Below are 57,154 nucleotides of genomic sequence, written 5' to 3'. Positions count from 1 at the left end.
GCGGGGGCGTGATCGCCGACCGCTTCGGGCCCCGCCGTGTGGTCATCGGGAGCGACGCGGTGCGCTGCGCGGTGATCCTCGCCGTTGCCGTGCTGCTCTTCGTCACGACCCCCGGCAGCTGGCTCCTGGTGCTCGTCGCCCTGGTCTTCGGCGCCGTCGACGCGCTGTTCCTGCCGAGCGTCGGCGCCCTGCCGCCGCGCATCACGGCCCCGGGGCAGCTCGGCCGGGTGCAGGGCATGCGGGGCTTCGCGCAGCGCGTCGCCACGGTCGCCGCCGCGCCGGTGGGCGGCCTCGCGGTGGCGGTGGGCGGGCCCGCGGCGGGGTTCGGTGTGGCGGGCGTGCTCTTCGCGGTCTCACTGGCGCTCCTGATGGCCGTACGCGTCCGGGAACCGGCCCCGGACGAGCAGGCGGGGACGAGTGAGACCGCCCGGCGCCAACTCGTGGGCGGGCTGCGGTACATCCGCGGACACCGGGTGCTCGCCCCGCTGCTCCTGGTGGCCGCCGTGATGGAGCTCGGCTTCGCCGGACCCGCCAACATCGGCGTCGTGCTGCTCGCCGACGAGCGTGGCTGGGGCGCCGCAGGCATGGCGTGGACCGTGGGCGGCTTCGGCGTCGGCGCAGGCGCGGCGGCGCTGCTGCTCGCCGTGCGCGGGCGGGTGGCGCGAGCCGGAGCCGTGCAGGCCTGGGGAGTGGTGGCGGGCTCCGTGGCGCTGGCCGCGATCGGCTTCGCGCCGTCGGTGGGCGCCGCCGCGGTGGCCGGACTCTGCGTGGGCCTGTGCACCGGACTCGGCGGCGCGCTCATCGGCGCCCTCGTCCAGACCGTCACCGCGCCCGCCTACCTGGGGCGCGTCACCTCCGTGGCGACGCTGTTCACCGTGGGCATCGCCCCCATGACGTACCCCGTGGTCGGTGCGGCGATCGGCGCCTGGGGCGTCGAGCCGGTCTTCGCGGCCAGCGCGGCGGTGAGCGCGGCCGGCGGAGTGATCGGCCTCTGCTCCCGCGCCCTGCGCCACGCCGAGCTGCCGCACTGAAGCGGCCCCTCCTGCTTCGCGTCCTACTTCGCGGGCGCGTCCTGCATGAGCTGCACCAGATTCCCCACCGTGTCGTCGAGCACCGCGGTGATCACCGGCCCCTGCTCCTCGGGCCCCTGCGTGAACCGGACCCCGAGGCCGACGAGCCGCTCGTGCTCGGCCCGCACATCGTCGACCCCGAAGACGATGCACGGGATCCCCGCCTCGTACAGCGCCTTGCGATAGGGCCCCGCGATGGGGCCCTCGCCCGGCTCCAGGAGCAGCTCCACGTCCGGCTGCGCGCCCGCCGCGCCCACGGTGACGAAGACCTGCCCCGCCACCATGTCGACGTGATGCCGGGTCTCGAAGCCCAGGACGTTCGTGTAGAAGGCGTGGGCCTTGGCCACGTCGTCGACGTACACCCCGGTCATCGCGACCCTGATCATCAGATGCCCAGTTGCTTGGTCTCGTGCAGCCGGGCGATCGCGTCCTTGTCCCCGTCGAGCTCGACGTTGGCCGCGTCCTGGCGCCCGTGCACGAACATCAGCAGCTCGGAGGGCTCCCCGGTCACCGTCACCACGGGGGTGCCGCGGTGCGCCACCGCCGTCTGGCCGTCGGGGCGCCGCAGGACCACGCCCACCGGCGCCTTGCGGCCCACCAGGCGGGCCATCTTCTCCAGGCGGGACCACAGGGTGTCCGAGAAGACCGGGTCGAGCTCGCGCGGCGTCCAGTCCGGCTGGGCGCGGCGCACGTCCTCGGTGTGGACGTAGAACTCGACGGCGTTCGACGCCTCGTCGATCTGCTTGAGGGAGAAGGGCGAGAAGCGCGGCGGACCGGTCCTGATCAGCTGGATCAGTTCCTCGTACGGCTTCGCGGCGAACTCGGCCTGCACACGCTCCAGGCGCGCGGCCAGCTGCTTGATCAGCAGCCCGCCCGCGGCGTCCGCGCGGCGCTCGCGGACCACCACATGGGCCGCGAGATCACGGGTGTTCCAGCCCTCGCAGAGGGTGGGGGCGTCAGGGCCCTGCGCCTCCAACAGATCGGCGAGGAGAAGTCGTTCACGCTTGGCATGGGTCGACATGCCACCCAGCCTACGACTCGGGTCGGGGTCCGCCCACCCGTCACCCGGCCGCCACCCCTCATCGAGGCCCATTCGCGCCGCACCTCTCATCCAGTGGACACGGGCCACAGGGGTGCGGGCACGCGGCACAATGGCCTCATGACCGCCACGCCCCCGCCCAGCAGCCTCGACCCCGAGATCGCCGCCCGCCTCAAGCGCGACGCGGACGGACTCGTCCCCGCCATCGCCCAGCAGTACGACACCGGCGAGGTGCTGATGCTGGGCTGGATGGACGACGAGGCGCTGCACCGCACGCTCACCACGGGGCGCTGCACCTACTGGTCGCGCAGCCGCCAGGAGTACTGGGTCAAGGGCGACACGTCCGGGCACTTCCAGTACGTGAAGTCCGTGGCCCTGGACTGCGACGCGGACACCGTCCTGGTCCAGGTCGACCAGATCGGCGCCGCCTGTCACACGGGCACCCGCACGTGCTTCGACGCCGACTCCCTCACCGTGTCCTTCACCGGCACCGGAGAGTGATCGTCTCGCCGTCCCGCAGCACGATGCGGGACGGGTCCCCGGCCCAGCGGCGCCCGGCGACATCGGCGCCGCACTTCTCCCGGACGCCGCTCACGCCCCACTCGGTCATGAACTGACCCAGGGTGAAGTCCCGCCACTCCTCCGACTCCACGTGCAGGGTGCCCGTCGTGTCGTGCGTGTGCAGCGGGCTGTAGCGGGGCTTCGGGCCCGAGCGGTCGATGCCGATGTCCGCGGGGACGGTGACGGGACGGCCGCCCGAGTACACCTTCAGGGTGGTGTGGATGTGCATGTCCATCGCCTCGGAGTCGAGCATCTCCAGACCTGCGGCCCGGACCCGCTCGGGCACGTCCTTGGGGGCGGGCCACACCACGGGGCCGGGGGCGGAGGCCGCGAACGCGGTCGAGGCGAGGAGGAGGGCAAGGGCGGGCAGCGTACGGCGGTTGGTCGTCATCGTCCCGTTCTAGTGGCAGGCGCTGTGCCCGTCGGCCCGCAACACCGCCTGCCACCCGCACGGCCGTAAGCTCCTCCCATGGATCTCGAGACCTTCCGCAAGCTCGCGAGCGACCGCCGAGTGATCCCCGTCAGCCGCAGGCTCCTCGCGGACGGTGACACTCCGGTCGGGCTCTACCGCAAGCTCGCCGCAGAGCGCACCGGCACGTTCCTCCTGGAGTCCGCGGAGAACGGCCGGTCCTGGTCTCGCTACTCCTTCGTCGGCGTCCGCAGCGCCGCCACCCTCACCACCCGCGACGGCGAGGCCCACTGGCTGGGCACCCCGCCCGTCGGCGTCCCCACATCGGGTGACCCGCTCGACGCCCTGCGCGCCACCGTCGAGGCCCTGCACACCCCGCACGACCTGGCGTCCGGGATGCCGCCCTTCACCGGAGGCATGGTCGGGTACCTCGGCTACGACATCGTGCGGCGCCTGGAGAAGATCGGCCCCGGCGAGCGGGACGACCTCAAGCTGCCCGAGCTGACCATGCTGCTCACCAGCGACCTCGCCGTCCTCGACCACTGGGACGGGTCCGTCCTGCTGATCGCCAACGCGATCAACCACAACGACCTGGAGACGGGCGTCGACGAGGCGTACGCCGACGCGGTGGCCCGCCTCGACGCCATGGAGGCCGACCTGTCGCGGGCCGTCTCCCAGCCCCCGGCCGCGCTGCCGCCGTCCGAGCTCCCGGAGTGCACCGCGCTGTGGGGCGGCGAGCAGTACCAGGAAGCCGTCGAGGACATCAAGGAGCGCATCCGCGCGGGCGAGGCCTTCCAGGTCGTGCCCTCCCAGCGCTTCGAAACCCCTTGTGAAGCAAGCGCGTTGGACGTCTACCGCGTGCTGCGGGCCACCAACCCGTCGCCGTACATGTACCTCTTCCGCTTCGACGGATTCGACGTCGCCGGGTCGTCGCCCGAGGCCCTCGTCAAGGTCGAGGACGGGCGCGCCATGGTGCACCCCATCGCGGGCACCCGGCCGCGCGGCGCGACCCCGCAGGAGGACCAGGCACTCGCCGACGAGCTGCTCGCCGACCCCAAGGAGCGGGCCGAGCACCTGATGCTGGTCGACCTGGGCCGCAACGACCTGGGGCGCGTCTGCGAGCCGGGATCGGTCGAGGTCGTCGACTTCATGTCCATCGAGCGGTACTCGCACGTCATGCACATCGTGTCGACGGTCACGGGACAGGTCGCCGAAGGGCACACCGCCTTCGACGTCCTCACGGCCTGCTTCCCCGCGGGCACCCTCTCCGGCGCACCCAAGCCCCGCGCGATGCAGATCATCGACGAGCTCGAACCCTCCCGGCGCGGCCTGTACGGCGGGTGTGTCGGATATCTCGACTTCGCAGGCGACTCCGACACCGCCATCGCCATCCGTACCGCGCTCCTGCGCGACGGCACGGCATACGTCCAGGCGGGCGCCGGGGTCGTCGCCGACTCCGACCCCGTGGCCGAGGACACCGAGTGCCGCAACAAGGCGGCGGCGGTCCTGCGGGCCATCCACACGGCGAACCGGCTGCGGCGTCCCGATGGACGTGAGGGATAGTGGAGGGGTGACTTCTGCCGTACCACCGCCCCGCACCCAGGCCGCCGACGCAGCCGAGGCCGACGCCGAGCCCGAGACCCGGGCCCAGCGCAGCGGTCGCCGCAGCATCGCCGTGGCCCTGCTGTTCGGCGCGGTCGGCGCGGCCCTCACGCTGCTCGCGTCCCGCCAGACCTGGGCGAAGGGCACCGCTTCCGTGGCGGGCGGCGAGCTGCCGCTGAGCGCCACGGGCAGCGACGTCACGGGCGTGCCCGCGGCCCTGGCGATAGTGGGGCTCGCCGCGCTCGTCGCCGTCTTCGCCGTCCGCAAGGCCGGGCGGATGCTGGTCTCGCTGCTGCTCACGCTGAGCGGCGCGGGCACCGTGGCCGCCGCGCTCCTGGCCGCCGACGACAGCAGCGCGCTCGACGAGAAGGCCGCGGAGGCCTCCGGCGACGCCGCCGCGACGATCGGTGATCTCAGCCACACGGCCTGGCCGTACGCCGCTGCGGGCGCGGGCCTGCTGCTCCTGATCGCCGGGCTGCTCGCCCTGACGTACGGCAAGTCCTGGCCCGCGATGTCGGGACGCTACGAACGCGACGGAGCGCCGCGCCCGCGCAAGGCGCCGCCCAAGGTCGACCCGGACCGCCCCGAAGACCTGTGGAAGGCCCTCGACCGCGGCGAGGACCCGACGCGCGAGGCATGACCCCGCGTCCGTTACCCGCGCGCGAGTACGGGACAATGGAGCGGTGAGCGTTCGGCTCACCCCACGCATCACCACCACGCATACAGCAACGAGGAGCAAGTCATGGCGGGCACGAGCCACGGACACACCCCGGCCGCCTGGACCGGTGTCATCATCGCCTTCATCGGTTTCTGCGTATCGGGTGCCTTCATGGTGATGGCCAACCCGCTGGGCTTCTGGGCCGGCATGGTCATCATCGCCGCCGGTGGCGTCGTGGGCATGGTCATGCGCGCCGCGGGCCTCGGCCAGACGAAGCGCCAGCGGCAGCCGCAGGGGCAGCTCGCGCACTCCGAGGGCTGAGGCTCACCGACGTACGTGGGAGGCGGTCCCGGCAGGTGCCGGGGCGGCCTCTTTTCGCGTTTCCCTGCCGGGCACGGGCCGCCGCCGAAGGGCAGAATGCATCGGGTGAACGCTGAACCCGAGAGCGCGGCACCACCGGCCGGCACCGCACTGCGGCGGCTCGCCGTGCCCGTCGGAGTGCTCGGCTCGGTGATCGCCGCCTTCGCCTACGTCGGGACGGTCGACCCGAACGAACCCGGCCACTACCCCACCTGTCCGCTGCTGCAGCTCACCGGCGTCTTCTGCCCCGGCTGCGGCGGACTGCGCAGCGCCCACGCCTTCATCCACGGAGACCTCACCACGGCACTGGGCGCCAACGCGCTCGCTGTCGTGGGCTACGGCGTCTTCGCGGTCGTATGGACCCTCTGGGCGGCCCGCGCGGCGCGCGGACGACGGCTGCGGATCGAGTTGGGGCCCGCACAGCTGTACGGGATCGGGGTGCTGATCGCCGTGTTCACCCTCGTACGCAATCTGCCGTTCGGGGCATGGCTGCACCCTTGATATTTCGAGAAACCGCAGGCAGCGGGGGTTTCAGGTGTCCAGGTCGTGGGACTGGCGTCAACCGGATGCGGGGCCTTCGCCCTCCTGCGGATACCATCGCAGTGACCATCGGAATGCCGGATGAGGCAACCGAACAGCTTGAGGTTCAAACAAAAGCTTCACCGTCAGGGAAGGGGGCCGCTCGCGTGAGTGTGCTCGACGAGATCATCGACGGAGTCCGTGCCGACCTCGCGGAACGGCAGGCGCGCGTCAGCCTCGACGAGCTCAAGGAGCGCGCGGCCAAGGCTCCCGCGGCCAAGGACGGGGTCGCCGCGCTGCGCGGCGACGGCGTCAAGGTCATCTGCGAGGTCAAGCGCTCCAGCCCGTCCAAGGGCGCGCTCGCCGCGATCGCCGACCCGGCAGGACTCGCCGCCGACTACGAAGCGGGCGGCGCGGCCGTCATCTCCGTGCTCACCGAGGAGCGCCGCTTCGGCGGTTCGCTCGCCGACCTGGAGGCCGTCCGGGCCAAGGTCGACATCCCGGTGCTCCGCAAGGACTTCATCGTCACCTCGTACCAGCTGTGGGAGGCGCGTGCCTACGGCGCCGACCTCGCCCTGCTGATCGTGGCCGCCCTGGAGCAGCCCGCCCTGGAGTCCCTCATCGAGCGCGCCCATTCGATCGGCCTCACGCCGATCGTCGAGGTGCACGACGAGGACGAGGCCGAGCGGGCCGTGGACGCGGGCGCGCGGGTCATCGGCGTCAACAACCGCGACCTCAAGACCCTGAAGGTCGACCGCTCCACCTTCGAGCGCGTCGCGCCCGAGCTGCCGGACAGCGTCGTCAAGATCGCCGAGTCCGGCGTGCGCGGGCCGCACGACCTCATCGCGTTCGCCAACGCGGGCGCCGACGCGGTGCTCGTGGGCGAGTCCCTGGTGACCGGCCGCGACCCGAAGGGCGCGGTCTCCGACCTGGTCGCCGCGGGCGCGCACCCGGCCCTGCGCCACGGGCGGAGCTGACCCCTCCCGATGACCGCCTTCGCCCGCCTCGCACCCGGCTGCCGCCCTCGCGGCTGCCGGGCGCCTGCGCGGCGCGTGCGGGGGCGGCGGGTGCGGTACCACATCGGTGCGGAGCCGGGGCAGATCCCCGGGATGCGATGGCCGAGCGGCGCCTTGTGCGCCGCCTGAACTGAGGAGCCCCGCGCCGTTGCCGGCCAGGGTTTCGTCGCGCCTGCGGCCCGTCCTGGGCTTGTCGCGCAGTTCCCCGCGCCCCTGACGGGGCGCACCAGCGCTCATCGTCATCGCCAGCCCTACCTAGGATCTGCCATGCCCAGTGAGTACTTCATCCCTGACCCGGAGGGGCAAATCCCCAGCACCGAAGGCTACTTCGGCGCGTTCGGCGGCAAGTTCATCCCGGAGGCTCTCGTCGCCGCCGTGGACGAGGTCGCCGTCGAGTACGACAAGGCCAAGAGCGACCCCGAGTTCGCCCGCGAGCTCGACGACCTCCTGGTCAACTACACCGGCCGCCCCAGCAGCCTCACCGAAGTGCCCCGGTTCGCCGAGCACGCCGGTGGCGCACGGGTCTTCCTCAAGCGCGAGGACCTGAACCACACCGGCTCGCACAAGATCAACAACGTGCTCGGCCAGGCCCTGCTCACCAAGCGCATGGGCAAGACCCGCGTCATCGCGGAGACCGGCGCCGGTCAGCACGGCGTCGCCACCGCCACCGCCTGTGCGCTCTTCGGCCTCGAATGCACCATCTACATGGGCGAGATCGACACCGAGCGCCAGGCCCTGAACGTGGCCCGCATGCGCATGCTCGGCGCCGAGGTCATCGCCGTGAAGTCCGGCAGCAGGACCCTGAAGGACGCCATCAACGAGGCGTTCCGCGACTGGGTCGCCAACGTGGACCGCACGCACTACCTCTTCGGGACCGTGGCGGGCCCGCACCCCTTCCCCGCCATGGTGCGCGACTTCCACCGCGTCATCGGGGTCGAGGCAAGGCGCCAGATCCTGGAGCGCGCGGGACGTCTGCCCGACGCCGCCGTCGCCTGTGTGGGCGGTGGCTCGAACGCCATCGGCCTCTTCCACGCCTTCATCCCGGACGCCGGTGTCCGGCTCATCGGGTGCGAGCCCGCGGGCCACGGCATCGAGACCGGCGAGCACGCGGCCACGCTGACCGCCGGTGAGCCGGGGATCCTGCACGGCTCGCGGTCGTACGTCCTCCAGGACGAGGAAGGGCAGATCACCGAGCCCTACTCGATCTCCGCCGGACTCGACTACCCGGGCATCGGCCCCGAGCACGCCTACCTCAAGGACAGCGGCCGCGGCGAGTACCGCGCGGTCACCGACGACGCGGCGATGCAGGCCCTGCGCCTCCTGTCGCGCACCGAGGGCATCATCCCGGCCATCGAGAGCGCCCACGCGCTCGCCGGGGCGCTGGAGGTCGGCAAGGAGCTGGGCAAGGACGGGCTGATCATCATCAACCTGTCCGGGCGCGGCGACAAGGACATGGACACGGCCGCCCGCTACTTCGGCCTGTACGACACGGACGCCGCCGTCGAGGCGGACGCGGGCACCGGTGCCGCGGAGATCGAGGGGGACGCCAAGTGAGCGGCAACATCCAGCTGTTGGACGAGACCCTCGCCGCGGCCAGGTCCGAGGGCCGGTCCGCCCTCATCGCCTACCTCCCTGCCGGGTTCCCGACCGTGGACGGCGGCATCGCGGCCGTCAAGGCCGTCTTCGAGGGCGGCGCCGATGTCGTGGAGGTCGGTCTGCCGCACAGCGACCCCGTCCTCGACGGCCCCGTCATCCAGACCGCCGACGACATCGCGCTCAAGGCGGGCCTGAAGATCGCCGACGTGATGCGCACGGTGCGCGAGGCCTTTGAGGCGACCGGCAAGCCGGTGCTCGTCATGACGTACTGGAACCCGATCGACCGCTACGGCGTCGAGCGCTTCACCGCCGAGCTCGCCGAAGCGGGCGGCGCCGGGTGCATCCTGCCCGACCTGCCCGTCCAGGAGTCGGCGCTCTGGAGGGAGCACGCCGAGAAGCACGGCCTCGCGACGGTCTTCGTCGTCGCGCCGAGCAGCAAGGACGAGCGGCTCGCCACGATCACGGCGGCCGGTTCCGGCTTCGTGTACGCGGCCTCGCTGATGGGCGTCACGGGCACCCGCGCGTCCGTCGGCGAGCAGGCGCAGGAGCTGGTCCGGCGCACCAAGGCCACCACCGACCTGCCGGTCTGTGTCGGCCTCGGCGTCTCCAACGCCAGTCAGGCCGCCGAGGTCGCTGGCTTCGCCGACGGCGTGATCGTCGGCTCCGCCTTCGTCCAGCGGATGCTGGACGCCGAGGACGAGGCCGCGGGCCTCGCCGCCGTCCGTGAACTCGCGGGTGATCTCGCAAAGGGAGTTCGCGGCACCGCGTAACTCGTATGGGTGGACCTGGGACCGGGGAGGCTGCTCGTGCCTCCCCGGTTCGTTGGCGGGGTGTGAGCGAGAAGAACCGTGAGGGAAAGCGCGCGGCCCGCGACCGGCTGGCGGAAGAGCGAGAGCGGCAGAAGTCGCGGGACAAGCGGCGCAGGGTGTTGATCGTGAGTGCCGCCGTCGTGGGCGTGCTCGCGCTCGCCGCCGTGGCCGGTCTGGTCGCTGCCAACTCGGGTGACGACAAGGAGACTTCGGGCCCCTTGTCCGCCCCCAAGGGGGCGAGCGGCGAGGATCAGCTCGCGATCCCCGTGGGCAAGGACAGCGCCAAGTCCACCCTCACCATCTGGGAGGACTTCCGCTGCCCCGCCTGCAAGCAGTTCGAGGACACGTATCGCAAGACGATCCACGAGCTCACCGACAAGGGCCAGCTCAAGGTCGAGTATCACCTGGCCACGATCATCGACGGGAACATGGGCGGCAGCGGCTCCCTGCGCGCGGCCAACGCGGCGGCGTGCGCCCAGGACGCCGGGAAGTTCACGCCGTACCACGACGTGCTGTTCACGAACCAGCCCCCGGAGACGGACGACGCGTTCAGCAAGAACAGCAAGCTGATCGAGCTCGCGGGCGGGGTGGACGGCCTCGTCACCGACACCTTCAAGAAGTGCGTGGACGACGGCAAGCACGACAGCTGGGCCAACAAGTCGAACAAGGCATTCCAGGAAGCGGGCCTGCAGGGCACACCGAGCGTGCTGCTCGACGGGAAGAACATCTTCGGTGACCAGAAGAATCCGCTGACCCCGGCGAAGCTGAAGGCGAAGGTCGAGGAAGCCAACCAGGGCTAGCGGCGCCTCGGAGCGGGTCTCTCCAGGGTTCGTCATGGGCGTCTGTAATGAGCCCCTGTTATGGAGACGTAGCCGGGCTGGTTGCCTTGGGCACCGCCCGGCACGGTAGCGTCGGACCTGCCATGGACCTTGCCTTCATTCCCAGCCCGTCGCGCGGTGTGGTCGAACTCGGACCCATTCCGCTGCGCGGCTACGCGTTCTGCATCATCATCGGCGTCTTCGTCGCCGTCTGGCTCGGCAACAAGCGGTGGATCGCTCGCGGAGGCCGCCCAGGCACCGTGGCCGACATCTCCGTCTGGGCCGTGCCGTTCGGCCTCGTCGGCGGGCGTCTCTACCACGTGATCACGGATTACCAGCTGTACTTCAGCGAGGGCCGTGACTGGGTGGACGCCTTCAAGATCTGGGAGGGTGGCCTCGGTATCTGGGGCGCGATCGCGTTCGGCGCGGTCGGCGCCTGGATCGGCTGTCGCCGGCGCGGCATCCCGCTGCCGGCCTGGGCCGACGCACTCGCCCCCGGCATCGCCTTCGCCCAGGCGATCGGCCGCTGGGGCAACTGGTTCAACCAGGAGCTGTACGGCAAGGCCACGGACCTGCCGTGGGCGCTGAAGATCACGTCGGCGGAGGACGGCCGGGTGCCCGGCACGTACCACCCGACGTTCCTCTACGAGTCGCTCTGGTGCATCGGCGTCGGCTTCCTGGTCATCTGGGCCGACCGCCGCTTCAAGCTGGGACACGGCCGGGCGTTCGCGCTGTACGTCGCGTCGTACTGCGCGGGCCGCGGCTGGATCGAGTACATGCGGGTCGACGACGCGCACCACGTCCTCGGTCTGCGGCTCAACGTGTGGACCGCCATCGGCGTGTTCATCCTCGCCGTCGTGTACTTCGTGCTCTCCGCGCGGTCCCGCCCCGGGCGCGAGGAGATCGTCGAGCCCGTGCCTGCCGGTGAGGAAGCCGCGGAGGGCGACGCTGACGCGAAGCCGTCCCTGGACAAGGACAAGGACAAGGCCGACGACGCCGAAGCCGACGCCTCTCCGGACACAGGGGACAAGGACGAGGACAAGGACAAGGACGGAGCCGGGTCCGCCAAGAAGGGCTGACACGCTCCCTGCTTCGTACGTCGATGGGGCCGCCGGATCACCGATCCGGCGGCCCCATCGCCATGAACCACGCATCGCTAGGGGCACCGCCGCGCGAGCTCCAGGACTCGCCGCGCCCCCTCCACCACGGCCTTGTCCACGAAGGTGCCGTCCGGGAGTGCCAGGGCGCCCGACTCCGTCGTGGACGCCTTGACGATCCGCTCGGCGTGGTCGATCTCCTCCACGGTGGGGAGGTAGGCGCGTTCGATGGCGGGGAGCTGACGGGGGTGGATCGCGGCGCGGCCCAGGAAGCCCAGGGAACGGCCGTGCGCGCAGGACGCCGTCAGGCCCGCGATGTCACGGATGTCGGCGTAGACCGACTGCGCGGGCGGTGCCAGGCCCGCCGCCCGCGCGGCCACCACCACGCGCGCGCGGGACCAGTCGAGGCCCGCGTCGTCACGTACTCCCAGGTCCGAGCGGAGATCCGCCTCGCCGATGGAGAGTCCGTGCAGGGCCGGGTGCGCGGTGGCGATGGCGAAGGCGTGCTCCAGGCCCACGGCCGATTCGATCAGGGCGTGCAGGGCGGGGGCGCCGCCGTCCGCGGGGGCCGAGCGCTCCGCGACGCGGACGACGTCGGCGGGGCAGGTCACCTTCGGCAGCCGCAGACCGGAGACCCCGGGCAGGTGGGCGATGGCCCGGAGGTCGGCGTCGGCCAGGGGCCCGTCCAGGGCGTTCACGCGGACGTGGACCGGGACGGCGTGGGTGTCGGTGAGCAGCTCGGCCGTCGCCGCTCGCGCGTACTCCTTGCGGTCGGGGCCGACCGCGTCCTCCAGGTCGACGATGACGACGTCGGCGCCCGCGAGCAGCGCCTTCGCCACGACGGACGGCCGGTCTCCGGGCGCGTACAGCCAGGTCAGAGGAGTTTCCTTCACAGCGCGCCCGCCTCGCGCAGGCCCGCGATCTCCTCGCCCGTCAGGCCCAGTTCGGTCAGCACGGCCTCTGTGTCCGCTCCGTGAGCGCGCCCCGCCCAGCTGATCGAGCCCGGGGTCTCGGAGAGGCGGAACAGGACGTTCTGCATGCGCAGCGGGCCGAGCTCCGGGTCGTCGACCGTGGTGACGCTGTCCAGAGCCGCGTACTGGGGGTCGGTCATGACGTCGCGTACGTCCTGGATGGGGGCGACCGCCGCCTCCGCCTTCTCGAAGGCCTCGATGACCTCCGCGCGGGTGTGCCGCGCGATCCAGCCGCCGACCGCCCCGTCGAGCACGTCCGCGTGGGCCGCGCGGTCCGCGCCCGACGCGAACCAGGGCTCGGCGATCAGCTCCGGGCGGCCCACCAGGCGCATCACGCGCTCCGCGATCGACTGGGCGGACGTGGAGACGGCGACCCAACTGCCGTCCGCCGTGCGGTAGGTGTTGCGGGGCGCGTTGTTGGTGGAGCGGTTGCCGGTGCGGGGCTGCACGTGGCCCAGCTGGTCGTACCAGAGCGGCTGCGGGCCGAGGACCGTGAGGATCGGCTCGATGATCGCCATGTCCACCACCTGGCCCTTGCCCGTCCGGTCGCGGGCCGCGAGTGCCGTCATCACCGCGTACGCCGTCGCGAGACCCGCGATCGAGTCGGCGAGGCCGAAGGGCGGCAGGGTCGGCGGCCCGTCCGGCTCGCCGGTGATCGCGGCGAAGCCGCTCATCGCCTCGGCGAGCGTGCCGAAGCCGGGGCGGCGGGAGTACGGGCCGAACTGCCCGAAGCCCGTGACGCGGGTCAGGACGAGGCGGGGGTTCGCCGCGCTCAGCTCCTCCCAGCCCAGGTCCCACTTCTCCAGGGTCCCCGGGCGGAAGTTCTCGACGATCACGTCCGCCGTGGCGGCCAGGCGCAGGAGGGTCTCGCGGCCGCCCGGTGCGGAGAGGTCCAGCGTCATCGTGCGCTTGTTGCGGCCCAGGAGCTTCCACCACAGGCCGACGCCGTCCTTCGACGGGCCGTGTCCGCGGGACGGGTCGGGCTTGCGCGGGTGCTCGACCTTGATGACCTCCGCACCGAAGTCACCGAGCATCGTGGCGGCGAGCGGGCCCGCGAAGAGGGTCGCCAGGTCGAGGACGCGGAGGCCGGTGAGGGGGGCCGTGGTGCCGGAGAGGGGTGCCGTCATGATGCGGCTCCGTTCGTCAGGGTGTCGATCTCGGAGCGGTACGGCATGGACGCAGAGGCCCCCGGGCGCTGGACGGAGAGCGCGGCCGCCGACGACGCCCACGCGAGCGCCTCCGGCACGGAGGCGCCCTCGGCAAGGGCCACCGCGAGGGTGCCGACGAACGTGTCGCCCGCGCCGGTCGTGTCCACGGCGGTGACGTGCGGGGCCTCCACCATGACCGGCTCCGCGCCACGCGCCGCGTACAGGCTGCCGCGCGCGCCGAGCGTGACGACGACTTCGGGGACCTGGGAGAGCAGCGACCGGGCGGCGGCGTGCGGATCGGGCAGGCCGGTGAGGGTGGCCGCCTCGTGCTCGTTGGGGACCAACAGGTCGGTGGCGGCGAGGAGTTCGGGGGGCAGAGGCTGGGCGGGTGCCGGGGTGAGGATGGTGCGCACGCCGTGCCTGCGGGCGGCCTGCGCCGCGGCGAGCACTCCCTCGACGGGGATCTCCAGCTGGAGCAGCAGGGTGTCGGCGGAGGCGATCAGGCCCTCGTCGCCGGGGGCGAGCGCGGTGAGCGTGGCGTTGGCGCCGGGGATGACGACGATGGCGTTGCCTCCCTCGTCGTCGACCACGATGTGCGCGGTGCCGGTGGCCGCGGTGTCGACCGTGCGCAGCAGGTCGGTGTCGACGCCGGAGTGTTCGAGCGCGGCGCGCAGCTGGGTGCCGAAGGCGTCGGCGCCGACCGCGCCGATCATCGACACGGCGTCGGCGCCCGCGCGGGCCGCCGCGACGGCCTGGTTGGCGCCCTTGCCGCCGGGGAGCGTACGGAACTCGCGCCCGGTGACGGTCTCTCCGCGCTGCGGGGCCTTGGCGACGTACGCGACGAGGTCCATGTTCGTGCTGCCGAGCACGGCGATGTGGGTCATGGGCGGGGGGTCTCCTGGATCTCCTGGGCGCGTTCGGTGGTGAGGGCGAGTTCGGTGGTGAGGTCCGCGAGGGTGTCGAAGCCGATGCCGTCGAAGCCGGGGACGGAGCTGGCGAGGCGGTTCTTGAGGGGGGACGTCCAGCGGTCGGGCAGCGCGTCCGGGTGGCCCGCGAGCAGGCCCGCGATCGAGCCCGCGGTCGCGCCGTTCGAGTCGGTGTCCCAGCCGCCGGAGACCGCGCGGGTGATGGAGCCGGTGAAATCGCCTTCGGCGTGGGTGAGGGCGGCGGACAGGAGGGCGGCGTTGGGGATGACGTGTACCCAGTGGTGGTGGCCGTAGGTGGCGTGCAGCTCGTCGACCACTTGGTCGAAGTCCGCTGTTCTCGTGGCCAGTTGGATGCTGTGGCGTACCGCTCGGGCCAGGCGCGAGTCCGGTGGTACGACGGTGAGGCCCGTGCGGAGGCAGTGGTGGACGTCTCCGGTGCCTGCCGCCGCCTCGGCGATGGTGGCCGCCGCGAACATCGCTCCGTACACGCCGTTGGCGGTGTGCGTGAGGCACGCGTCGCGGTACGCGCCGGCGGCTGCCGCCGTGGGGGCGCCGGGGTGGGTCCAGCCGTGGACGTCGGCGCGGATCAGGGCGCCGATCCATTCGCGGAAGGGGTTGTGGTGGGTGGCGGTGTGCGGGGGCTCGATGCCGTTGAGGAGGTTGCGGTAGGCGATGCGTTCGGCGGTGAAGGTGCGGGCCGCGGGGAGCTCGTCCAGCCAGAGCCTTGCCACGTCCGTGGTGGTGAAGTCGCTGCCGTGGCGTTGGAGGAGGCGGAGGTTGAGGAGGGGGTAGTTGAGGTCGTCGTCCTCGGGCATGCCGTTGATGTTTTCGGCGAGGGAGTTTTGTGCGGAGCGCTTGTTCCAGGGGTGGGCCTCTCGGAGTTCCCTCGGGACACCTCTTTCCGTGAACCAGGTGTTCAGGGGCCAGTTGCCCGTTGCTTGGGCGAGGCTTCTGATGGCGGTGAGGGGGAGCTTCTCCACTGGTTTGCCCAGGAGGCACCCTGCTGCTCTGCCCAGCCAGGCGGCGTGCAGGCGGTGACGTAGGGCTTCTTTTTCCCCAATCCCGCCCCTTCCCGAAACCGCCTGCCGCGGGGCCTTGTTCTCCCGTGCGGGTCGGTGGGTGGCGTTGTGCCCACCCGTTCCGCCTTGCGGAACGCCTGCCCACAACGGCGAGGACAGTTCGTCCAAGAGCTGTACAGCCAGGGCCCGTAGTTGGGGGGACGGTGCGGTCGGGGATGCGCCCGCTCTCGTTGGGGCCAGGTGGCCGCCTGCTGTCAGCCAGCGGGAGCGTACCGAGCTTGCGTCCTTGCCCTCTTCCTCCGCCTGGCGGAGTTCGTGGCCCACCAAGTCCTCCGGCTGGACCCAGGTGAGGCGGATCATGGCGTGGCCGTCAGGGTCGCGTATGCCGTCTCGTGGGCGCGGCGGCGCCGTACGTCGCGGGTGAAGATCTCCTGGGTGACCTCCGTGAGCGTCCTCGCGGGGGCGTGCAGGTCCAGGCGGCTCGCCTCCGCGACCGTCTTGGCCCACTCGGGCGGTGCGCCCGAGCCCAGGGCGCCCGCGATCGCGCCGCTCATCGTGGCGATGGAGTCGCAGTCGCGGCCGTAGTTGACCGAGCCGAGGACCGTGTGGCGGTAGTCGCCATCGCCCACCAGGAGCATGCCGAGCGCGATCGGGAGTTCCTCGATGGCGTGCAGGCGGGAGGGGCGGCGGGCCCCGAGGGACGGGGCGCGGTAGTCCGTGCCGACCGTGTCGAAGGGGGTGACCGCGGTGCGCAGGGGGACGAGCGCTGACTCGAAGTCCCGGTGGTGGGCGGCCACTTCGGCCACCGACTCGATCGCGGCCCGCGTTCCGTCCTTCGCGAGACTGAGGGCGGTGTCGATCACCGAGGTCGGCGTCGCGCCCGGCGCGCACGCCGCCGCCACCGCCGCCGCGAAGACCGCGGCCGCCTCACGTCCGTACGACGACTGGTGCGCGCCCGCGATGTCGAGGGCCTCGGCGTACGCACCCTCCGGGTTCGCGGCGTTGACCAGGCCGACCGGCGCCATGTACATCGCCGCGCCGCAGTTGACGATGTTGCCGGTGCCCGCCTCGCGCGGGTCGACGTGGCCGTAATGGATGCGGGCGACGATCCACTTCTCGGCGAGGAAGATCCGGTGGAGGGGGATCGTCTCCGATTCGAGTTCCGGGATCCAGCGGGGGTTCGTCATGAGGTCGGGGACCAGGTGGTCGGCGACCGCGTAGGCGTCCAAGTGGTCGCGGACGGCGGCGTACACGCGGATGAGCGCGTGCGTCATCAAGGTGTCGTCGGTGACGTTCCCGTCGCCCTTGTGGTACGGCGCGATGGGGCGGGCGGTGCGCCATCGGTCGCCGTTCCAGGGACCGACGATGCCGTGTACGCGGCCGCCGTGCCGTTCGACGATCTGCTCGGGGGAGTAGCCCTCGACCGGGCCGCCCATGGCGTCGCCGACGGCGGCTCCGACCAGGCAGGCGGTGATGCGCTCGGGGAGGGGCAGGTCGGTGGGAGGCAGTTCAGCGGGGCGTGTCCGGGGTGTTGATGGCGTCATGTCGGAATTGTCCTCCCGGAGTGGTCAGTTCCGTGGCTGCCAGGCGCCCGGCGAGTTCCACCAGGTCCGTGCCCGCGAGGCGGGGCAGGGCGCAGCCGGAGAGGGTGCGGCAGGCGTCGCGCCAGGCCTCGGGGATGGCGGATGCCGTGCCGAGCGCGCCGGTCAGCGCGCCGGCCAGGGCGGGGGCGGAGTCGGCGACGCGGGAGAGGCAGGCGGCGGCGGGCACCGCGTCGCGGATGCGGCCGCGGGCCGCGGTGGTCAGGGCGAGGGCGACCGGGACGGTCTCGGCGGCGGCGATGCCGTAGCTGTAGACGTGGTCGACGATCTGGTGCTCCAGGAGGGGGACGAGGCCGAACGCGCCGTCCTCCTCGGCCTGGGTGCGGGCGAGTTTGACGGCGTGCCAGGCGTTGCGGCCGATCTCCGTGTGTTCGGGGAGCTGGGCCAGGGCGGCGTCCACCGTCGCGTCGACGTCCCACCCGCCGAGTGCCGCCGCGATCGCCGCGGCCATGGCGCGGGCGCCGTGCACGCCGTCGCCGTCCTGGGTGTAGCGGGCGTCGAACTCGGCCAGTGCGGCGGCCTGTTCGGGGTCGCCCGGGTGGACCAGGGCGAGGACGCAGGCGCGTACGCAGGCGGCGTCGTCGAAGAAGTGGGGGTTGTCGTGACCGGTGGCGGGTGGGCGCAGACCGGCGGCGAGGTTGCCGAGGCCCGCGCGGACGGAGATGCGGGCGCGAAGGGGGAGCACCGCGGACTCGACCTCGGGGGCGCGGGCCGCTGCTGCGGCGATTTCGCCGGCGAGGGTGTTCCAGGCGCGGTCCAGGGCTGCGTGGACCTTGCGGCCCTGGGGCAGCTGGGGGGCCAGTGCCCCGTCCGCTGCGTGGAGCAGTGCCTCGGCGGTGAAGGCTGCCCATTCGGCGTCGTCCGATGGGCCGAGGCGGAGGGGTTCCGGGGGTTGGTTGAGCGCGATGGGGACGGGGAGGGTGGTGGTGGCGTTCTGCTCGGCGAAGGTGTCCAGTTCGCGGGTCAGTCTGCGGGTCCACTCGGGCATGCGGGCTGCGCGGTGCCTGGCCGCGGGCCAACCGGCGGCGTCGCCTGCGGCGAGGCCCAGAAGCAGGCCCGCGATTCTCTGAGCGCGTGGTTCATCCGCACCCGGCATCAAGGGCTGTGCCCACCCGTTCCGCCGTGCGGAACGCCTGCCCACAGCAGGGACGTCGACTGCGGGCCTGTCCGCGCTCACGAGACCCCCCGGTCAGAAACAAGCAAGTCCGCGACGTCCAGCACATGCTGCCCCCGCATCGAGGGCAGGCAACTGCCCCGCGCAGGGCCGATCGCCGCAGCCCACGGCGGTGGAATCACCGAGGCGCCGCAGGTGGCACCGGCGAGCGCGCCCGCCACCGCCGCGGTGGTGTCCGCGTCCCGCCCCATGTTGACGGCGGTCAACACCGCGTCGGAGAAACGGCCGGAGGCCGACGCGTACGCCCCGAAGGCGAGCCCCACCGCCTCGGGGGCGAGGTCGGTCCAGGGGTAGCCGCCGATCACCACCGCGGAGCGGACCGCGCGTTCGCCGCGGTGGGCCACCGCCACCGCCCGCCGCAGCGAACGGGACGTCCAGCAGTCCATCGGGATGACGGACAGGGCCGCGGCCACCACGGAGTGCACCGGCGCCCCGCCCATCGCGGCCGCGACCCCCGCGGCCACCGCCTGCCCGCCGTAGATGCCCTCGCCGTCATGGCTGACCGAGCCGTCGATCGCGACGAGCCGGGCCGCTTCGGCCGGGCGGCCCGGGGCGAAGACCCCGAACGGGGCGGCCCGCATCGCGAGGCCGTCGCTCCACGCGTGCCGGTGCTGCGCAGAGATGGGCGCCGCGAGGCCACGGCGCAGGTTCTCCAGCGTGCCGCGTTCGCTGAAGCCCGCGCCGCGGAAGGGGCCTTCGTCGAGGTCCGCGATCCACTCGTGCCAGGCCGCCTCGACATGCGCGACGGTGAGCGCGGAGCCGTGGCGGGCGAGGAGGAGCCCCGAGAAGATCGCGTACTCGGTGTCGTCCGTGCCCGCCGGATGTTCGGCGACGTACCCGGTGATGCGTCCCCAACGGCGGCGGATCTCCGACGGCTTCATGTTCTCGGCGGGCGCGCCCAGCGCGTCGCCGACCGCGAGGCCGAGAAGCGCGCCGCGCGCCCGCTCTCTCAGGCCGGTCGTTCCGGTCACTCCGGTTGTTCCGGTCACTCCAGTCACACCGGTCAAGCCCGTCATGCTGTGCCTCCTGGTGCCGAGACGTGTGCCTGCAGTCGCTGGCTGCGTCTGCCTGCGTCTCTGTCTGCATCCCTGCCACGCGGCACCCCCGACGCGAGCATCCGGGACACCGAAGTCACCCCTCCGACCCATGCGATCACCGGTTCGAGGAACCCATGTTCATGCAGGTAAGTACGGCCTTCCTTGCTGGCGAGGGCGATTTTTCGCGCGTACTTTCGAGATCGTCCAAGCACTGAGGGGGCCCACCATGGCGATCATCGAGACCGAAGCGACGCTGCACGAGGCGCATCGCGACAACCACACCCACCGCGACGTCAACGGCGGCTGGCTGCGCCCCGCCGTCTTCGGCGCGATGGACGGCCTGGTGTCCAACCTGGCCCTGATGACCGGTGTCGCGGGCGGAGCCGTCGCGCAGCAGACCATCGTCGTCACGGGCCTGGTCGGACTCGCCGCGGGCGCCTTCTCCATGGCAGCGGGCGAGTACACCTCCGTCGCCTCGCAGCGTGAGCTCGTCCAGGCCGAACTCGACGTGGAGCGGCGGGAGTTGCGCAAGCACCCGGCGGACGAGGAGAAGGAGCTCGCCGCGCTGTACGAGTCGCGTGGCGTCGAGGCCGGGCTCGCCCGTGAGGTCGCCAAGCAGCTGTCCAAGGACCCCGAGCAGGCCCTGGAGATCCACGCGCGCGAGGAGCTGGGCATCGACCCCGGCGATCTGCCCTCGCCGACCGTCGCTGCGGTCTCCTCCTTCGGCGCCTTCGCGCTCGGCGCCCTGCTTCCGGTGCTGCCGTATCTGCTCGGCGCCGACACCTTCTGGCCGGCCCTGCTGCTCGCGCTGATCGGGCTCTTCGCCTGCGGTGCCGTCGTGGCGAAGGTGACCGCGCGTTCCTGGTGGTTCAGCGGACTCCGGCAGCTCGCCCTCGGTGGCGCTGCGGCCGGTGTGACGTACGCCCTGGGCAGCTTGTTCGGTACCGCCGTAGGATGAACTCTTGCAGTCCTATGCGGGGCCATGCATAAGTAGTCGTTACTCGGCGGTTTCGAGTCCTTAACCACCGGGCATGAGCCGTAAGCGCTGCGGGCAATGAGGCCTGTGCCGCTCTCGGGCCCTCGGTCATGGATCTGTCCGCGTTGGTCCCCTCTTTGTCGCTCTCCACACCTATGAGCGATGTCCACATGGTGGAATGAGCTATCCGCTTTTCGAGAAGCGTTCCATCATGTAACCTGCACGAAATTTCGCCTGGGCCAACGTCGTCCCTCGCTTTTTGCCTATGCCACGACGACGACGGGAGAGCCAATGCGTACGCACGCCTGGTCGCCCATGGACGGTCGCCCCGCCCCTCAGGGCATGTACGACCCCCGTAACGAGCACGACGCCTGTGGTGTCGGGTTCGTGGCCACCCTCACCGGTGTAGCCAGCCATGAGCTGGTCGAACAGGCGCTGACCGTACTGCGCAATCTCGAACACCGTGGTGCCACCGGCTCCGAGCCGGACTCCGGCGACGGCGCCGGAATCCTGCTCCAGGTCCCGGACGCCTTCCTGCGCGAGGTCACCGGCTTCGCGCTCCCCGAGGCCGGCGCGTACGCCGTCGGCATCGCTTTCCTGCCGGTCGACACGGCGGGCACGACCGACGCCGCCGTCTCACAGATCGAGACGATCGCTTCCGAGGAAGGCCTGACGGTCCTCGGCTGGCGCGACGTTCCCGTCGCCCCCGAGCTGCTCGGAGCCACCGCACGCTCGACGATGCCGGTCTTCCGGCAGATCTTCGTGGCCGACGGCGAGAGCTCCGGCGTCGCGCTCGACCGCAAGGCCTTCGTGCTGCGTAAGCGCGCCGAGCGTGAGGCCGGGACGTACTTCCCCTCGCTCTCCGCCCGGACCATCGTCTACAAGGGCATGCTGACCACCGGCCAGCTGGAGCCGTTCTTCCCCGACCTGTCCGACCGCCGTTTCGCCACGGCCGTCGCGCTCGTCCACTCGCGCTTCTCCACGAACACGTTCCCGAGCTGGCCGCTCGCGCACCCGTACCGCTTCGTCGCGCACAACGGCGAGATCAACACGGTCAAGGGCAACCGGAACTGGATGCGGGCGCGCGAGTCGCAGCTCGCCTCCGACCTGTTCGCCTCCGCCGGTGAGCGCAGCACCGACAAGCTCGGAAGCCTCGACAGGGTATTCCCGATCTGTACCCCGGACGCGTCCGACTCGGCGTCCTTCGACGAGGTGCTCGAACTCCTCCACCTCGGCGGCCGTTCGCTTCCGCACTCGGTCCTGATGATGATCCCCGAGGCGTGGGAGAACCACGGCTCGATGGACCCGGCCCGCCGCGCCTTCTACCAGTACCACTCCACGATGATGGAGCCCTGGGACGGCCCGGCCTGTGTCACCTTCACCGACGGCACCCAGGTCGGCGCCGTTCTCGACCGCAACGGCCTGCGCCCCGGGCGCTACTGGGTCACCGACGACGGCCTCGTCGTCCTCGGCTCCGAGGTCGGCGTCCTCGACATCGACCCCGCGAAGGTCGTCCGCAAGGGCCGCCTTCAGCCCGGCAGGATGTTCCTCGTCGACACCGCCGAGCACCGCATCGTCGAGGACGACGAGATCAAGGCCGCCCTCGCCGCCGAGAACCCGTACCAGGAGTGGCTGGAAGCCGGCGAGATCGAGCTCTCCGACCTGCCCGAGCGCGAGCACATCGTGCACACGCACGCCTCCGTCACGCGCCGCCAGCAGACCTTCGGCTACACCGAGGAAGAGCTGCGCATCATCCTCGCGCCGATGGCCAAGTCCGGCGGCGAGCCGCTCGGCTCCATGGGCACGGACACGCCGATCGCGGCCCTCTCCGAGCGCCCGCGGCTGATCTTCGACTACTTCACGCAGCTGTTCGCGCAGGTCACCAACCCGCCGCTGGACGCCATCCGTGAAGAGCTCGTCACCTCGCTGCACTCCTCGCTGGGCCCGCAGGGCAACATCCTGGAGCCGACCGCCGCGACCTGTCGCAGCGTCACGCTGCCCTTCCCGGTGATCGACAACGACGAGCTGGCCAAGCTCATCCACATCAACGCCGACGGCGACATGCCGGGCATGACGGCCGCGACCCTGTCCGGTCTCTACCGCGTCAGCGGCGGCGGCGACGCGCTCGCCGCCCGCATCGAGGAGATCTGCACCGAGGCCGACGCCGCCATAGAGGCCGGCGCCCGCCTGATCGTGCTCTCCGACCGGCACTCCGACGCCGAGCACGCGCCGATCCCCTCGCTGCTGCTCACCGCGGCCGTCCACCACCACCTCATCCGCACGAAGCAGCGCACCCAGGTGGGCCTGCTCGTCGAGGCGGGCGACGTCCGCGAGGTCCACCACGTGGCCCTCCTCATCGGCTACGGCGCCGCGGCGGTCAACCCGTACCTCGCCATGGAGTCGGTGGAGGACCTGGTCCGCGCCGGTACGTTCCTGCACGCCGATGAGAATGGTGGGGCCGAGCAGGCCATCCGGAACCTGATCTACGCGCTCGGCAAGGGCGTCCTGAAGGTCATGTCCAAGATGGGCATCTCGACCGTCGCCTCCTACCGCGGCGCGCAGGTCTTCGAGGCCGTCGGCCTCCAGGAGAACTTCGTCGCGAAGTACTTCGTCGGCACGACCTCCAAGATCGGCGGAGTCGGCATCGACGTCGTCGCGCAGGAGGTCGCCGCCCGGCACGCCAAGGCGTACCCGGTCTCCGGTATCGCATCGGCACACCGCGCGCTCGACATAGGCGGTGAGTACCAGTGGCGCCGCGAGGGCGAGCCGCACCTCTTCGACCCGGAGACGGTCTTCCGCCTCCAGCACTCCACGCGCAACCGCCGCTACGACATCTTCAAGAAGTACACGGACCGAGTGAACGAGCAGTCCGAGCGCCTCATGACGCTGCGCGGCCTGTTCAACCTGAAGTCGGACCGCCCCTCGATCTCCATCGACGAGGTCGAGTCGGCCGCCGACATCGTCAAGCGGTTCTCGACCGGCGCCATGTCGTACGGCTCGATCTCGCAGGAAGCCCACGAGACCATGGCCATCGCCATGAACCAGCTGGGCGGCAAGTCCAACACCGGTGAGGGCGGCGAGGACGCGGACCGTCTGTACGACCCGGCCCGCCGCTCGTCCATCAAGCAGGTCGCCTCCGGCCGCTTCGGTGTGACCTCGGAGTACCTGGTCAACGCGGACGACATCCAGATCAAGATGGCGCAGGGCGCCAAGCCCGGCGAGGGCGGCCAGCTGCCCGGCCACAAGGTCTACCCGTGGGTCGCCAAGACGCGTCACTCGACGCCGGGCGTGGGCCTGATCTCCCCGCCGCCGCACCACGACATCTACTCCATCGAGGACCTGGCCCAGCTGATCCACGACCTGAAGAACGCGAACCCGCAGGCGCGGATTCACGTGAAGCTGGTCTCCGAGGTCGGCGTCGGCACGGTCGCCGCGGGTGTCTCCAAGGCGCACGCCGATGTCGTGCTCATCTCGGGTCACGACGGCGGTACGGGCGCATCGCCGCTCACCTCGCTCAAGCACGCGGGCGGTCCCTGGGAGCTCGGCCTCGCCGAGACCCAGCAGACGCTGCTTCTCAACGGCCTGCGCGACCGCATCGTGGTCCAGACGGACGGCCAGCTCAAGACCGGCCGTGACGTCGTCATCGCCGCGCTGCTCGGCGCCGAGGAGTTCGGTTTCGCGACCGCGCCGCTCGTCGTCTCCGGCTGCGTCATGATGCGCGTCTGCCACCTGGACACCTGCCCGGTCGGCATCGCCACGCAGAACCCGGCGCTGCGCGAGCGGTTCTCCGGCAAGGCCGAGTACATCGTGAACTTCTTCGAGTTCATCGCCGAAGAGGTCCGCGAGATCCTCGCCGAGCTCGGCTTCCGCACCATCGAGGAGGCCGTCGGCCACGCCGAGCTCCTCGACACCGAGCGCGCCGTGAACCACTGGAAGGCGCAGGGCCTCGACCTCGAGCCCCTCTTCCACGTGCCGTCGCTGCCCGGCGGCGCCGTGCGCCACCAGATCGCGGTCCAGGACCACGGCCTGGAGAAGGCGCTCGACAACGAGCTGATCAAGCTCGCCGCCGACGCTCTCTCCGCATCGAGCGCGACCGACGCCCAGCCGGTCCGCGCCCAGGTCGCGATCCGCAACATCAACCGCACGGTCGGCACCATGCTCGGCCACGAGGTGACGAAGAAGTTCGGTGGCGCGGGCCTGCCCGACGACACCATCGACATCACCTTCACCGGCTCGGCGGGCCAGTCGTTCGGCGCGTTCGTGCCGCGCGGCGTGACCCTCCGTCTGGAGGGCGACGCCAACGACTACGTCGGCAAGGGCCTCTCCGGCGGCCGCGTCATCGTCCGCCCGGACCGCGGCGCCGACCACCTCGCCGAGTACTCGACGATCGCGGGCAACACCATCGCGTACGGCGCGACCGGTGGCGAGCTGTTCCTCCGCGGCCGCACGGGCGAGCGGTTCTGCGTCCGCAACTCCGGCGCGACGGTCGTGTCCGAGGGCGTGGGCGACCACGGCTGCGAGTACATGACCGGCGGCCACGCGGTGGTCCTCGGCGAGACGGGACGCAACTTCGCGGCCGGCATGTCCGGCGGCATCGCGTACGTCATCGACCTCGACCGGGACAACGTCAACTCCGGGAACCTGGGCGCCGTCGAGGCCCTGGACGACTCCGACAAGCAGTGGCTGCACGATGTCGTGCGCCGCCACCAGGAGGAGACGGGCTCGACCGTCGCCGAGAAGCTGCTCGCCGAGTGGGACTCCGCCGTGGAGCGCTTCAGCAGGATCATCCCCAGCACGTACAAGGCAGTGCTCGCCGCCAAGGACGCCGCCGAGCGAGACGGTCTCTCCGAGACCGAGATCACCGAGAAGATGATGGAGGCGGCGACCAATGGCTGATCCCAAGGGCTTTTTGAACCATGGCCGCGAGGTCGCGAAGACCCGCCCGGTCGGCGAGCGCGTCCAGGACTGGAACGAGGTCTACGTTCCGGGCTCCCTCCTCCCGATCATCTCCAAGCAGGCCTCGCGCTGCATGGACTGCGGCATCCCGTTCTGCCACCAGGGCTGTCCGCTGGGCAACCTGATCCCCGAGTGGAACGACTTCGCGTACCGCGAGGACTGGTCGGCCGCCTCCGAGCGGCTGCACGCCACGAACAACTTCCCGGAGTTCACCGGGCGCCTCTGCCCGGCGCCCTGTGAGTCGGCGTGCGTGCTCGGCATCAACCAGCCCGCCGTCACCATCAAGAACGTCGAAGTCTCGATCATCGACAAGGCGTGGGACGCGAACGACGTCAAGCCGCAGGCGCCCGACCGGCTCTCCGGCAAGACGGTCGCCGTCATCGGTTCGGGCCCGGCGGGTCTGGCCGCCGCCCAGCAGCTGACGCGGGCCGGCCACACGGTCGCCGTGTACGAGCGCGCCGACCGCATCGGCGGCCTCCTGCGCTACGGCATCCCCGAGTTCAAGATGGAGAAGCGCCACATCAACCGCCGCATCGAGCAGATGCGCGCGGAGGGCACCAAGTTCCGTACGGGCGTGGAGATCGGCCGTGACATCGACGCGGTGAAGCTGCGCAAGCGGTACGACGCGGTGGTCATCGCCGCGGGCGCCACGACGTCACGCGACCTCCCGGTCCCCGGCCGTGAGCTCAAGGGTGTCTACCAGGCGATGGAGTACCTGCCCCTGGCCAACAAGGTCCAGGAGGGCGACTACGTCACCACGCCCGTCTCCGCCGAGGGCAAGCACGTCGTGGTCATCGGCGGCGGCGACACCGGCGCGGACTGCGTGGGCACGGCCCACCGCCAGGGCGCGGCGTCCGTGACGCAGCTGGAGATCATGCCGCGTCCGGGCGAGGAGCGGGCGGCGGGGCAGCCGTGGCCGACCTTCCCGATGCTGTACAAGGTGACCTCCGCGCACGAGGAGGGCGGCGAGCGGGTCTACTCCGTCTCCACCACCCACTTCGAGGGCGACGAGGACGGCAACGTCCAGTCCCTGCACCTCATCGAGGTCGAGTTCATCGACGGCAAGCTGACGCAGAAGCCGGGCACGGAGCGCAAGATCCCCGCCCAGCTGGTCACGCTTGCGATGGGCTTCACGGGTACGGACCGCGAGAACGGCCTGGTGGACCAGTTCTCCCTGGACCTCGACGAGCGGGGCAACGTCGCCCGCGACGCCGAGTTCCAGACGAACGTCCCCGGTGTCTTCGTGGCCGGTGACGCGGGCCGCGGGCAGTCGCTCATCGTCTGGGCGATCGCCGAGGGCCGTTCCGCTGCGCAGGGCGTGGACCGATTCCTGACCGGTGCGAGCGACCTGCCGTCGCCGATTCGACCCACGGACCGTTCTCTGATGGTCTAGTCCCTGCGGCACAACCCCATATTCGTCCCGTACAACGGCGTACGGAACTGATGCGACGCCCGCCTAGTCCCCGACCGGACCAGGGCGGGCGTCGTGGCGTTTCCAGGCCGCGGTGGCGTACCCATGCGTTGCAGTGTGCGCAACGTGCATTGCTTGCAACGCAAATCACGTTTCGGCCCCGCTTAGCCGAATGGGTCTAGACCGCACCGAGCCCCGGCGTCCACAATCGCTCCCACAAACGGATCGGCGCAGGAACCAGCACGAACCCATGAGGGGGCCGGTATGAAGCGACGGGTCATCGCGGCAAGTATCGCCATGACGCTCGGACTGACCGCGACGGCATGCGGCAGCGATGACGGGAGCGACAGCGGCGACAAGGCCACCGACGGCAAGGGCAAGACCCTCACCGTATGGATCATGGAGGGGACCAACCCCGACGCCAGGCCCTTCTTCAAGGAGGCCGAGAAGGCGTTCCAGAAGAAGACCGGCGCCAAGATCCACGTCGAGTACCAGCAGTGGGCCACCGCGCAGAAGAAGTTCACCACCGCCATCGAGGGCGGCGCGGACCAGGTCCCGGACGTGGCCGAGGTCGGTACGACCTGGGTGCCGCAGTTCGCCGAGACCGACGCGCTCGTCGACGTGACCGACGAGGTCAAGAAGTCGGGTCTCAACGACGACCTCGTCGAGGGCCTCAAGGACGCGGGCACGCTCGACGGCAAGCAGTACGGCATGCCGTGGTACGCGGGCGTACGCAGCATCGTCTACCGCAAGGACATCTTCGAGAAGCACGACCTGAAGGCACCGACCACCTGGAAGGAGCTCCAGTCCGCGGCCAAGACGCTGAAGGACAAGGAGCCCAAGATGATTCCCTTCCCGGTCGCGGGCGGCGCCGAAATGTTCGCCACCCCCTTCATCTGGGGCGCCGGAGGCGAACTCGCCACGGAGCAGGGCGGCAAGTGGAAGTCGGGGATCAACTCCCCGGAGGCCGTGAAGGGCATCGAGTTCTACACCGGCCTCGCCACCAAGGACAAGGTCTCCCCGGCCAAGGTCAACACCTGGACGGAGAAGGAGGTCGGCGACGCCTGGGGCAAGGGCGAGGTCGCCATGTCCGTCAACGGCAACTGGACCCCGAAGGCCATCGTCGAGGCCAACCCGGACCTCAAGGGCAAGCTCGCCGCCGTGCCGATCCCCGGCCAGACCGGCGGCATGAGCAAGTCCTTCCTCGGCGGCTCCTACCTGTCCACGTTCAACACGGACAAGAAGGACCTCGCCTGGGAGTTCGTGAAGATGCTGACCACGGGTGACTTCGCGGCCAAGTGGGCCGAGGAGACCAACTACTTCCCGGGTCAGAACTCCGAGCTGAAGAAGATCGAGGCGAAGAAGGACCCGCTGGTCGAGCCGTTCGCCAAGCAGATGCTGGAGGCCGGCGCGACCGTCCCCAAGACCAAGGCGTACGGCGAGATCCAGGCGTCGAAGGTCATCCCCGGCATGGTGCAGTCCATCCTGACCGGGAAGTCCTCCGTCCAGGAAGCGGCGGACAAGGCCGCCAAGGACATGGACGCCATCTTCGCCAAGGACAAGTAGGCAGGGGCGAGTCGGCACTGTGAAAGACACGCTCGTCGGCGGCGGACCGAAGGAAGACGCCACGGACCGCCGCCCCGCCACCCGACCCGAACACGCGGCAGCCCTCCGCAAGAAGAAGCTGGTCAGCCTCACCCGGCCGTGGCTGCTCCTCGCACCGTCCCTCCTGGTCCTCGCGGGCCTGCTGCTCTGGCCGCTGATCCAGGTCGGCAAGCTCTCGATGCAGGACTACGCCGTCAAGTTCGGCGGCGGAGTCGGCACGTTCACCGGCTTCGACCACTACACGGACCTGCTCGGCAGCGCACTCCTGTGGAAGACGGTCCTGCCCAACACGGCGTTCTTCGCGGTCGCCTGCGTCGGCCTGACCGTCGCACTCGGCACGCTCGTCGCGCTGCTGCTCAACCGCCTCGGCCCGGCCTGGCGGCTGATCTGCTCCATCGCGGTCCTCGCCGCCTGGGCGATGCCGGCCGTCACCGGGACGTACGTCTGGATCTGGCTCTTCCAGCCGCAGGACGGCATGGTCAGCCAGATCGCGGGCTCGATGGGACTCATCGATCCCGAGACCACCAACTGGTTCACCGAGCGGGGGCCGTTCTACGCGATCGCGACCCTGAACGTCGTCCACCACGGCTTCCCGTTCGTCGCCATCACCGTCCTCGCGGGCCTGATGACGATCCCCAAGGAGCTCTACGAAGCAGGGGAGTTGGACGGCGCCAACGCCTGGCAGCGGTTCTGGAAGATCACCGTGCCGACGATCAAGCCCGTCTTCCTCGTCGTGACCATCCTCTCCACCATCTGGGACTTCAAGGTCTTCACCCAGATCTATCTGATGCCGGGCGGCGACGGAGCCAACGAAGAGGTCTACAACCTCGGCGTCTTCTCGTACATCCAGGCCTTCGCCAAGAACGACTACGGCACGGGCGCGGCAGCCGCGGTCCTGCTCACGCTGCTGCTCCTGGCCATCACGATCGTCTACATCCGTACGCTGTTCCGGCAGGGGGAGGAGGACCTGTGAGCGTCCGTCGCACCACACTCGCCGCACGCATCGGCCTTCCCGTCGCGGTCGCCGCGCTCCTGCTCTTCGCGCTCTTCCCCGTGTACTGGATGATCTCCACGGCACTCGACCCGAAGGCGATCACCCGTGGTTCGGACGTGCTGCCGAGCGGGATCAGCTTCGAGCACTTCACCTACGTGTTCGAGAAGGGCAACTTCGGCACCTACCTGCTGAACTCGGCCATCGTCGGCTTCGGCACGATCCTGGCCGCCGGGGTGCTCTCGCTCTTCGCGGCGATCGCGGTGGCCCGCTTCAAGTTCCGGTTCCGCACCTCCGTACTGATCATGGTTCTGATCGTGCAGATGGTGCCCCTTGAGGCGCTCGTCATCCCGCTCTTCATCCAGATGCGGGACTACGACATGCTCAACTCGCTGCTCGGCCTGACGATCGTCTACGTCGCGCTCTCGCTCCCCTTCGCGATCTGGACCCTGCGCGGCTTCGTGCAGACCGTGCCGAAGGAGGTCGAGGAGGCGGCGTACATCGACGGGGCGTCCTGGTTCCGGATGTTCCGTTCGGTGCTGCTTCCGCTGGTGGCGCCCGGACTCGTCGCGACCTCGATCTTCGCCTTCATCACGGCGTGGAACGAGTTCGTCTTCGCGTACACCTTCATGAAGGGCAGCGACAAGTACACGGCCGCCGTGGGCATTTACCAGTTCTTCGGTGAGAACTCCACGGCCTGGGGCCCGGTCATGGCCAGCTCCACCCTGGTCACGGTGCCGGTGATGATCTTCTTCGTGATCGTGCACCGGAAGCTGGGCTCCGGCCTGGCGGCGGGAGCCGTCAAGGGGTGAGCTCCAGGGGGAGGCGTTCAGGGTTCCAGCGTTACGGAACCCTGAACGTCTCCCCGTACACCTTCCAGGTCAGCGGCGTCTTCAGGCCCAGATTGCCGTCGTAGAGGAACTGACGCTGCGCCGTGTCCACGCGCGTCGTGTCGCGGTGCGCCTTCTCGGACTTCATCGCCGTGCGGCGGATGTCCAGGAAGATGTCGAGGTACGCCTTCTCCTTGCCGCCCTGCGCGGGCGTGTCCGCCTCGTTCAGCGCCGCCTCGCGCAGGCCGTAGAAGCCGCGCGGTCCTGTGCCGGGGCCGTGCAGGACCATCGCGTCGTAGTAGATGAACTGGCCGAGCGTGCCCAGCCCGTCGAGCTTGGCGAGGCGCACCGCCGGGTCGAAGTAGATGCGGTCGCGCGCGCTGTTCTGGGCCTTGCGGAAGTCGGGCTCGTCGGCCTCCGCCTTCCATGCCTTGGTGAAGCCGGGGTCCAGGCCCTCGTGCGAGTCGCTGCCGTCGACCTTGCGCAGGGCGGGCAGATAGCGGGCGAGGCCGTTGTCCGGGTGGTCCTTCGTGTACCGCTCGACGAGGGTGAGCAGGTCGTGCGTGCCGGTGCAGAAGCCGATGATCCCGGCGGTGTAGCCGTGCCCGTCGTCGATGTCCTCGATGTAGCCGTACTGCCCGCGCCAGTTGAGCGTGGAGTTCTCCGCGCTCGTCACGAGCTTCTGTGCCAGTTCCTTCTTGGCGGGCGCCGCGAGGCCGGCAGGCAGGTCCGCGATGAGCTCGTCGTCGGCCTCGATCTCGGCCGCCGACTTGTCCTTGTCGTACGGACGCTGGGTGCCGGAAGGCATCCCGTCGGCCCCGGAGGCATCGCTGTCCGAGTCTCCGCCCAGGAGGTAGACCGCGACCGTGGCGACCGGGGCGACGGCGAGAAGAAGGAGGCCTGCACGTTTCATTCGCACAAGATTACGGGTGGTTTCGCGGTAGCGCGCCTTCCGGATCCGACTCTATTGACTAATAGTCAATTTCGCATCAGTCTCGGGGTCGATCCGTACCGGTCGTGATGGTCATGGGAGGCCCTATGAGCACCGAAGCGCGGGAGCAGCTGAGCAAGGAGCTGCGGGACGAACCACCGGAATCCTTCGGGCAGTTGGCACCCGAGCAGCTGACTCTGCTCGCCGACGCGCTGAAGCGGGAACGCGAGAGCCGCGCGTCGGGCCTGAACGAGGCCGCCGAGGAGGCGCTGAAACTGGTGCCCGCCCTCGCCAGGGGACCCGTACGCCGGATTCTGTTCCGCTAGGGGATGGGGAGGGAGCAGGCCATGGACAAGCTGCGGAACAGGGCGGAGACCCTGAAGATCGCGCGACTGCTGGACGTGGGGCCGGACGAGCTCGCCTTCCTGGCGACGCTTCCCGTCGAGGACGTACGCCGCTTCCGCGAGAGCTGCGTCGCGGCGCTCTTCGACCGTACGCCCGAGATGCTGGACCGGATCGCGTCCGCGACGAAGCTGGTGCCGGCCGGGGTCGCGGCCGCGATCTCGCAGAAGGCGCTGGGCCCGCGGCTCGCCGCAGGGGTCGCGGGACGCCTCGAACCGGCACGGGCCGCGGACATCATCGAGAAGCTGCCGGTGCCGTTCACGGCGGAGTCGTGCGGGCATCTCGACCCGCGCAGGATCAAGGGCATCGTCGACCGGCTCGACGAGGGCCTGGTGGTGCGGATCGCGGTGGCGCTCGCCGAGCGGGGCGACCACCTGACGATGGGCCGCTTCGTCGGCTACCTCCGGGACTCCTCGCTGAGCCGGATCCTGCCGCAGGTGGACGACGCGGCCGTCCTGCGGACCGGCTTCACGATCGACGTGCCGGAACGGCTCGGCCAGATCATCGAGCTGATGGGCGCGGAGAGGCTCGCGTCGGTCATCGCGTCGGCGTCGGGGGAGGGGCTGTGGCCGGAGGCGCTGGCCGTTGCCGGGATGGTGACGGGGGAGCAGCGGAGCCGCATCGCCTCGCTCGCCGCCGCGCGGCCGCAGGAGCAGCTGGACTCGCTGGTGGTGACGGTGGCGGAGCAGGACCTGTGGGAGTCACTGCTGCCGCTGGTCGCGCTGCTGGGGGACGAGGAGCGGCGGGCTGTCGCGGTGCTGCCTTCCCTGCGGGATGCGGGGGTCCTTGGCGGGGTGGTTCGGGCGGTGGTGGCGACTGGGCTGTGGGCGGAGTTCTTGCCGCTGGTGGGTGTGCTGCCGGATGCGGGGCGGAAGGTGGTGGCGGACGAGGCGGGGGCGTTGCCTGCCTCTGACCTCGACGCGCTCGCCCTGGAGGTGGACAAGCAGGACCTGTGGGAACTGGTCATGCCGCTGGTCGAGCTGATGGACGATGAGGCCAAGACGCGGATCTTTGAGTTGCCGGCGTTTCAGGGGCAGGTGGGGTAGGGCGGTCCCTGCGGGGCTCTCCCCAATCCCGCCCCTTCCCGAAACTGGGGCTCCGCCCCAGACCCCGCGGAGCCGCTAATGGATGCAGCCGGGAAGGGGCGGGGTCGGGGACAAGAAATCACCCCGCCGTCGACCCGCCGTCCACGGCGAACTCCGCCCCCGTGATGTACGAGGACGCCTCCGACGCAAGGTAGAGAATCAGCTCCCCGACCTCCTCGGGGCGGCCCATCCTGCCGAGCGGCAGATGCGACCAGTCCCGCCCGGCGGAGGCCGAGGAGATCATCGGAGTGTCGATCGCCCCGGGGTGCACGGAGTTGACCCGCACCCCATACCCCGCCAGATCCAGCGCCGCGCTCCGCGTCAGCCCCCGCAACCCGAACTTCGTCGACCCGTACGCCGCATGCCCCCGTATCCCCACGAGCCCCGCCGTCGACGAGACGTTCACGATCGAACCGCCGCCCACCTCCCGCAGCGCGGGCAGCACCGCCTGGATCCCCAGGAACGGGCCCAGCAGATTGACCCGGATCAGCGTCTCGAAGTTCTCGTACGTCTCGTCCTCCACGGACGCCGTCCGCCACAGCGCCGCGTTGTTCACGAGCGCGTCCAGGCGGCCGAAGGCCTCGAGACCGGCCGCCACGGCCGACGCCCAGCTCTCCGCCTCCGTGACGTCATGGCGTACGAAGAGGCCTTGCCCGCCAAGGGACTTGGCGACATCGCGCCCTTCCTCCTCCCGCACGTCCGTGACGACGACCCGCGCCCCGGCCGCCGCGAAGAGCCGCGCCTCGGCCGCCCCTTGCCCGCGGCCCGCACCGGTGATCAGGACGGCCTTGCCCTCAAGTCCGTAGGAGATCACTTCACACCACCGGCCTCTCCCGTAACCTCGGCTCCTCGGAACGGACGGACGGGAGAGTGGAGCGGCACATGGGACCGGCGATCAGCCTCAGCAAGGTGGAAGAGGCGGCGCCCGCCCTCGTCAGCCTCTACAAGACCGCGGGCGTCAGCCTCCGCAAGCACGGCCTGGAGGGTGAGCGCGCCGCCGTCTACCTCGTCGTCGACTACTCCGGCTCCATGAAGCCGTACTACAAGGACGGCACCGTCCAAGCCCTCGCCGACCGGGTCCTCGGGCTGTCCGCGAACCTCGACGACGACGGCACCGTGCCCACGGTCTTCTTCTCCACGGACGTCGACGCCGTCACGGAGATCGCGCTCGACCGGCACCACGGGCGGATCGACGAGATCGTCGCCGGGCTCGGCCACATGGGCAAGACCAGCTACCACCTGGCGATGGATGCCGTGATCGACCACTACGTGGACAGCGGTTCCACGGCACCGGCCCTGGTCGTCTTCCAGACCGACGGCGGCCCCATCAACAAGCTCGCCGCCGAGCGGTATCTGTGCAAGGCGTCGAAGCTGCCGCTGTTCTGGCAGTTCATCGGGTTCGGTGACGCGAAGAGCAAGCAGTTCGACTACCTCCGCAAGCTCGACGAACTGGCCGTCCCCGCCAAGCGCGCCGTCGACAACGCGGGGTTCTTCCACGCGGGTCACGACCCCCGGACCGTGCCGGACGACCGGCTGTACGACCAGCTGGTGGGGGAGTTCCCGACCTGGCTCACGGCCGCGCGGGCGCAGGGCATCGTGACTGCGTGACCTAGTCGACCATCCGCTCCCGCAGCGCGAGAATCGTCCGCGTATCAAGCCCGAGTCCCTTCCTCAGATAGCCGCCCAGGCTCCCGTACTTCTCCTTCACCTCGTCCAGCGCCGCCTCCAGATAGCCGGTGCGGACCTCCTGGAGCGGGATCAGCAGATCGGGGTTCTGCATCAGACCGCTCTGCTTCAGGCCCTCGCGCACCTTCGCGTCGTACGCGGCCCGGTAGGTGTTGGAGGCCAGGAAGTCGCCCACGGCGGTCCGCTCGGGGACGCCGATGGCGCTCAGCAGCAGATAACTGGTCCAGCCGGTGCGGTCCTTGCCCGCCGTGCAGTGGTAGAGCAGCGGTGACTTCTTGCCGCCGTGGGCGATGTCGCGCAGCGTCGCCGCGAACTGCGCGCGGTTCGCGCCGTCGGAGACGAAGGTGCGGTAGACGTCGTGCATGAAGGCGTCGGCCTTGCCGTTGCCCAGCATCTCCTCCTGCTTGACCGGGTCCCTGGAGCCGATCACGGTCATCAGCGTCGTGAAGAGGCCGTTGTCGTTGATGGCCCGGGACGTCGGGGTGAGTCCGGCGGGCAGCCGGTCGGGCCCGTCGTACTGGACCTCGGCGGGCACCCGGAAGTCGACGACCTTCTTCAGGCCGAGCCCGCCGAGGGTGGCCACGTCGGCGTCGGTGAGCTTCGCCAGGGCGTCGGCGCGGAAGACCTGGCCGTAGCGGACCCGCTCCCCGTCGTAGGTGCGGTAGCCGCCCAGGTCCCTTACGTTGACGGCCCCTTGGAGAGGTATCCGGCGTACGCCGTCGGATGCGGGGCGGGAGTGGTGGTGCGGGGCGTGCAGGGCCGTGCCGCGCTCGGGTGCGGAGGGTTCGGCGTGGGCTGCCCAGGCGGGCAGGGTGCCCAGGGCGAGCGCGGAGACCGCGACTCCGACCGCCGTACGTGTGCGGGTGATGCGCATTGGGCCGCCTTCCTCGTAGCGGTCGCCATGGCCACTCGTCGCTCAACCAAGCGATTGTTTGGTTGAAGGTAGCGGGGTGCCCTGACAGGAGGAAGGTGCGTGCACCAGGTATCTGGCCCTGGCGGCCCTGCCCGGCCCGCGGTGTGGCGAGGGGGTGCCGGTGGTGCGGCGAGTGGAGTAAAGAGGTCCGCTCCGTCCCCGTCCGGCCCGCGGGGACCCCGAAACGAGGGGTCCCTCGTCCGTGTTAGGCTTATGCGTCGCAGTTTTGGTACCCATGAACTTTATGTGCGCCTGACGGGAATGCTCCGAAGGCGCATTATTGTTTTTTTCCGGTCTCTCCGGGATGGGGGTCATTGCAGCGCTTGGAATCCACAATTCCGTGGTTTTCCTTACTCTGCCCCTGTTGAGGAGATTGACATGGCAACTGGCACCGTTAAGTGGTTCAACGCAGAAAAGGGCTTCGGCTTCATCGAGCAGGACGGCGGCGGCCCCGACGTCTTCGCCCACTACTCGAACATCGCGTCCTCGGGCTTCCGTGAGCTCCTCGAGGGCCAGAAGGTCTCCTTCGACGTCACGCAGGGCCAGAAGGGCCTGCAGGCCGAGAACATCGTTCCCGCCTGATCGTCGTAGCACGCGAACCTCATAGCCGGGGCCCGCACCGGAAAGGTGCGGGTCCCGGCTTGTGCTGTCACCAGGTCCAGGAAGGCATTTCCGTATGAATCGCTCCGAACGCCCCGCACGTCCTGCCCGCGGGCGCTCCACGAACGCACGCGGAAAGGCCCCGGTGGCCGGCGGCGGCCAGGCGAGGGGCGCCGCGAAGAAGCCCGGCCGCGCCAAGCCGAGGCCCGTCGGCGGCGAATTCGCGCTGCCCGAGAGCATCACGCCCGCGCTGCCCTCGGTCGAGGCGTTCGCCGACCTGGACATGCCCGAGGCCCTCCTGAAGACGCTGGCCGCACAGGGCGTGACCGAGCCCTTCCCGATCCAGGCAGCCACGCTCCCCAACTCCCTCGCGGGCCGCGACATCCTCGGCCGTGGCCGCACCGGCTCCGGCAAGACCCTCGCCTTCGGCCTCGCGCTGCTCGCCCGTACCGCGGGCCGCCGCGCCGAGCCGCGTTCGCCCCTCGCCCTGGTCCTGGTCCCCACGCGTGAGCTCGCGCAGCAGGTGACGGACGCCCTGACGCCGTACGCGACGTCCGTGAACCTCCGCATGTCGACGGTGGTCGGCGGCCTCTCCATCACCAAGCAGGCGGGAACGCTCCGCCGCGGCGCCGAGATCATGGTGGCGACCCCCGGCCGTCTCAAGGACCTCATCGAGCGCGGCGACGCCGATCTCTCGCAGGTGCGGACGACCGTCCTCGACGAGGCCGACCAGATGGCCGACATGGGCTTCATGCCGCAGGTCACCGCGCTTCTGAAGCAGGTGGAGCAGGGCGGCCAGACGATGCTCTTCTCCGCCACGCTCGACAAGAACATCGACCGCCTGGTCCGGATGTTCCTCAACGACCCGGTCGTGCACTCGGTCGACCCGTCCGCGGGCGCGGTCACGACGATGGAACACCACGTTCTGTACGTCGCCGACGAGACCGACAAGAAGGCAGTGGCCCTCCGTATCGCCGCCCGAGAGGGCCGGGTGATCATGTTCCTGGACACCAAGCGCGCGGTGGACCGCTTCACCAAGCGGCTGCTCGCCAACGGTGTGCGGGCCTCCGGTCTGCACGGCGGCCGTTCGCAGCCGCAGCGCAACCGGACCCTTGACCAGTTCAAGACCGGGCAGGTCACCGCGCTGGTCGCCACGAACGTGGCGGCCCGCGGCATCCACGTCGACGACCTCGACCTGGTCGTGAACGTCGACCCGCCGACCGACCACAAGGACTACCTGCACCGCGGCGGCCGTACGGCCCGCGCAGGTGAGTCCGGCAGTGTCGTCACGCTCGTCCTGCCGGACGAGAAGCGGGAGATGACGCGTCTGATGTCCGACGCGGAGATCAGCCCGAAGACGGCGCGAGTGAAGTCCACGGACGAGGAGCTGGCGCGCATCACCGGTGCGCGGGAGCCCTCCGGGGTGCCAGTGGTCATCGAGGTGCCCCAGCAGCAGCAGGCTTCGCCGCAGCGGGGGCGGAGGCGGCCCGCCGGGAGCGGTGGCGGTCAGGGGCAGGGCCAGCGGAGGTCTCGCCCCCAGGGGCAGTCGCAGTCCTCCCAGGGTGGAGGTCAGCCCCGGTCCCAGTCGCAGGGTGGCGGTCGTCCCTCCGGCGGTGGCCAGGGTCGCCCCTCTGGCGGTGGCAGTGGCGCCGGCCGTGCTCGCCGCAGCGGCGGGGGCGCGGGGCGCCGGGCGGCGTAGCGCCTGCGCGTGGCGGCGGGGCCTTGCCCTGCCGCCGGTCAGGCCCCCCTCCCGCCCACCCGCCCGACACTCCGCATCCGACCCTGGGCGAACTTGCTTTCCCGCCCGCCCGTTACCCGGTAGTCGGGAGCGCTCGTGAGGGGGCGTGGCGGTATGTCCGCCCGGAGCACGGTTCGCGGCGCTCCGGCAGCGAAGTAGCCCCGCGGCCACCGGACGATAGCGAGGACGGACATACCGGCGCGGCCCCGCCCCCACAGACGGACCAGCCCCGCAGCACCAGCCACGGCCTGAGGGAGGCCCCATGAGCGAGAAGCACCCCCAGGCCCAGGCCCAGGCCCAGGCCCAGGCCCAGGCCCAGCGTCAGCGCCAGTTGCTGCCCCTGGCCGGCGACGACCGCCACGACCTGCGCGCGGACTGCGGCAGCTGCTTCGGGCTCTGCTGCGTAGCCCTCACCTTCTCCAAGTCCTCGGACTTCCCCGTCAACAAGGCCGCAGGCACCCCCTGCACCAACCTCCAGCAGGACTTCCGCTGCGGCATCCACCAGAAGCTGCGCCAGAAGGGCTTCTCCGGCTGCACGGTCTACGACTGCTTCGGCGCCGGCCAGAAGGTCTCCCAGACCACCTACGGCGGCACCGACTGGCGGCAGGACCGCGACACGGCCCGCCAGATGTTCGACGTGTTCCCGGTGATGCGCCAACTCCACGAACTGCTCTGGTACTTGACCGAGGCGCTCGCCCTGCCGCAGACCCGCCCGATCAGAGCCGAGCTCCAGAGCGCGCTGGAGAAGACCGAGCACCTCACTCAGGGCACCCCCGCCACCGTCGCCGAGACGGACGTGGCCGCACACCGTGAGGACATCAACGTCCTCCTTCTCCGCACCAGCGAACTCGTCCGTACGGGCATCCGTCAGAAGAAGAAGGACCGCCGGGGCGCCGACCTCTTCGGCGCCCGCCTCAAGGGCGCCGACCTCCGAGGCGTCACCCTCCGCGGCGCGTACCTCATCGCCGCCGACCTCCGCGGCGCCGACCTCCGTCAGGCCGACCTGATCGGCGCGGACCTCCGGGACACGGACCTGCGGGGAGCGGACCTCACCGGCAGCATCTTCCTGACCCAGTCACAGGTGAACGCGGCAAAGGGCGACGCGGAGACGAAGCTGCCGCCGTCCCTGACGCGCCCCGCGCACTGGGGCTAGCGGCACTGGGGCCAGCGGCACCGCAAGCACGAACGCGCCCTACGTGTCACACTCCAGCACCGTCCGGCACAACGTGCACCGCGCCCGCATCCGCCCCCGAGCCGGCAGCCGGATCCGCTGCTGACACGTGGGGCAGGGGAACGAGACCCGCAGAGGCTCGGCGCCACCCCGCGATGGCGGGGTGAACGAGTACGCACCGCCCCGGGGCGCCACCCCCGCTCCACCGGAGCCACGCTCCTGCGCGTACCGCCGGTCCTTCGCGTACCGCCGCCGCCCCGCCCACCCCGCGGCCGTCAACGGCGGCTGCTGCTCGTCGCGTCGGGCCTGCGCGAGCCCCTTCGTGTAGGCGGTGTACGCCTGCGCGCTGGTGAACCACGTCTCCGGTGCCTCCCCGAAGGCGATGGCCCGCTTGGCCAGTACGTACCCGAACTCCTCCGGCGTGAGGTAGCCGAGCTTCTGCGACGAGGCGCCGTCCTCCCGGTAGGCGTCCAGGAGGAGCCACCCCGCCCCCAGGTAGGTCGTCGCGGTGTCCGTGAGTATTTCGTTGTCGCGTGTGCCGGAAAACGCCAAATCAAGCCGGTGCAGATACACGTGCATGACCTCGTGGGCGAGCGCCGCGCCGATGTCCCTGCGGTGTGTGCGGAACCGGTCGTTGAGTTCGATGAAGTACTCGGGCCCCGCGGCGAGTTCGACGTACGCCGCGTGTTCCATCTCGCGGAAGCTGACGATCACGCGGGCGTCCGGCAGCCGCAGGTGCCGCACCATCTCGCGGGCCACGCGCTGCACGCCCAGATGAAGGTCGTCCTGGTCGGAGAAGGCGACGTCGGCGGGGGTGATGCTGGTGTCGAAGGTGTGGACGGTGTCGTACGACAGGCGTTTGTAGAGCGCGGTGATCGCGGAGCGCACCGTCTCCAGGTGGGGGTAGCCGTGCACCACAGGCCCGCCGTCCGTCACGTGCGCACCCCCTGGAGATGTCCGCGTCGCATCGAGTCGCATCGAGTCGTGTCGGCCTGTGTCGAGCAGGAGCGAGCCGTCTCGACTCACCTCGACTCGATTCCACTGTAAGGCGCACTCCCGTGCCCGGAACCAGCCCACGCATGGGTCCGTGGCCGAAAACCGCCCCTTGCTCTATGCGGACACCGATCTCCATAATCCGCAACAACGCTTTGGCGGGCTCATGCCATTCTCGTCGTCGTTCTCGTGGTTTCGCGGGGAGGGAGTGGGTCCGTGGACGCGTGCAACCCCCCACGAACCCCCCACGAAGGGAAGCCCGTTGAACACCAAGCTGCGTGGAGTCAAGAGAGCCGCCACCCTCGGTGCCATCGCCCTCGCCGCCGTCAGTCTCCAGCCCGTCGCCGCCTCCGCGGCCCCGCACCCCGGCCCCACGCCGGGTGAGCGCGTGGTCGGCGGTACCCCCGCCGAGCAGGGTGAATTCCCGTTCATGGTCCGTCTGTCGATGGGCTGTGGCGGCGCGCTGTACGCCCAGGACATCGTGCTGACCGCCGCGCACTGTGTGGACGGTTCGGGCGACAACACGAGCATCACCGCCACCGGTGGTGTCGTGGACCTGGAGAGCCCGGACGCGATCACCGTGAAGTCCACCAAGGTCCTGCAGGCGCCGGGTTACGACGGCAAGGGCAAGGACTGGGCGCTCATCAAGCTCGAAAAGAAGATCGACCAGCCGACGCTGAAGATCGCCAAGGACGACAAGCTCAACAACGGCGACTTCGACATCGCCGGCTGGGGTGCCGACAAGGAGGGTGGCGAGCAGCAGCGTTACCTCCTCAAGGCGAAGGTCCCGTTCGTGAGCGACGCCGACTGCGAGGCCGCGTACGGCGGCGACCTCACGCCCGGCGAGGAGCTCTGCGCCGGCAAGCTGGCCGAGGGCGGCACGGACACCTGCCAGGGTGACTCCGGTGGCCCCATGTTCCGCAAGGACGAGGCCGGGGAGTACGTCCAGGTGGGCATCGTGAGCTGGGGCAACGGGTGCGCGCGGCCCAAGTTCCCCGGGGTGTACACCGAGGTGTCCACGTTCGCCGGTGACATAGAGAAGGCGGCGTCGGAACTCTGAGTTTCGCTGCACGCTGCACGCTGGACGCGGGGCTGGACCGGTTGGCGGTCCGGGCCCGCGTTCGTGCTTGCGGGGCTGCTCCGTCTCGGGGGCGGGGCCGTGCCGGTATGTCCGTCCTCGCTATCGTCCGGTGGCCGTGGGGCTGCTGCGGCGCCGGAGTCCCGCGAACCGTGCTCCGGGCGGACATACCGGCACGTCCCCTCACGAGCGTCGCCGACTGCGGCCAATCGGTGGTGGCTGCGGAGTAATCGGGCTGGTGGCGTTAGTCCAAGACCTGGGTCGCCTTTGTCCATGGGCGCAGAAGTCCCTCCCGGCGCAGGGTGACCGCACCGAGATCCGTCCCACGGAGGGGTGCCATGCAGCCGTCAGACACGTCCGGCCCGAGCCGCAGAACCGTAGTCGCCACGGGCGCGCTGGCCGGCGTCACCGTCGCCGTCGGCCTCGGGGGCGCCGTACCCGCCTCGGCGAGGCCCGCGGCGGCGGGCGAGGCCGTCCTCCGCTCCGCCGACCTCGACGTACGCGTCGCCACCGACTTCCCCCGCGTCATCTCGTACACCGACCGCGCCACCAAGGCGGTCCTGCACGCACAGTCGGAGCCCGTCACCACGCTCCTGGTGGACGACGTGACGCACACCCCGAAGGTGACCGTCACCGCCACCGGTGACGACCGGGTCGCGTACCTTCTCGCTCTCGGCGGGGGCGCCACCATCCGCGTCGAGATCGCCCTCAAGGGGCGTCAAGTGCAGTGGCGGGTCACGGAGATCGACGACAGCGACGAGTTGCGCGTCGGCACCCTTCGTGTCCCCGGGCTCGCCCTTCTCGCCGTACGGAGTGATCAGCCCGGCGCCACCCTCCTCGCCGCCAAGGTCCAGCTCGACAAGGCCAAGAGCGGGGACACCGAGGTCAGGCTCGCCCCGGACACCGCCGCCGAGGCGGCCACCGGATGTGCCTACGCCGTCGTCGCGCACGACGCGCTGGGCGGCGCCGTCGAGACCAACACCGTCTACGACAAGCCCACCACCGAGGCCGGAACCACCTGGGACAACGGCAGGCTCTGGCGGGAGACCGTCAAGAAGAGCGGGTACGTGGAGGCCCGGCTGGCCCCCGGCCAGTGGACGCACCGCGCGGCCACCGCGGCCGTCGGCGACACCGAGCCCCTTCCGTACGCCACCGTCGTCATCACCGGTGACCGCAACGGCGACGGCAAGGTCGACTGGCAGGACGCCGCCATCGCGTTCCGCGACATCATGGTGAAGCCGCTGGGCGCGGACGAGCAGCATCTGCGCGTCGTCCCGCACATTCCGTTCAACTTCGCCTCGCAGGCCACGAACCCGTTCCTCGCGACCCTCGACAACGTCAAGCGGATCCACCTGGCCACGGACGGCCTGCGGCAGTACACGCTGCTCAAGGGCTATCAGTCGGAGGGGCATGATTCCGCGCATCCCGACTACGCGGGGAACTACAACACGCGCGCGGGCGGTCTCGACGACCTCAACACCCTGGTCAGGGAAGGCAAGAAGTGGAACAGCGACTTCAGTGTGCATGTGAATGCCACCGAGTCCTATCCCGTCGCGCATTCGTTCTCGGAAAAGCTTGTCGACAAGGGTAATGAGCAGTGGGACTGGCTCGATCAGAGCTATCGCATCGATCAGCGGCGCGACCTGGTGTCCGGTGACATCATCGAGCGGTTTGCCGACCTTCGCGATGATGCCGACGATGCGCTCAACGCTCTTTACATTGATGTGTTCCGGGAGTCCGGGTGGACCTCCGACCGGCTCCAGCGCGCCCTGCGCGAGCAGGGCTGGATCGTCACCAGCGAGTGGGGGCACGGCTTCGAGCGCTCGTCCGTCTGGTCGCACTGGGCGACGGAGCCCGATTACGGTCCCGATACGTCGCGCGGCATCAATTCGCGGCTGATCCGCTTCATCCGCAACCATCAGAAGGATGTCTTCGCCGACAAATGGCCGACCCTTCTGGGCATTGCCCGCATGGGGAACTTCGAAGGGTGGGTCGGGAAGACCGACTGGGCCTACTTCTACGATCTGATCTGGACCGACTCGCTGCCCGCCAAGTATCTCCAGGCCCATCCCATCAAGTCGTGGGGCGAGCACGAGATCAGTTTCTTCGGGGAAGGGCAGACGAAGGTCTCCGACACCGGAGGTACCCGTCGGGTCGTCACGGATGGCCGTGTCGTCTATGACGGGGGGAGCTATCTGCTGCCCTGGGAGCCCCGTAAGGCCACCGATCCCGCGAAGCTCTATCACTACAACCCGAAGGGCGGAAAGGGGAGTTGGCAGCTGCCGCGCGGGTGGTCCGGGCTCGGCAAGGTCGCGTTGTACCGGCTCACCGATCAGGGGCGCGTCTTCGTCGCCGATGTTCCGGTGCGCGGGGGGAAAGTGACCCTCGACGCCAAGGCCAAGCAGCCCTACGTCCTGTACCGCTCGCGTGCCGCCGCCGTGCCCGATCCCGGCTGGGGGCAGGGCACGCCTCTGTACGACCCGGGGTTCAACTCCGGCTCTCTGCGTGGCTGGAAGGTCTCCGGACCGGCCTCCGTCGAGCTCAGCAAGCTCGGTGACCACGAACTCGTCATCGCGCCGGGCGGCAAGGCCGCCGTCGGTCAGCGGCTGCGCCGTCTGAAGGCAGGGGCGTACGTCGCCTCCGTGCAGGTCGAGGTCGGGGAGAAGGCGGGAGACGAGCGGAAGGCCACCTTGGAGGTGCGCACCGCCGACGGTGTCACCGCCGCCAACTGGACGCGGACCTCCACGGCGGGCAACTACGTGGCGGCCGACCGCAAGCACGGCACCCGCTTCCAGCGGATGTCCGTCCCCTTCACGGTCCCCGACGGCGGCGGCACGGCCGAGCTGACGCTCCGGGCCGACGCGGGCCACGCGCGCGTGCGCTTCGACAACGTGCGCATCGTCTCCGCCACGGGCGCCGGCGCCCCCGGAGACGGCACGCTCGCCTCCGAGGACTTCGAGCACGTGCCGCAGGGATGGGGGCCGTTCGTGAAGGGGGACGCGGGCGACGTCACCGACCCGCGTACGCACATCGCGCAGCGGCACGCCCCGTTCACCCAGCGGGGCTGGAACGGCAAGGCCATCGACGACGTCATCGACGGCGCGCAGTCCCTCAAGTCCCGTGGCGAGAACGCCGGGCTCGTCTACCGCACGGTCCCGCACACCGCCCGCTTCGAGGCGGGCAAGCGCTACCGCGTCTCCTTCCGGTACGAGAACGAGAAGGCGGGGCAGTACGCGTGGATCACCGCCGTCGACGAACCCGCGGCGCGTGAGACCGACCGCAAGGAGCTGCCCGTGGCGACCGAGCCGACCGCTCTGACGTACGAGTTCACCGCCCCCGCCAAGGGCGAGGCGTGGGTCGGGCTGCGCAAGAGCGGGGACGACGGCACCGCGGAGTTCGTCCTGGACGCCTTCGAGGTGCGAGAGGTCTGAGGCTCCCCGCGACGGCTCCTCGCGACAGCTCCCCGCGACGGGCTGATTTCTCAGCCCGTCGCGGGTGTCCCCCTGCGGCTACTGGCCGATGGAGTCGGTCCGGGGGAGGGGCGGGACCGGGGAGAGGGAGACCGCTCCCGCCTCGGCCGCCCCTTCCAGCTCAAGGACCCACACCTCGTTCTCGCCCTCCCGCAGCACGGCCCCGGGAACGTACAGCGAGGACTGCGGGCCCACCGCCCAGTACCGGCCCAGATTGAATCCGTTCACCCACACGAACCCCCGCTCCCAGCCGGGCAGTTCGAGCAGCGCGTCACCGGCGGCGCCACGGACGTCGACCGACCCCCGGTACAGCCCCGGACGACCGCCGCCGTCCCCAGCGGCAGGAATCCCCCGCACGGCCTCCGCCGAGGAGAACGCGTCCAGCCGCAGCCCCTGGGCCCGCACCCCGTGCAGGTACTGCCGCTCGTGCAGCACCCCGCCGGTGATGCCCTTCGTCTCGCCGGTCCGCGGCCCGTAGTTGACCCGCCCCAGGGACTCCACCCACAGCTCCACGCGCGCGTGCCCCGCGACAGACTCGGGGAGGGACGGCTCGTCCTCGGTGAGGACACCGGCCCGCACCCCGTCCACGTACACCACGGCCCGGTCCCGCAGCCCCCGCACACTCAGTGGGTACGGCCGCCGCGGGCCCGGCACCGTCACCGTGTACCGGACCAGGCCGCGGTCGACGTCGAGCTCTTCGAAGGTGGGCGGTACGGCGTGTTCCGCATCGGGGCCGCCGAGCGACTCCATGACCGCGGACAGCGGCGCCCACCGGGACAGGTTCGCCGCCGCGCGCGCCCCGAGCCGCGGCGGTGGCGCGGGCAGCTCCGGCAGCGGCGCTTCCGCGTACGGGGCGAGCACCTCGCGGAAGCGCCAGAACTTCTCCGTGGGGCGCCCGAACTCGTCGATGGGCGCGTCGTAGTCGTAGGACGTGACGTCCGGCTCCAGGACGCCGTCGTGCAGCGCGCCACCGCCCCGGTTCGCCCCCGCCCAGCCGGCGAAGTTCGTGCCGCCGTGCGCCATGTAGAGGTTGACCGAGGCCCCGCACTCCAGGATCTCGCGCAACGCGTCCGCTGCGTCCGCCGCGTCCCGCACGACATGCTCGGCGCCCCAGTGGTCGAACCAGCCGCACCAGAACTCCATGCACATCAGCGGCCCCTTGGGGCGGTGCCCCCGCAGCGTCTCGAAGGCCGCGCGGGCCTGCGAACCGAAGTTGGCCGTCGCCAGGACGCCGGGGACACAGCCGCCGGTGAGCATGTGGTCCTCGGGGCCGTCGGACGTGAACAGCGGTGCGGTCACGCCCTCGGAGCGCAGCAGGTCGGCGAGGTGGCGGAGGTAGACCTGGTCCGAGCCGTAGCTGCCGTACTCGTTCTCCACCTGCACCATGATCACCGGGCCGCCCCGGTCGTGCTGGCGCGGGACGACCTCCGCCATGAGGCGGCCGAACCAGCGGTCCACGTGTCCCAGGTACTCCGCGTCGCGGGTACGCGCGCGTGCTCCCACCGCGCCCGTCAGCCAGTGCGGAAGGCCGCCGTTCTCCCACTCGGCGCAGATGTACGGTCCCGGCCGGACGATCGCCCACAGGCCCGCCTCGTGGGCGGCACCCAGGAAACGGCCGAGCGCCTCGACGTCGCTGAACTCTCCGGGGCGCGGCTCGTGCAGGTTCCACGGGACGTACGTCTCCACGCAGTTGAGCCCCATCGCCCGCAGCATCGCGAGGCGGTGGCCCCACTGTGCCTCGTGCACCCGGAAGTAGTGCAGCGCGCCGGAGAGCAGCCGTACGGGCCGCCCGTCCAGTTCGAAATCGTCCTCGCCCACCCTGAAGCCGTTCATCGTGTCCCTGAATCCCTCTCGCTCACCACTGATCAGCCACGATCACCTCTGGCGGGCAGCGGGGTCCATGGACAAAGATCTAGGCGGGTTGGACGCAGCGAGCGGGGCCGCGGCCCGGACGGAAGGGGCACAAGCGGATGTACCACACGTGGATGCGGTATTTCACGCCGAGCCCGGCCCACCACCGCCTCGGCCTGGCCTGCCTCGGGGTCGGCCTGCAGCACGGCGCCCTGCCGACCGTGGGCCCGCGCACCCTCGACCACCACGTCGCCGTGGTCGTGAGCGCGGGCGGCGGCTGGTTCCAGGGACCCGACGGCAGACGGACGACGGTGACGGCGCCCGCCCTGATCTGGCTCACCCCCGGAGTGCGCCACCACTACGGGCCCGACCCGGAGAGCGGCTGGGACGAGTGCTTCGTCGACTTCACGGGGCCCGCCACGGCGACGTACACCGAGCTCGGCTACATCGAACCCACCCGGCCCGTGGTGCCGCTCTCCGACGCGACCGGCGCGCGGGCCGCCGTCGGGCGCATCGCGCGCGCGGCGCGGCGCGGCAACCCGCTCCTGGAGGTCGAGACGGGCGCCGCCGTCCATGAACTCCTCGTCGCGCTCCGCCGGGCCCGCGCCGACATAGCCCCCGACGGCGACCCGGTGCTCCAGGCGCTCGCCCGCGACGCCTTCCAGCCACTTTCCGTCGCCGAGCACGCGGCGCGGCACGGCATGACGCCCGCGGAGCTGCGCACGGCGGTGCGCCGGGGCGCGGGCTGCAGCCCCAAGGACTATCTCCTCGGCATCCGTCTCGGGCGCGCCAAGGAGCTGCTCGCGGCCACGGAGCTGCCGGTGGCGGCCGTCGCGCGCCGGGTCGGCTACGACGACCCGGCGTACTTCTCGCGGCTCTTCACACGCCGCGTCGGCATGGCGCCCGTGCGCTTCCGTGAGCAGCAGGGACGCGCGGTACCCGGCGGCTGGTCGCAGCAGATTCCCGACCCCGACCACCCGCCGATTTTGCGCTCTTCCGCCGTCGGCGGCGAAGGACCGGCAACGTAGGCTCGTCGACCATGACCACCAGCCACACAAGTGACGCCAACGGAGCCGGGCCCGCGGACGAGGCCGTGCGCGCCGAGCTGTCCCGCCTGCGCGACAGCATCGACAACATCGACGCGGCCGTCGTCCACATGCTCGCCGAGCGCTTCAAGTGCACCCAGCAGGTCGGCCATCTCAAGGCCAACCACCACCTCCCGCCCGCCGACCCGGACCGCGAGGCCCGCCAGATCGCCCGCCTGCGCGAGCTCGCGGAGAGCGCGAAGCTGGATCCGGCGTTCGCCGAGAAGCTGCTGAACTTCATCATCGCCGAGGTCATCCGCCACCACGAGACGATCGCCAAGTCGGCGTGAGCCGCGGGCGCGAGACCGCCCAGGGCTGAGTCCGCCGATATCCGGGGCTCCCGCACCGTTGTCAGTGACATCAGGCAGCATGGACCCATGTCCGTACTGACGCGCGACGAAGCGCAGACCCGAGCCCGGCTCCTCGACGTCCACCGGTACAGCGTGGAGCTGAATCTGACCACGGGAGCCGAGACCTTCGACTCCCGCACGGTCATCCGCTTCACGGTGCTCGGGGAGCCCGCGGACGGCTCCGCGGCCGCGGTCGACACCTTCGTCGAGGTCAAGCCCGCCGAGCTGCGCTCCGTCACCCTCGACGGGCAGCCGCTCGACCCGGCGGGTCTCGTCGAGAACCGCCTCGCGCTCACCGGACTCACCACGGGCGAGCACGAACTGCGCGTCGACGCGGCCATGCGCTACTCGCACACCGGCGAGGGCATGCACCGCTTCACCGACCCCACGGACGGCGAGACGTATGCGTACACGCAGCTGTTCATGGAGGACGTGCAGCGCGTCTTCGCGGCCTTCGACCAGCCCGACCTGAAGTCCGTCTTCGAGCTGACCGTCACCGCCCCGGAGGGCTGGACCGTCCTCGCGAACGGCGTGACCGAGCACGTGGGCGGCGGCACCTGGCGGGCCGCGGCCACCCCGCTGATCTCCACGTACCTCGTCGCCGTCGCCGCGGGCCCCTGGCACTCGGTCCGCACCGAACACCGCGGACTGCCCTTCGGCATCCACTGCCGCCGCTCGCTCGCGCCCTTCCTGGACGCCGACGCCGACGAGATCCTCGACGTCACGCGCGCGTGCTACGACCGGTATCACGAGAAGTTCGACGAGCCCTACCCCTTCGACTCGTACGACCAGGCGTTCGTCCCCGAGTTCAACGCCGGAGCGATGGAGAACCCCGGACTCGTCACCTTCCGCGACGAGTTCATCTACCGCTCCGCCGTCACCGAGACCGAGCGGCAGACCCGCGCCATGGTCATCTCGCACGAGATGGCCCACATGTGGTTCGGCGACCTCGTCACGCTCAGGTGGTGGGACGACATCTGGCTGAACGAATCCTTCGCCGAGTACATGGGCTTCCAGACCACGGCCGAAGCCACCCGCTTCCGGGACACCTGGACCGACTTCGGCGTCGCCCGCAAGGCCTGGGGGTACGACGCCGACCAGCGCCCCTCCACCCACCCCGTCGCGCCCGACCCGGACGCCGTGCCCGACACCGCGTCCGCGATGCTCAACTTCGACGGCATCTCGTACGCCAAGGGCGCATCCGCCCTGCGTCAACTGGTCGCCTGGCTCGGCGAGAAGGACTTCCTCGCCGGCATCAACACCCACATCGCCCGGCACAAGTTCTCGAACGCCACCCTCGCCGACTTCATCGATTCACTTGCGCACAACACCGACCGCGACGTGCACGGATGGGCCGAGGCCTGGCTGCGCACGACCGGCGTCGACACGCTCACCTCGACGGTCGCGCACGACGCCCGTGAGTGGACCCTCACCGTCGACCGCGAGGGCAGCCGCCCGCACCGCGTCGCCGTCGGGGTGTTCGACCGCGACCTCACCGACCCCCAGGGCCTGGTCCTGCGCGAGCGGTACGAGACGGACGTCCCGCACTCCGGTCCCTCCGTGCCGCCGAGCGACGGCGGGCGGCCCGCCCTGATCGTGCCGAACGACCAGGACCTCACGTACGCCAAGATCCGCCTCGACGACGTCTCCATGGAGACGGCCCTGCGCAGCCTCTCCCGCGTCCCCGACGCCCTCACCCGCGCCGTCCTGTGGAACAGCCTGCGCGACATGGTCCGCGACGGCGAACTCGAGGGCACCGCCTATCTGGAGACGGCCCGCGCGCACCTCCCCGACGAGACCGACCTCGCCCTCGTCCAGGGCGTCCTCGCCTTCGCCACCGGCTACGTCGCGGACCGCTACCTGCCCCCGGCCCGGCGGACCTCCGCCCTCACCACCCTCACGGAACTGTGCCGTGACCTGATCCGGCGCACGGAGGACGGCTCGCACCCGGGTCTGCGGCTCACCGCCGTGCGCGGCTTCATCGACGTGGCGACGCGCCCCGACCCGCTCCAGGAGTGGCTCTCCGAGGGCACCGTCCCCGGCGGTCCCGAGCTCGACCCCGAGCTGCGCTGGCGCGTCCTGACCCGCCTCGCCGTCCTCGGCGCCGCCGACGAGTCCGCGATCGCCGCCGAGCTGGAGCGCGACCCCAGCGCCACCGGCCAGGAAGGCGCGGCCCGCTGCCGTGCCGCACTGCCGGACCCGGAGGCCAAGCGCCGCGCCTGGGAGGCGATGTTCGCCTCGGACGACCTCTCCAACTACCTCCTCACCGCCACCGCCCAGGGCTTTTGGCAGCCCGAACACGCCGATCTCGTACGGGAGTACATCCCCCGGTACTACGAGGACGCGGTCGCCGTCGCGGCCCGGCGCGGCCCCGCCATCGCCGACGTCGCCGGACGGTGGGCCTTCCCCGCCGATTCGGTGGACGCCGAGACGCTCCGCCTCGGCCGGGAGTGCCTTCGCGACGCCGACCCCATTCCCGCCCTGCGCCGCAAGCTGGCCGACCAACTGGATGACCTGGAGAGGGCATTGAGGGTGCGGGAGGCGGCAGAGGCCTAGTCCCCGGCCCGGCTGGGACTAGGTCCGCGGACCTACACGGACCTGGTCCCAGCCGACGATCCAGCGGACCCGCACACCGCCCTAGGCTCGAAGATCCAGCACGAGATCCCTAGGAGCCCTTCGTGATCGTCGCCACCGGTGCCACCGGAAACGTGGGCCGCGCCCTCGTCACCCAGCTCGCCGCCGCACAGACTCCCGTCCGCGCGCTGACCCGCGACCCACGCCGTGCGCAGCTGCCCCCGGGCGCCGAGGTGGCGCGCTTCGACCCCGCCGCCGAACCGGCCGCCCTCGCCCCGCTGTTCGAGGGCGCGTCCGCGCTGTTCCTGCACATGGCGGCCGTCGGTGAGCACGCCGACGCGGTGCTCAAGGCGGCCCGAGAGGGCGGCGTCGAGCACGTCGTCATGCTGTCGTCGGGGATCATCGAGGACGGCGCCGACGAGACCCACCCCATCTACGTCGCGCACGCGGACCTCGAGGAGCGGGTGCGCGGGGGCGGCTTCGACTGGACCTTCCTGCGCCCCAACGCCTTCGCCACCAACTCCCTCCAGTGGGCGGACCAGATCCGCGCGGGCGACACCGTGCGCGGCCCCTTCGCGGGAGCGCTCACCGCGCCGATCCACGAGGCCGACATCGCCGCCGTCGCCGCCCGCGCCTTCCTCGACGACGGACACCGGGGTGCCGTCCACCGCCTCACCGGGCCCACCGCGGTGTCGACCGAGGAGCAGATCCACGCGATAGGACAGGCGCTCGGCCGCGACGTGCAGTTCGTCGAGGTGCCGCCGGAGGAGGTGACCGAGGACATGTTCCCGCACGTCCCCGCGGGGATGCTGCCGGCCATCCTGGAATCCTTCGCCGAGGCGGTGGGCGTCGCACCGGAGATCACCACCACCGTGGAGTCAGTGACGGGCACACCGGCAAGGACGTTCACGGACTGGGCAAGGGACCACAAGAACGACTTCACCCAAAGCACCTGAGAGACGCCCCGCAAGGGGCGCGGGGAACGGCGCGATCAACCACACAGCACCCGCAGGAGATCTCCCGCCGGGAGGGGGCGCCCCGAAGGGGGCGCGAGGAACGGCGCGAGCAACCACGACGCACCCGCAGGAGATCTCTCGCCGGGAGGGGGGCGCCCCGAAGGGGGCGCGGGGAACGGCGCGATCAACCACACAGCACCCGCAGGTGATTCCCCGGCGGGAGGGGGGCGCCCCGAAGGGGGCGCGGGGAACGGCGCGCCAGCCGCAGGGCACCCGCAGCCAGAATCCGCCCACCCCGCGGAGCACCTAGCACTGCGGCCCCCGCCAACACGCTTTCTCCGCACGGCAGTACCACTTTCGGGTTCGGATCGTTGAGCTCTCCGGGCGTGCCGCCTGCTCGGCAGACAGGCTGGTGACCCCGCCCGCGTGCACCCGAAGGACGTCGCCCATGAGCACTCCGCCGCCCCTCGCCGGAGGCGCCCAAGGACCCGATGCGCTGAGGCCGTTGCTCGCCGCGGCCCTGGACGCCCTGCGCACCGGGGCGACCGCGCGCGGGGGGCCGCTCCCCGCGGGCGGCCCCACCGCCGTCGCCGCCCGGGTGCGCGAGGCCGCAGGCGAGGTCCTGCCCGCCCGGGGCGAAGGCGCCGAAGCGGCCCTGCGCACCCTGGTCCACGCACTCGCCGAGGGCGCCGCCGACCCCGCGGACGCGCTGTGCGCCGCCCACCTCCACTGCCCGCCGCTCGCGCTCGCCGTCGCCGCCGACCTCGCCGCGTCCGCGCTCAACCCCTCCATGGACTCCTGGGACCAGGCGCCCGCGGCCTCGGAGATCGAGACCCTGGTCACGCGCGCCCTCGCCGCGGAGGCCTACGGCACCGGCAGGGGAGACGCCCTCGTCACCACCGGCGGCACCGAGTCCAACCAGCTCGCCCTGCTCCTCGCCCGCGAGCGCACCGCCGCGCACGGCCCCGTCCAGCTCGTCGTCGGCGAGAACGCCCACCACTCGCTCGGCCGCGCCGCCTGGCTCCTCGGCATGCCGGAACCGGTCACCGTCCCCGCGCCCGCCGGCGTCCTCGACCCGGCCGCGCTCGACGAGGCACTCTCCCAACTCACCGGCCCGCCCGGCACGTTCCTCGTCGCCGCCACCGCGGGCACCACCGACGCCGGGCTCATCGACCCCCTCGACCAGATCGCCGACCTCTGCGCGCGCCACGGCGCCCGTCTGCACATCGACGCCGCGTACGGCGGTCCGCTGCTCTTCAGCGACGTACGAAGAGCGCTGCTGCACGGCATGGAGCGCGCCGACAGCGTCACGTTCGACCTGCACAAGCTCGGCTGGCAGCCCGTCGCCGCCGGGCTGCTCCTGGTCCGCGACCCGGACGACCTCGTGGCGCTCGGCCACCACGCCGACTACCTCAACGCGGGCGACGACACCGAAGCGGGCCTCCCCGACCTCCTGGGCCGCTCCCTGCGCACCACGCGCCGCCCCGACGTACTGAAGATCGCCGTCACGCTCAAGGCCCTGGGGCGGGAGGGGATCGGCGCGCTCCTCGACCAGGTCTGCGACCAGGCACAGGAGTTCGCCGCCCTCGTCGCCGCGCACCCCCGCTTCGAGCTGTACGACCGGCCCGTCATCAGCACGGTCCTCTTCCGGCCCGTCGGCGCCGACGACGACCACATCGCGTACGTCCGGCGCGAGCTGCTCGGCCAGGGCCGTGCCGTGCTCGGGCGGGCCAGGATCGACGGACGCCGCTGGCTCAAGGCCACTCTGCTCAACCCGCACACCCGGCCCGGCGACCTCGCCGAGCTCCTGAAGCTCGTGGAAGGAACCACCCCCCGATGACCGGCCAGAACGACAAGCCCGCCCCGCCGCTCACCACCCCCGAGGAACCCCGGGACCTGGTCGGCATCGGCATCGGCCCCTTCAACCTCTCCCTCGCCGCCCTCGCCCAGCCCCTGGCCGGTATCGACGCCGCCTTCTACGAACAGCGGCCCGCCTTCCACTGGCACCCGGGGCTCCTCATCGACGGCGCCAGCCTCCAAGTGCCCTTCCTCGCCGACCTGGTGACCCTCGCCGACCCGGCGAACCCCTGGTCCTTCCTCAGCTACCTCAAGACCCGCGAGCGGCTCTTCCCCTTCTACTTCGCCGAGCGGTTCCACATCCAGCGCGCCGAGTACGACGCGTACTGCCGCTGGGTCAGCGAGAACCTGCCCGCGCTGCACTTCGGGCACCAGGTCGACGCGGTGCGCTGGAACCCCGAACGGGACCTCTTCGAGGTCGACTTCACGCAGCTCGACGCCGAGGGAGAGGCCGAGGCGCTCGGCCGGACCTACACGAAGAACGTCGCCGTCGGCGTCGGCACCGCGCCCCACGTCCCCGAGCCCCTCAAGCCCCTCGCGGACGCCCCCGCCGTCCCCGTGATCCACTCCGCTGACTATCTCCTGCACCGCGACCGGCTGCTCGCCGCCGACCACATCACCGTCATCGGCTCGGGACAGTCCGGCGCTGAGGTCTTCCTCGACCTGCTCAAGCACCGCCCGGTGGGCGCGGAGAAGATCCACTGGCTCGCCCGCACCGAGGCGTTCGCGCCCATGGAGTACTCCAAGCTCGGCCTGGAGCACTTCACACCGGACTACACCCGCTACTTCCACTCCCTGCCCGAAACCGTGCGCGACGGCCTCGTCCCCCACCAGTGGCAGCTCCACAAGGGCATCGACGCCGACACCATCGCCGCCATCCACGACGAGCTCTACCAGCGCACCCTGCACGGCGGCTGGCCCGACGCCGTCCTCACCCCGGGCGTCTGTGTGCGCACCGCGGGCCGCGTCGCCACCACCCGGGTGGAACTCCACCTGGAACACCTCCAGCAGGGCACACGCTCCCGCCTCACCACGGACGCGGTCGTCCTCGCCACGGGCTACCGCGAGCGCCCCCTCGACAAGGTGCTCGGGGGCCTCGACGCCTACATCCGCCGGGACTCCTCGGAGCGCCCCCGCATCGACGAGCAGTACCGCCTCGTCCTCGACCCCTCCGTCACGGGTGGCGTGTACGTCCAGAACGCCGAACGCCACACCCACGGCGTCGGCGCCCCCGACCTGGGCCTCGCCGCCTGGCGCAGCGCCACCATCCTCAACACCCTGACGGGCACGTCCCCCTACCCGCTCCCGCAGCGCACCGCGTTCACCAGCTTCGGCCTCCAGGGACCCCAGGCCCGCACCGCCACCGGCCTCATCGGCGAACAGCGCGGAAACCTGGTGCCCCTCAAGAGCTGAAGGTCAGAAGACCGGAGTGCCGTCCCGGGTCAGCTTCCAGTCCACCGACGCGAACTGGGCCGGGTCGACCGTTCCCTTCGCCTGGACCCACTGGATGATCGTGTTCCGGATCTCGTCCGAGTTCGCCCACAGCTGCTTGGCGGCCGGCACGTGCGGGAAGTTGCCGCCGCCGCTCGCACGGTAGTTGTTGACCGCGAGCACGAACTCGGCCTTGGGGTCGATGTCCAAGCCGCCGAAGCTCAGCTTCGCGATGCGGGAACCGGCGGGCTTGGCGATGTCGATCTCGTACGTCACGCCGTACAGCGCGTCGTAGTTGTAGTCCGGGGTGTTGTCCGCGTTCGTCAGCTTCGCCGGGTCGACCGGGGCGCCGGCCGCCGTCTGCACGTAGTAGCGCGCCGAGAACTCCAGGTACTCCTTGAGCTGCGCGCCCGTGATGAGCCGCGCCTCAAGGGTGTTCTCGAAGGGGTAGAGCCCCGCAGCGTCCTTGATCGTCACCTCGCCCGCCGGGATGCCCGCCGTGCGCGAGAAGCACGAGGCCTGCGAGAGCACGGGCAGCGCCGCGTACTGCCCGCCCTTGAGCGCCTCCTTGACCGTCTCCGCCTGGACATGGCTGATCAGGTCGATGATCGCGACGTCCTTGTACGGGCCTTCGGCCGTGCTCATCGCCTGCGTCGAGGTGCCGATGACCTGGTTGACGTACGCGACGACCTTCTTGTGCTCGTCGGCGAGGAGCCGGGTGACCTTCTTGTCCTCCGCCGCCGTATTGGAGTTGAGGACCTTCGCGCCGACCTTCTCCACCGTCCAGCGGCCCTTGGCCCACACCAGGTCGAAGTCGAAGAGCGTGAGGCGCTGGCCCCACTTCAGCGGCTCGGACAGGACGACCTTCTTGCCGGTCTCCTTGTTCTGAACGAAGTACTCGGGGATCTCCGTGTGCGCGTGTCCGACGAGGATCGCGTCGATGCCGGGCACCTGCTCGGCCACCAGACCCGCCGCGTTCTCGATGTACGGGAGCTGGTCACCGTACGAAGAGGTGCCGCTGGACCCGGAGTGGGCCGAGACGATCACGACGTCGGCGCCCATGGACCGCAGCTTGGGCACCCACTTCGCCGCCTGCTCCTCCAGGCCCGGGAACGTCATCTTGCCCTGGACGTTGGCCTTGTCCCAGATCGCGATGCCGGGGTTCGTCAGGCCGAGGACCGCCACCTTCACGTCGCGGCCGTGCGGGGTGCGCAGACGCTTCATGAAGTACGGCGGGAAAGCGGGCTTCTGCGTCTTCGCGTCGAGGGCGTTGGCGCCGAGCAGCGGGAAGTCGCACTGCTCCTCGAATTTCCGCAGGACCGGAATGCCGTAGTTGAACTCGTGATTGCCGAGCGCCGCCGCGTCGTAGCCGATGCTGTTCATCGCCTGTGCCATCGGATGGACCGGTCCGCGCGCGGCGGTGATCGGGTCGATCTTGGCGTAGTAGTACGAGAGCTGGGTGCCCTGAATGGTGTCGCCCGCGTCGATGAGAAGCGTGTTGCGGCGGCCTCTCTCCTCGCGGATCTCGTTCACGAGGGTGGAGATCTTCGCCAGGCCTACGTCGTTGTGGTCCTTGTCGTCGAATTCCTTGTCCGTGAAGTAGTCCCAGTTGAAGACATTGCCGTGCAGGTCCGTCGTGCCCATGACGGTGAACGAGTACCGCTTCTTCCGCTTGGCGGGCTTCTGGGGCGCCCGCGCCGACGCGGAGGGCGCGACGGCCACGCCGCCCGCGAGCGCCACACCCGTGGCTGCGGCGGACTTGCCCAGGAACTTCCGGCGGTTCAGCGGCATTTCGTACTCCCCTTGGACCCTTGGTCGATCGATGTAACGCGCGTAGATTCTGACCCCGACCACGCCACCGGCAACAGACCCCGCAGGTTTCGATCCGATGACTGTCCGGTGCCGTCCCCCAGTGCGAGAGTGGCCGCATGGACGAGACGACCCCCACTCCGGCCCCCTACGGCACCCCCGACGCCCCGCGCCTGGCCGTCAAGGGCGAGGCGCACCTCGAAGTCGACCCCGAGATCGCCCGCATCGGCATCACGGTCAGCGCGCGCGGCACCGACCGGCGCGACGCCCTGAACGACCTCACGCGCCGCAACGCCACTGTCATCGACCTCGTGAAGGCCTACGGCGAAGCCGTCGAGACGCTGGAGACCGGTGCCTTCTCCATCAGCCCCGAACTGACCAAGCACGGCCGCGGCGAACGCGTCCGCGCCTACCACGGCCGGGTCAACATCACCGCGGAGCTCACCGACTTCACCGCGCTCGGCGAGCTCACCACGCGCCTCGCGGACCTCGAACTGACCCGTGTCGACGGCCCCTACTGGGCCCTGCGCCCCGACTCTCCCACCCGCCGCGACGCCCGCCAGCACGCGGTCAGGGAAGCGGTGCAGCGGGGCCGGGAGTACGCGCAGGCGCTGGGGACCACGCTCGCCGCGCTCGTCGAGCTCGCTGACATCGGCGCCGAGAACGCCCAGCCGTACGGGTACGGCGGCCCGACGCCCGCCATGCGCACCGTCGCGTACGGCGGCGCGCCCGACCCGTACCAGGAAGCCGCCCCCCTCGACCTCGAACCCCAGCGGCAACACGTGTACGCACAGGTCAACGCGCGCTTCACGATGACACCGCCGCAGCTGTAGCCGCGGAGGGGATTTACACGGCGGGGCGCCCGGTAGATCGCTCATCAGAGCAGCGCCCCGCACAATTCAACACTTGTCAATAACCTTTCATGCAAAGGTTGTTGAGTAGTCATGCCCGGCCAATTCTCTACCGGCCGGTAAG

The 57,154-nt window shown here is 70.8% G+C and carries 48 protein-coding genes (1 of these 48 running past the window's edge); 32 read left to right on the top strand and 16 right to left on the bottom strand.

The window, feature by feature from the left end; genetic code table 11:
* Window positions 1-1,031, top strand: the 3' portion of a protein-coding gene (locus ABZ833_RS13420) for an MFS transporter (RefSeq protein WP_361045380.1). 217 nt of this gene lie to the left of the window's left edge; only the last 1,031 of its 1,248 coding nucleotides appear in the window; the start codon falls outside the window, past its left edge; the stop codon is at window positions 1,029-1,031.
* A 23-nt stretch (window positions 1,032-1,054) separates the two neighbouring features.
* On the opposite strand, the gene ABZ833_RS13415 is transcribed toward ABZ833_RS13420, so the two are convergent.
* Window positions 1,055-1,456, bottom strand: a complete 402-nt coding sequence (locus ABZ833_RS13415; protein WP_361045378.1) for a VOC family protein — start codon at window positions 1,454-1,456, stop codon at window positions 1,055-1,057.
* On the bottom strand, window positions 1,456-2,091 hold the full coding sequence (locus tag ABZ833_RS13410; RefSeq protein ID WP_361045375.1) for a TIGR03085 family metal-binding protein: 636 nt from the start codon (window positions 2,089-2,091) through the stop codon (window positions 1,456-1,458). Before ABZ833_RS13410 ends, ABZ833_RS13415 begins: the two co-directional genes overlap by 1 nt.
* A 138-nt stretch (window positions 2,092-2,229) precedes the next feature.
* On the opposite strand from ABZ833_RS13410, the gene hisI reads away from it, so the two are divergent.
* The gene (hisI, locus tag ABZ833_RS13405) at window positions 2,230-2,610 is read left to right on the top strand and encodes a phosphoribosyl-AMP cyclohydrolase (protein ID WP_249590474.1); all 381 of its coding nucleotides are present in this window, start codon (window positions 2,230-2,232) and stop codon (window positions 2,608-2,610) included.
* On the opposite strand, the gene ABZ833_RS13400 is transcribed toward hisI, so the two are convergent.
* Window positions 2,591-3,061: a hypothetical protein gene (locus ABZ833_RS13400; protein WP_361045372.1), complete on the bottom strand. Its 471-nt coding sequence runs from the start codon at window positions 3,059-3,061 to the stop codon at window positions 2,591-2,593. The two genes, hisI and ABZ833_RS13400, sit on opposite strands and share 20 nt — an antisense overlap.
* A 78-nt stretch (window positions 3,062-3,139) precedes the next feature.
* On the opposite strand from ABZ833_RS13400, the gene ABZ833_RS13395 reads away from it, so the two are divergent.
* The 9 genes from ABZ833_RS13395 (at window position 3,140) to lgt (ending at window position 11,536) form a co-directional block, all read left to right on the top strand.
* Entirely contained in the window at window positions 3,140-4,642 is a 1,503-nt protein-coding gene (locus tag ABZ833_RS13395) for an anthranilate synthase component I (protein ID WP_361045369.1), read from the top strand.
* Window positions 4,643-4,649: 7 nt separating this feature from the next.
* The gene (locus ABZ833_RS13390; RefSeq protein WP_361045366.1) at window positions 4,650-5,321 is read left to right on the top strand and encodes a TIGR02234 family membrane protein; all 672 of its coding nucleotides are present in this window, start codon (window positions 4,650-4,652) and stop codon (window positions 5,319-5,321) included.
* A gap of 102 nt (window positions 5,322-5,423) precedes the next feature.
* On the top strand, window positions 5,424-5,660 hold the full coding sequence (locus ABZ833_RS13385; protein WP_361045364.1) for an HGxxPAAW family protein: 237 nt from the start codon (window positions 5,424-5,426) through the stop codon (window positions 5,658-5,660).
* A 96-nt stretch (window positions 5,661-5,756) separates the two neighbouring features.
* Window positions 5,757-6,200, top strand: a complete 444-nt coding sequence (locus ABZ833_RS13380) for a DUF2752 domain-containing protein (protein ID WP_361045361.1) — start codon at window positions 5,757-5,759, stop codon at window positions 6,198-6,200.
* Between the two features lie 185 nt (window positions 6,201-6,385).
* Window positions 6,386-7,195 (top strand): indole-3-glycerol phosphate synthase TrpC, encoded by an 810-nt coding sequence (gene trpC / locus ABZ833_RS13375; RefSeq protein WP_249590480.1) that lies wholly within the window; start codon window positions 6,386-6,388, stop codon window positions 7,193-7,195.
* Between the two features lie 306 nt (window positions 7,196-7,501).
* Window positions 7,502-8,788 carry a tryptophan synthase subunit beta gene (trpB, locus tag ABZ833_RS13370; protein WP_361045357.1) on the top strand — a complete coding sequence of 429 codons (1,287 nt, stop codon included), beginning with the start codon at window positions 7,502-7,504 and terminating at the stop codon, window positions 8,786-8,788.
* A complete protein-coding gene (trpA, locus tag ABZ833_RS13365; protein WP_361045354.1) occupies window positions 8,785-9,600 on the top strand; it encodes a tryptophan synthase subunit alpha in 816 nt (271 codons plus the stop codon). Before trpB ends, trpA begins: the two co-directional genes overlap by 4 nt.
* 62 nt (window positions 9,601-9,662) lie before the next feature.
* Entirely contained in the window at window positions 9,663-10,439 is a 777-nt protein-coding gene (locus tag ABZ833_RS13360) for a thioredoxin domain-containing protein (RefSeq protein ID WP_361045351.1), read from the top strand.
* Between the two features lie 122 nt (window positions 10,440-10,561).
* Window positions 10,562-11,536 carry a prolipoprotein diacylglyceryl transferase gene (lgt, locus tag ABZ833_RS13355; protein WP_361045349.1) on the top strand — a complete coding sequence of 325 codons (975 nt, stop codon included), beginning with the start codon at window positions 10,562-10,564 and terminating at the stop codon, window positions 11,534-11,536.
* A gap of 77 nt (window positions 11,537-11,613) precedes the next feature.
* Here lgt and ABZ833_RS13350 read toward each other — a convergent pair whose 3' ends face one another.
* The 7 genes from ABZ833_RS13350 to ABZ833_RS13320 form a co-directional block, all read right to left on the bottom strand.
* Window positions 11,614-12,447, bottom strand: a complete 834-nt coding sequence (locus tag ABZ833_RS13350; RefSeq protein ID WP_361045346.1) for a CoA ester lyase — start codon at window positions 12,445-12,447, stop codon at window positions 11,614-11,616.
* Window positions 12,444-13,652 carry a CoA transferase gene (locus ABZ833_RS13345; RefSeq protein ID WP_361045344.1) on the bottom strand — a complete coding sequence of 403 codons (1,209 nt, stop codon included), beginning with the start codon at window positions 13,650-13,652 and terminating at the stop codon, window positions 12,444-12,446. Before ABZ833_RS13345 ends, ABZ833_RS13350 begins: the two co-directional genes overlap by 4 nt.
* The gene (gene rbsK / locus ABZ833_RS13340) at window positions 13,649-14,557 is read right to left on the bottom strand and encodes a ribokinase (RefSeq protein ID WP_361045342.1); all 909 of its coding nucleotides are present in this window, start codon (window positions 14,555-14,557) and stop codon (window positions 13,649-13,651) included. The genes ABZ833_RS13345 and rbsK overlap by 4 nt, the downstream gene beginning before the upstream one ends.
* Window positions 14,554-15,978 carry an ADP-ribosylglycohydrolase family protein gene (locus ABZ833_RS13335; RefSeq protein WP_361045340.1) on the bottom strand — a complete coding sequence of 475 codons (1,425 nt, stop codon included), beginning with the start codon at window positions 15,976-15,978 and terminating at the stop codon, window positions 14,554-14,556. Before ABZ833_RS13335 ends, rbsK begins: the two co-directional genes overlap by 4 nt.
* Window positions 15,975-17,162 (bottom strand): ADP-ribosylglycohydrolase family protein, encoded by a 1,188-nt coding sequence (locus ABZ833_RS13330; RefSeq protein WP_361045337.1) that lies wholly within the window; start codon window positions 17,160-17,162, stop codon window positions 15,975-15,977. Before ABZ833_RS13330 ends, ABZ833_RS13335 begins: the two co-directional genes overlap by 4 nt.
* Window positions 17,128-18,315 (bottom strand): ADP-ribosylglycohydrolase family protein, encoded by a 1,188-nt coding sequence (locus tag ABZ833_RS13325; RefSeq protein WP_361045334.1) that lies wholly within the window; start codon window positions 18,313-18,315, stop codon window positions 17,128-17,130. Before ABZ833_RS13325 ends, ABZ833_RS13330 begins: the two co-directional genes overlap by 35 nt.
* Before the next feature lie 77 nt (window positions 18,316-18,392).
* Window positions 18,393-19,409: an ADP-ribosylglycohydrolase family protein gene (locus tag ABZ833_RS13320; protein ID WP_361045331.1), complete on the bottom strand. Its 1,017-nt coding sequence runs from the start codon at window positions 19,407-19,409 to the stop codon at window positions 18,393-18,395.
* Between the two features lie 247 nt (window positions 19,410-19,656).
* On the opposite strand from ABZ833_RS13320, the gene ABZ833_RS13315 reads away from it, so the two are divergent.
* The 6 genes from ABZ833_RS13315 (at window position 19,657) to ABZ833_RS13290 (ending at window position 30,181) form a co-directional block, all read left to right on the top strand.
* Complete coding sequence (locus tag ABZ833_RS13315) at window positions 19,657-20,388, top strand: VIT1/CCC1 transporter family protein (RefSeq protein ID WP_361045329.1); 732 nt, start codon at window positions 19,657-19,659, stop codon at window positions 20,386-20,388.
* Window positions 20,389-20,697: 309 nt separating this feature from the next.
* A complete protein-coding gene (gene gltB / locus ABZ833_RS13310; protein ID WP_361045326.1) occupies window positions 20,698-25,302 on the top strand; it encodes a glutamate synthase large subunit in 4,605 nt (1,534 codons plus the stop codon).
* Window positions 25,295-26,755, top strand: a complete 1,461-nt coding sequence (locus tag ABZ833_RS13305) for a glutamate synthase subunit beta (RefSeq protein ID WP_361045323.1) — start codon at window positions 25,295-25,297, stop codon at window positions 26,753-26,755. Before gltB ends, ABZ833_RS13305 begins: the two co-directional genes overlap by 8 nt.
* Window positions 26,756-27,037: 282 nt before the next feature.
* Window positions 27,038-28,339, top strand: a complete 1,302-nt coding sequence (locus ABZ833_RS13300; protein ID WP_361045320.1) for a sugar ABC transporter substrate-binding protein — start codon at window positions 27,038-27,040, stop codon at window positions 28,337-28,339.
* A 19-nt stretch (window positions 28,340-28,358) separates the two neighbouring features.
* Window positions 28,359-29,351: a sugar ABC transporter permease gene (locus tag ABZ833_RS13295; RefSeq protein ID WP_361045318.1), complete on the top strand. Its 993-nt coding sequence runs from the start codon at window positions 28,359-28,361 to the stop codon at window positions 29,349-29,351.
* Entirely contained in the window at window positions 29,348-30,181 is an 834-nt protein-coding gene (locus ABZ833_RS13290) for a carbohydrate ABC transporter permease (protein WP_361045315.1), read from the top strand. Before ABZ833_RS13295 ends, ABZ833_RS13290 begins: the two co-directional genes overlap by 4 nt.
* A 31-nt stretch (window positions 30,182-30,212) precedes the next feature.
* Here the strand turns inward: ABZ833_RS13290 and ABZ833_RS13285 are convergent, their stop codons facing one another.
* A complete protein-coding gene (locus ABZ833_RS13285; protein ID WP_361045312.1) occupies window positions 30,213-31,112 on the bottom strand; it encodes a chitosanase in 900 nt (299 codons plus the stop codon).
* Between the two features lie 125 nt (window positions 31,113-31,237).
* Between ABZ833_RS13285 and ABZ833_RS13280 the strand changes: the two genes are divergently transcribed.
* Entirely contained in the window at window positions 31,238-31,456 is a 219-nt protein-coding gene (locus ABZ833_RS13280) for a hypothetical protein (RefSeq protein WP_361045309.1), read from the top strand.
* Between the two features lie 21 nt (window positions 31,457-31,477).
* Window positions 31,478-32,578: a hypothetical protein gene (locus ABZ833_RS13275; RefSeq protein ID WP_361045306.1), complete on the top strand. Its 1,101-nt coding sequence runs from the start codon at window positions 31,478-31,480 to the stop codon at window positions 32,576-32,578.
* A 118-nt stretch (window positions 32,579-32,696) separates the two neighbouring features.
* Here the strand turns inward: ABZ833_RS13275 and ABZ833_RS13270 are convergent, their stop codons facing one another.
* On the bottom strand, window positions 32,697-33,428 hold the full coding sequence (locus ABZ833_RS13270; protein ID WP_361046291.1) for a glucose 1-dehydrogenase: 732 nt from the start codon (window positions 33,426-33,428) through the stop codon (window positions 32,697-32,699).
* 71 nt (window positions 33,429-33,499) lie between these two features.
* On the opposite strand from ABZ833_RS13270, the gene ABZ833_RS13265 reads away from it, so the two are divergent.
* A complete protein-coding gene (locus ABZ833_RS13265; protein ID WP_361045303.1) occupies window positions 33,500-34,225 on the top strand; it encodes a VWA domain-containing protein in 726 nt (241 codons plus the stop codon).
* Between the two features lies 1 nt (window position 34,226).
* Here ABZ833_RS13265 and ABZ833_RS13260 read toward each other — a convergent pair whose 3' ends face one another.
* Window positions 34,227-35,177, bottom strand: a complete 951-nt coding sequence (locus tag ABZ833_RS13260) for a tyrosine-protein phosphatase (protein WP_361045300.1) — start codon at window positions 35,175-35,177, stop codon at window positions 34,227-34,229.
* A gap of 417 nt (window positions 35,178-35,594) precedes the next feature.
* On the opposite strand from ABZ833_RS13260, the gene ABZ833_RS13255 reads away from it, so the two are divergent.
* From ABZ833_RS13255 to ABZ833_RS13245, 3 genes are all read left to right on the top strand, one after another.
* Window positions 35,595-35,798, top strand: coding sequence for a cold-shock protein (locus tag ABZ833_RS13255; protein ID WP_160504463.1), 204 nt, complete (start codon window positions 35,595-35,597; stop codon window positions 35,796-35,798).
* Between the two features lie 94 nt (window positions 35,799-35,892).
* A complete protein-coding gene (locus ABZ833_RS13250) occupies window positions 35,893-37,515 on the top strand; it encodes a DEAD/DEAH box helicase (protein WP_361045296.1) in 1,623 nt (540 codons plus the stop codon).
* A gap of 301 nt (window positions 37,516-37,816) precedes the next feature.
* Window positions 37,817-38,707 (top strand): pentapeptide repeat-containing protein, encoded by an 891-nt coding sequence (locus ABZ833_RS13245; protein ID WP_361045293.1) that lies wholly within the window; start codon window positions 37,817-37,819, stop codon window positions 38,705-38,707.
* A gap of 39 nt (window positions 38,708-38,746) precedes the next feature.
* Here the strand turns inward: ABZ833_RS13245 and ABZ833_RS13240 are convergent, their stop codons facing one another.
* A complete protein-coding gene (locus ABZ833_RS13240) occupies window positions 38,747-39,661 on the bottom strand; it encodes a hypothetical protein (RefSeq protein ID WP_361045290.1) in 915 nt (304 codons plus the stop codon).
* 319 nt (window positions 39,662-39,980) lie between these two features.
* Here ABZ833_RS13240 and ABZ833_RS13235 point away from each other — a divergent pair, with 319 nt between their 5' ends.
* Together ABZ833_RS13235 and ABZ833_RS13230 are read left to right on the top strand one after the other, a co-directional pair.
* On the top strand, window positions 39,981-40,778 hold the full coding sequence (locus ABZ833_RS13235) for a serine protease (protein ID WP_361045287.1): 798 nt from the start codon (window positions 39,981-39,983) through the stop codon (window positions 40,776-40,778).
* 356 nt (window positions 40,779-41,134) lie between these two features.
* A complete protein-coding gene (locus ABZ833_RS13230) occupies window positions 41,135-44,227 on the top strand; it encodes an endo-alpha-N-acetylgalactosaminidase family protein (RefSeq protein ID WP_361045284.1) in 3,093 nt (1,030 codons plus the stop codon).
* A 78-nt stretch (window positions 44,228-44,305) separates the two neighbouring features.
* On the opposite strand, the gene ABZ833_RS13225 is transcribed toward ABZ833_RS13230, so the two are convergent.
* Entirely contained in the window at window positions 44,306-46,099 is a 1,794-nt protein-coding gene (locus ABZ833_RS13225; RefSeq protein ID WP_361045281.1) for a beta-galactosidase family protein, read from the bottom strand.
* Between the two features lie 137 nt (window positions 46,100-46,236).
* On the opposite strand from ABZ833_RS13225, the gene ABZ833_RS13220 reads away from it, so the two are divergent.
* The 6 genes from ABZ833_RS13220 (at window position 46,237) to ABZ833_RS13195 (ending at window position 54,352) form a co-directional block, all read left to right on the top strand.
* Window positions 46,237-47,145 (top strand): AraC family transcriptional regulator, encoded by a 909-nt coding sequence (locus tag ABZ833_RS13220; RefSeq protein ID WP_249590509.1) that lies wholly within the window; start codon window positions 46,237-46,239, stop codon window positions 47,143-47,145.
* Window positions 47,146-47,156: 11 nt separating this feature from the next.
* Window positions 47,157-47,492 (top strand): chorismate mutase, encoded by a 336-nt coding sequence (locus ABZ833_RS13215; RefSeq protein ID WP_249590510.1) that lies wholly within the window; start codon window positions 47,157-47,159, stop codon window positions 47,490-47,492.
* An 87-nt stretch (window positions 47,493-47,579) separates the two neighbouring features.
* A complete protein-coding gene (gene pepN, locus ABZ833_RS13210; protein WP_361045277.1) occupies window positions 47,580-50,108 on the top strand; it encodes an aminopeptidase N in 2,529 nt (842 codons plus the stop codon).
* Between the two features lie 122 nt (window positions 50,109-50,230).
* Window positions 50,231-51,082, top strand: coding sequence for an NAD(P)H-binding protein (locus ABZ833_RS13205; protein WP_361045274.1), 852 nt, complete (start codon window positions 50,231-50,233; stop codon window positions 51,080-51,082).
* 448 nt (window positions 51,083-51,530) lie between these two features.
* Window positions 51,531-52,922: an aminotransferase class V-fold PLP-dependent enzyme gene (locus ABZ833_RS13200; RefSeq protein WP_361045271.1), complete on the top strand. Its 1,392-nt coding sequence runs from the start codon at window positions 51,531-51,533 to the stop codon at window positions 52,920-52,922.
* A complete protein-coding gene (locus tag ABZ833_RS13195; RefSeq protein ID WP_361045268.1) occupies window positions 52,919-54,352 on the top strand; it encodes a SidA/IucD/PvdA family monooxygenase in 1,434 nt (477 codons plus the stop codon). The genes ABZ833_RS13200 and ABZ833_RS13195 overlap by 4 nt, the downstream gene beginning before the upstream one ends.
* A gap of 3 nt (window positions 54,353-54,355) precedes the next feature.
* Here ABZ833_RS13195 and ABZ833_RS13190 read toward each other — a convergent pair whose 3' ends face one another.
* A complete protein-coding gene (locus ABZ833_RS13190) occupies window positions 54,356-56,161 on the bottom strand; it encodes a 5'-nucleotidase C-terminal domain-containing protein (protein ID WP_361045265.1) in 1,806 nt (601 codons plus the stop codon).
* 137 nt (window positions 56,162-56,298) lie between these two features.
* Here ABZ833_RS13190 and ABZ833_RS13185 point away from each other — a divergent pair, with 137 nt between their 5' ends.
* On the top strand, window positions 56,299-57,012 hold the full coding sequence (locus ABZ833_RS13185) for an SIMPL domain-containing protein (RefSeq protein WP_361045261.1): 714 nt from the start codon (window positions 56,299-56,301) through the stop codon (window positions 57,010-57,012).
* The last annotated feature ends 142 nt before the right edge of the window (window positions 57,013-57,154 follow it).

The sequence above is a fragment of the Streptomyces sp. NPDC047525 genome (genome assembly GCF_040643025.1).
In the GTDB taxonomy this organism is placed as follows: Bacteria; Actinomycetota; Actinomycetes; order Streptomycetales; family Streptomycetaceae; genus Streptomyces; species Streptomyces durmitorensis.
The sequence above is the reverse complement of the archived record's forward strand: the minus strand, read 5'-3'. Positions and strand labels throughout refer to the sequence as shown.

What these genes read in the sequence shown, in the direction of transcription:
- ABZ833_RS13260 (WP_361045300.1), bottom strand. Translation starts at nt 35,177, where the DNA reads ATGCGCATCACCCGCACACGTACGGCGGTCGGAGTCGCGGTCTCCGCG.
- ABZ833_RS13265 (WP_361045303.1), top strand. Translation starts at nt 33,500, where the DNA reads ATGGGACCGGCGATCAGCCTCAGCAAGGTGGAAGAGGCGGCGCCCGCC.
- ABZ833_RS13280 (WP_361045309.1), top strand. Translation starts at nt 31,238, where the DNA reads ATGAGCACCGAAGCGCGGGAGCAGCTGAGCAAGGAGCTGCGGGACGAA.
- trpB (WP_361045357.1), top strand. Translation starts at nt 7,502, where the DNA reads ATGCCCAGTGAGTACTTCATCCCTGACCCGGAGGGGCAAATCCCCAGC.
- hisI (WP_249590474.1), top strand. Translation starts at nt 2,230, where the DNA reads ATGACCGCCACGCCCCCGCCCAGCAGCCTCGACCCCGAGATCGCCGCC.
- gltB (WP_361045326.1), top strand. Translation starts at nt 20,698, where the DNA reads ATGCGTACGCACGCCTGGTCGCCCATGGACGGTCGCCCCGCCCCTCAG.
- ABZ833_RS13275 (WP_361045306.1), top strand. Translation starts at nt 31,478, where the DNA reads ATGGACAAGCTGCGGAACAGGGCGGAGACCCTGAAGATCGCGCGACTG.
- ABZ833_RS13385 (WP_361045364.1), top strand. Translation starts at nt 5,424, where the DNA reads ATGGCGGGCACGAGCCACGGACACACCCCGGCCGCCTGGACCGGTGTC.
- ABZ833_RS13400 (WP_361045372.1), bottom strand. Translation starts at nt 3,061, where the DNA reads ATGACGACCAACCGCCGTACGCTGCCCGCCCTTGCCCTCCTCCTCGCC.
- lgt (WP_361045349.1), top strand. Translation starts at nt 10,562, where the DNA reads ATGGACCTTGCCTTCATTCCCAGCCCGTCGCGCGGTGTGGTCGAACTC.
- ABZ833_RS13250 (WP_361045296.1), top strand. Translation starts at nt 35,893, where the DNA reads ATGAATCGCTCCGAACGCCCCGCACGTCCTGCCCGCGGGCGCTCCACG.
- ABZ833_RS13380 (WP_361045361.1), top strand. Translation starts at nt 5,757, where the DNA reads ATGCATCGGGTGAACGCTGAACCCGAGAGCGCGGCACCACCGGCCGGC.
- ABZ833_RS13185 (WP_361045261.1), top strand. Translation starts at nt 56,299, where the DNA reads ATGGACGAGACGACCCCCACTCCGGCCCCCTACGGCACCCCCGACGCC.
- ABZ833_RS13195 (WP_361045268.1), top strand. Translation starts at nt 52,919, where the DNA reads ATGACCGGCCAGAACGACAAGCCCGCCCCGCCGCTCACCACCCCCGAG.
- ABZ833_RS13325 (WP_361045334.1), bottom strand. Translation starts at nt 18,315, where the DNA reads ATGCCGGGTGCGGATGAACCACGCGCTCAGAGAATCGCGGGCCTGCTT.
- ABZ833_RS13230 (WP_361045284.1), top strand. Translation starts at nt 41,135, where the DNA reads ATGCAGCCGTCAGACACGTCCGGCCCGAGCCGCAGAACCGTAGTCGCC.
- ABZ833_RS13335 (WP_361045340.1), bottom strand. Translation starts at nt 15,978, where the DNA reads ATGATCCGCCTCACCTGGGTCCAGCCGGAGGACTTGGTGGGCCACGAA.
- ABZ833_RS13305 (WP_361045323.1), top strand. Translation starts at nt 25,295, where the DNA reads ATGGCTGATCCCAAGGGCTTTTTGAACCATGGCCGCGAGGTCGCGAAG.
- ABZ833_RS13225 (WP_361045281.1), bottom strand. Translation starts at nt 46,099, where the DNA reads ATGAACGGCTTCAGGGTGGGCGAGGACGATTTCGAACTGGACGGGCGG.
- ABZ833_RS13410 (WP_361045375.1), bottom strand. Translation starts at nt 2,091, where the DNA reads ATGTCGACCCATGCCAAGCGTGAACGACTTCTCCTCGCCGATCTGTTG.
- rbsK (WP_361045342.1), bottom strand. Translation starts at nt 14,557, where the DNA reads ATGACCCACATCGCCGTGCTCGGCAGCACGAACATGGACCTCGTCGCG.
- ABZ833_RS13395 (WP_361045369.1), top strand. Translation starts at nt 3,140, where the DNA reads ATGGATCTCGAGACCTTCCGCAAGCTCGCGAGCGACCGCCGAGTGATC.
- ABZ833_RS13300 (WP_361045320.1), top strand. Translation starts at nt 27,038, where the DNA reads ATGAAGCGACGGGTCATCGCGGCAAGTATCGCCATGACGCTCGGACTG.
- pepN (WP_361045277.1), top strand. Translation starts at nt 47,580, where the DNA reads ATGTCCGTACTGACGCGCGACGAAGCGCAGACCCGAGCCCGGCTCCTC.
- ABZ833_RS13215 (WP_249590510.1), top strand. Translation starts at nt 47,157, where the DNA reads ATGACCACCAGCCACACAAGTGACGCCAACGGAGCCGGGCCCGCGGAC.
- ABZ833_RS13415 (WP_361045378.1), bottom strand. Translation starts at nt 1,456, where the DNA reads ATGATCAGGGTCGCGATGACCGGGGTGTACGTCGACGACGTGGCCAAG.
- ABZ833_RS13255 (WP_160504463.1), top strand. Translation starts at nt 35,595, where the DNA reads ATGGCAACTGGCACCGTTAAGTGGTTCAACGCAGAAAAGGGCTTCGGC.
- ABZ833_RS13330 (WP_361045337.1), bottom strand. Translation starts at nt 17,162, where the DNA reads ATGACGCCATCAACACCCCGGACACGCCCCGCTGAACTGCCTCCCACC.
- ABZ833_RS13320 (WP_361045331.1), bottom strand. Translation starts at nt 19,409, where the DNA reads ATGACGGGCTTGACCGGTGTGACTGGAGTGACCGGAACAACCGGAGTG.
- ABZ833_RS13200 (WP_361045271.1), top strand. Translation starts at nt 51,531, where the DNA reads ATGAGCACTCCGCCGCCCCTCGCCGGAGGCGCCCAAGGACCCGATGCG.
- ABZ833_RS13245 (WP_361045293.1), top strand. Translation starts at nt 37,817, where the DNA reads ATGAGCGAGAAGCACCCCCAGGCCCAGGCCCAGGCCCAGGCCCAGGCC.
- ABZ833_RS13190 (WP_361045265.1), bottom strand. Translation starts at nt 56,161, where the DNA reads ATGCCGCTGAACCGCCGGAAGTTCCTGGGCAAGTCCGCCGCAGCCACG.
- ABZ833_RS13345 (WP_361045344.1), bottom strand. Translation starts at nt 13,652, where the DNA reads ATGACGGCACCCCTCTCCGGCACCACGGCCCCCCTCACCGGCCTCCGC.
- ABZ833_RS13220 (WP_249590509.1), top strand. Translation starts at nt 46,237, where the DNA reads ATGTACCACACGTGGATGCGGTATTTCACGCCGAGCCCGGCCCACCAC.
- ABZ833_RS13285 (WP_361045312.1), bottom strand. Translation starts at nt 31,112, where the DNA reads ATGAAACGTGCAGGCCTCCTTCTTCTCGCCGTCGCCCCGGTCGCCACG.
- ABZ833_RS13315 (WP_361045329.1), top strand. Translation starts at nt 19,657, where the DNA reads ATGGCGATCATCGAGACCGAAGCGACGCTGCACGAGGCGCATCGCGAC.